Raw genomic sequence first — 57671 nt, 5'->3', positions numbered from 1 at the left:
GATCGCCTGACTGTAAGGTCCAACGGCTGCAGGAGCCTTGTCTGTGTGTAATGCGTGCATGTCTTTAAGATTTAAAAAGGAGTTAGAGACGTTAAAGAAGTCATCAGGAGCAACGCTAACATCCCCATTCCTTACCTGTTAATACTGTTATTTACGGCTGTAAAATTACTATTTTTCTATAAAAGGAACAAAGCATAGCAGTGATTTTTATCGAATAACAACGAAGGAGAAAGGGCTTTTCAATTATTTTTCGCTACCTTTGTAGCACCAATCACATATACCACATAAGTTATATGAAAGAATTAGCTCTTAAGTACGGATGCAATCCGAACCAAACGCCTTCACGTATTTATATGGAGGAAGGCGAACTCCCTATCACTGTTCTTAGTGGGCGTCCAGGATACATAAACTTCCTCGATGCGCTTAATAGTTGGCAACTCGTTAAGGAATTAAAGGCTGCTACTGGACTGCCCGCAGCAGCTTCGTTCAAACATGTTAGCCCTGCTGGTGCTGCCGTAGGACTGCCTCTTAGTGACACACTAAAGAAGATTTACTTCGTTGATGACGTCGACTTCGAGTTGACACCATTGGCTAGTGCATACGCAAGAGCACGTGGCGCCGACCGTATGTGTTCGTATGGCGACTTCTGTGCACTTAGTGATACTTGTGACAAGGAAACGGCTTTGCTCATCAAACGTGAGGTCAGTGATGGTGTGATTGCACCTGACTTTACACCTGAAGCACTAGACATTCTCAAGGCGAAACGCAAGGGTGGTTACAACGTTATAAAGATTGATCCGAATTACACTCCAGCCCCTATCGAGCACAAGCAAGTGTTTGGCATTACCTTTGAACAGGGCAGAAACGAGGTGAAACTAGATGATCCTGCGCTCTTCGAGAATATCCCTACAAAGAATAAAACGTTCACCGAAGAGGCAAAACGCGACCTTATTATCTCGCTCATCACACTGAAGTACACACAAAGTAACTCTGTTTGCTATGTGAAGGATGGGCAGGCTATCGGTATCGGAGCCGGTCAGCAGAGTCGTATTCACTGCACTCGTTTGGCTGGTAATAAGGCTGATGAGTGGTGGTTGCGTCAATGTCCAAAGGTGATGAACCTACCTTTCAAGGAGGGTATTCGTCGTGCCGATCGTGATAACACCATCAATGTTTACATCTCAGATGAGTATGAGGACGTATTGCAAGAAGGGGTTTGGCAACAGTTCTTTACCACTCGTCCAGAGCCTCTCACACGTGAGGAACGCAAGGAATGGATTGCTAAGAACACAGGAGTAGCACTCGGTTCGGATGCCTTCTTCCCCTTCGGTGACAACATCGAACGTGCCCACAAGAGTGGAGTGGAGTATATTGCGCAGGCTGGTGGCAGCATTCGTGACGACCATGTCATCGATACTTGCGATAAATATGGTATCGCAATGGCATTCACAGGAGTACGTTTATTCCATCATTAAACCGATTTTGTATGAGCGAGATAGATGATATTATAGAAGGAGGAATGGTCTTTCGAGGTGCATCAAAGCCCAAGAATGATGATGGGAAAGTAAAGACTAAAGCCAAGAAGAAGAAGTATATTACTGGTGCGCACGGCTCTGGCAGTGCTAAGCAAAAGGCTAAGTACCGCCAGCAAAGAGCCAATCGCCACAAGTAATAGGCTTTTCTCTGCGACTTAGGTAAGTCCTTTTAGCATTATAAAAAGAGTAAGGAGGCAGAAGATGAAGTACCCGATTGGATTACAGAGTTTCGAAGACATAAGGAAAAGTAAGTTCTTGTATGTAGACAAGACTGACATGATTTACAACTTAACAAGGGATGGGAAATACTACTTCCTAAGCCGTCCGCGCCGCTTTGGTAAGAGTCTTCTCGTATCAACCTTAGAGGCTTACTTCTCTGGAAAGAAGGAACTCTTTGCAGGCTTAGCCATTGACTCTTTGGAGAAGGAATGGGCTAGTTATCCTGTTCTACACCTCGACTTGAATAGTCAGAAGTATGATGATACCCAGAAACTTGAGGCTATTCTTGATTGGAACATATCGAGGTGGGAGGAGCTATATGGCAGTTACGAACAAGAGACAACACTCTCATTACGCTTCTCTGGAGTGATAGAACGAGCCTATAAGAAGACTGGTAAGCAGGTAGTTATCCTAGTGGATGAGTATGACAAACCGCTCTTGCAAGCCATAGGGAACAATGAGTTGCAGGCTGACTATCGTGGTTTATTGAAGTCGGTCTATGGTGCTTTGAAGTCACAAGACCGCTACATCCGCTTCGCCTTACTCACTGGTGTAACGAAGTTCGGCAAGGTTAGCGTCTTTAGCGACCTCAACAACCTGCAAGATCTATCAATGGATGAGGAGTACCAAGCACTTTGTGGCGTTACGCAAGATGAGTTAGAAACCATCTTCGCAGAGCCTATCAAGCAACTTGCCACTAAGTATAAACTATCCGTGGAAGAGGCACTTTGCCGATTAAAAGAACGATATGATGGCTATCACTTCGTGGAGAATGGCATTGGAATCTATAATCCTTTTAGCTTGCTAAACACCTTCAAACGACTGCAATTCGGTAGTTATTGGTTTGAAACGGGTACACCCACTTACCTCGTGGAGTTGCTGAAACAGGACAATTACAGGCTGCCCAACTTGACGAAAGAGGTATCAACTGCGGATGTTCTCAACTGTATTGATACGGCATCAAACAACCCTATTCCTGTCCTTTACCAGAGTGGTTACCTCACCATTAAAAGCTTTGATGAGGAGTTCGGGGAGTATCGCTTGGGCTTTCCTAATAAGGAAGTTGAGGAGGGATTCACACGTTTCTTGCTGCCTTATTACACTGGTTTGCGCAATCCAGAGACGCCTTTTTCAATGGGCGAGTTCGTGCGTGACCTTCGTTCGGGACGTCCAGAAGACTTCATGCAACGCATGGCAACACTCTTTGCAGATACCGACTATAAGATTGTGGGGAACTCGGAACTATACTTCCAAAACGCTTTCTATCTTATAGCAAAGATGATGGGATTCTATACAAAGGTGGAACGCACGACCAGTAATGGGCGTATGGACTTGACGATTGAGACGAATGATTACGTCTATATTGTCGAGTTTAAACTTGATGGTTCGGCTGATGTTGCACTGCAGCAAATCGATGAGAAAGGTTATGCTCAACCCTTTGCAATGGACAAGCGACAGCTCTTCAAGATTGGTGTTAACTTCTCGCTTGAGAAGAGATGTATAGACAAATGGCTGATAGCATAAGTCGGCTTAGCGCATAACAAACCTTACTTTCAACAGGATTAAAGGGATGTGTCGAGGTGTAAACCACCCTCCGCACATCCCTTTAAGTATCTCCCGTCGCCTCTCATAAGTATCTCTTGCACCCTTCAGAGCGTTACTCTATTAGATTATACAGGCGTGTAGAAGGAGTTATACAAGTGTGTATAATCAATTATACAGACGTGTATAACGAGTTCTACAAACGTGTATAACCCACGACCCAGCGGTTCTAATGGGACGTACTGATGCTATGAAGAGTGAGACGGACATACTTAGTCTTAACTTGCAAGGCTATCTATCAGTTACATCCAACATACTTAAATGCGATAAAGAGAAGTAAGGTTATATTGATGTGACCATAAGTGACACTTCAAGGGAGGCTCTCTTGCAATGCAAGAAGGCGTTTCTTTGATGTAAAGGGAGGCTCTCTTTGATGTGAAGAAAGCCTCTCTTCATTTGCAAGCCACTATCTTCACTCCCCTCTCCATTCGGTGAGAAGTTGGAAAGTGAGGCTCTTCCTTTCCCCTTTGGGGTAGATCAGATGGAGTTATCTCATCCGTATGTTCCGTGATTAGAGTATGTCAGCAATACGGATGTTAGGCGTTATTTCAAATGGGAAGAATGTAGTTGTTTGATATAACGGAACGTTGCTAACATGGGTTGGGATAGTGCTAATGAATCGTTATACAGCGAGTCGCGCAGCGTAATTACACCTTTCTTACGACTTTGCTGCACGTGTCGGAGGGCTATACTCCCTACTGCCTCCTCCCAGAAATAATCGTCTCCACCAACACTAATCATGCTTGTGTCATTGTAAGTTTGCAATAAAACCTGCTCCACATGAGGGCTCTTTCGTCTTATCAAAGCGTCCAATGCGGAGAGACGAACAACGGGTGAATAACGATGATGGGTATAAGTTAGGAGTTGAGAATTGGTGCAAAGGCTGTCTAACAAGTCTTGAACACGCGGATAAGCAACTGCCTTTCTACGCTTCATAAAGGCTGTGTCGACCTTAGCCAACAGGCTATCATAATTGTAAGAGCACCTTGCTGTCTTCGTTAGTGTATAGTCATCGAAGCCACCCGACCAATTCAATAGGAATAAGACCTTGCTTAATTGCCCTTGACGGCTATCTGTACAGGACAATAGCAAGGCACTGATTACGAAGATAAAGACTATTTTTCTCATTCCTGTTAAGTATTTAGAAGTGAAGAAACTAACGCAGAGCAATACCCGTATAAATGGTTCCGAAACCCTCTTTGAGGATTCGTGCCGAGAAGAAGTCATCGGCATTATCGTAGGTACAAATAGCTGATTGAAGGATGTTCGAGGCGGGAACTCCCATCTCTTCAAGCTGTAGTTGGTTGCAAAGAGGGAGGTCTATATGCCACTTCTCGTGCCTCTTTGCAATACGATCCATAGGGAAGTTCGCTGTGGCGAAGGCGTCATATACCTCCTGCCCTACCTCAAAGTTCTTTTCAGATATGCAGGGTCCAATAACGACTTTAAGCTCTGCTGGCTTCGTATCATATTGCTCCATCATGTGCTTCAAGGTGTGTTGTGCGATACGCTGCACCGTCCCCCTCCACCCTGCATGGGCTGCTCCTATGGCGTGATGAGTGGGGTCGTAGAAGAGAACAGGTACGCAATCAGCAGTGTGCACACCAATGCAAACATTACAACAATCGGTAATGACGGCATCTTTCCCCTCTTCCTTTTCTGCTTGTTGAGCCTTTGATAATTGGAAGAAATCGCTTGTTACGATCAGACAATGGGTTTCGTGTATCTGATGAAGGCGCACAAATCTATCCGCCTCAACCCCTATCTCGGTTGCTACAGCTTGTAAGTTTGTGGCAACAGCAGTAGGCTCATCCCCACGATGAGGGTTGATGTTCAGCGTGGCAAGCTGTCCCTTGCTGACACCACCATGCCGAGTTGTGCTGAAAGCAACAACCCCTTTGGCAATGTCATAATAGTGTAATACGGGCTTAATCATTGGTATATTCAAAGTCATCAAGGTCTTCCACCTCATCCAATTCATCGATACCAACCTCCTCAACATCGTCTATGTCGGCATCTTCTGCAGCCAATTCCGCAGCGAAACGACTCATATCTTTATCGCGATGAACGAGTGTGTCCTCTGAAGTTATGTCTTGCAACTTATTGCTTTCAGCGTTTAGTTCCTTCCAAAGAACGTCCTTTAAATCATCAATCCCTTGACCAGTTACAGCCGAAATGAATACTACAGGGAGGTCATCGGGTAATGTTTCTTTGAGCATTTCGATGAGTTCCTCGTCCAGTAAGTCGCACTTCGTAACCGCCAAGACACGATGTTTATCGAGCATCTCAGGGTTGAATTGCCTTAGTTCATTGAGTAGAATCTCATATTCCTTCTTGATATCATCCGTATCACCAGGCACCATAAAGAGCAAGAGAGAGTTGCGCTCAATATGACGAAGGAAGCGCAAACCGAGTCCCTTTCCTTCGCTAGCTCCCTCGATAATACCCGGTATGTCAGCCATCACGAAACTCTGATTATCACGATAGCTAACAATGCCCAACGATGGTTCCATTGTAGTGAAAGGGTAATTGGCAATCTTTGGTTTCGCACTTGAAAGCGATGATAACAAGGTCGACTTACCGGCATTGGGGAATCCAACAAGTCCCACATCGGCTAAGAGTTTAAGCTCAAGTATGACCGTCATCTCCTGCATTGGCTCACCCGGTTGGGCGTAACGTGGAGCCTGGTTTGTCGATGTTCTGAATTGGAAATTGCCCAATCCTCCTCGTCCACCTTTCAACAACATCACCGTCTGCCCATCGTGCATAACATCGCAGACATACTTTCCTGTCTCGGCATCATATACCACCGTACCACATGGGACATCAATATAAACATCCTTACCATCCGTTCCGTGGCACTTATCACGGCCTCCATTGCCTCCATGTTCGGCGTAGACATGACGCTGATACTTCAAGTGAAGCAATGTCCAATAGTTATGGTTACCACGCAGATAAACGCTTCCGCCTTTACCTCCATCACCACCATCAGGACCGCCATTAGGGTTGTACTTCACATGACGAAGGTGCATAGAGCCTCTTCCACCCTTACCTGATCGACAGTAAATCTTTACATAGTCTACGAAGTTACTATCCATTATATATATTTAAAGAGAAGCCTCCCCAAGCCCCTCCAAAGGAGGGGATGTTTAAGTTACCACTTGAGGTAATCAGACATCCCCTCCTTTGGAGGGGCTTGGGGAGGCCTTTGTTATTATAGTTGTTCTATAACCTCTGCAATTCTATTGAATATCTCATCAACAGAACCTAAGCCTTCTACATGATGGTGAATACCCTCACCCTCATACCATTCAATCAATGGTGAAGTCTGTGTGTGGTAAACATTAAGACGCTTCTTGATTGTCTCCTCGTTGTCATCAGAACGACCACTTTGCTGTCCACGGAGTACCAAACGCTGCATTAACTCGTCCTCTGGTACGAACAACTCAATCATTGCAGCAACATTATGACCACGCTCTGCTAACATCTTCTTCAGTGCTTCCGCTTGTGGTATTGTACGTGGGAAACCATCAAAGATAACACCCTTGTGATCCTTTCCAAAACTATCATAAACACTTGCAAGGATGTCTACCATCAATTCATCTGGTATAAGCTGACCATTGTCAATGTAGCCCTTTGCAGTCTTACCTAACTCTGTTCCGTTCTTGATTTCATTACGAAGTACATCCCCAGTAGAGATGTGTTCAAAACCATACTTCTCAATCATCTTGTCGCTCTGAGTACCCTTTCCAGCACCAGGCGCACCAAAAATAACAATATTCTTCATTATTCTTTAATCTTTTACAAGCGTATAAATATCTCTTAAATTACGACCCTCTTGGTCATAGTCGAGCCCATAACCTACAATAAAATCATTAGGTATCTCAAACGCTGCATACTCTATATTCAATGGGACTGTGAGCTTACCTGGCTTCAACAATAAGGTGCAGATGTGAAGACCAGCAGGCTTGTGGGCTCTCAATGTATCTAACATTCGTTCCATAGTAGCACCTGTATCGACAATATCTTCTACTATGATAACCTCACGACCACTAATATCATTGTTCAGACCTATCACCTCTTTAATGGCTCCAGTAGAGCTTGTTCCTTGATAAGATGCCAACTTCACGAAGGATATCTCACATGGAATTGTGATGTTCTTCATTAAGTCTGATGCATACATGAAGGAGCCGTTCAATACCGCAAGAAAGAGCGGAGTCTTTCCCTCAAAATCCTTATTAATACGATTAGCTACCTGCTTTACTCTCTCTAGAATCTCTCTTTCAGGAAGGGATGTCTCGAACGTTTTATCCTTAATAGTTACACGACTCATGATGATATAAATCTTTATTTTCCGCAAAATTACGAAATTTATAGCAAACAGACATATCCGATTAGCATTAATTTTGTAATTTTGCCATCAGTATGAAGATATTTACAAGCGCCCAGATACACGAACTGGACAGATATACAATAGAGCATGAACCCATTAAGTCGATTGACTTAATGGAGCGAGCAGCCAAAGCCATCACTCATGCAATCACTGAGGAATGGACCACTCACACGCCTGTTGTGGTCTTTGCTGGTCCTGGCAACAATGGTGGAGACGCCCTTGCTGTGGCTAGATTGCTGATAAATGAGGGGTATAAAGTTAAGACTTATCTCTTCAATATCACGAATCATCTCTCTGATGATTGTGTACTGAATCGACAGCGTTTGCTTGATGGTAAGCATGCAAAAGACCTCATTGAAGTAACTGCCAAGTTTGATCCTCCAGAACTTACAGCCGATATGCTTGTTGTTGATGGACTCTTCGGTTCAGGATTAAACAAGCCTTTAGCTGGTGGATTTGCATCTTTGGTGAAGTACATCAATCAAAGTCCTGCAAAGGTCGTAAGTATTGATGTGCCATCTGGACTGATGTCTGAGGACAATACTTATAACGTACGTGCGAATATCATCCATGCGTATCTTACACTTACACTACACGAGCGGAAGTTGTCTTTCCTATTTGGAGATGCACAGCAGTTTATCGGTAAACTAAAAGTTCTCGATATACGACTTAGTCCCGAATACATCCAAAAGACGGAAGCACAATACTATGTTCTCGAAGAGAATGACATCCGTTCTCGCCTCCTTCATCGCGAAGACTTCGCTCACAAAGGCAACATGGGTAATGCTCTTATCGTTGCTGGAAGCTATGGAATGGCAGGTGCGGCAGTCCTTGCCACACGTGCTTGCTTGCGTAGTGGAGTTGGTAAGGTAACTGCCATCACACCGAAGAAGAACTATGATATCATGCAGATAGCTGTCCCAGAGGCAGTACTTCAGATGGATCATGAAGAGACCGCTTTCACAGAAGCAGTAGACACTGATGGCTTCGACGCATTAGGTATCGGACCAGGTTTGGGACGCCAGGAAACGACCGCAATAGCGATGATTGCACAGATTCGACGTGCACAATGTCCTATCGTAGCGGACGCTGATGCCTTGAATATCCTTGCTAGTCATCGTGCATGGATGCAGCAGTTACCAAAGGGAATCATCATGACTCCACATCCAAAAGAGCTTGATCGTCTAACGGGATCACCCGCTAATGCCGACTATGAACGTCTACATCGAACCTGCGAACTCGCTAAGTCTTTGCAGGCTTATATCATATTAAAAGGTCACAATAGTGCACTTTGCTTACCCAACGGAAACGTAATCTTCAATCCAACGGGTAACAGCGGAATGGCAACAGCAGGTAGTGGTGATGTGCTCACAGGTATTATTACCGCCCTTCTTGCACGTGGTTATCATCAGCAGAATGCCTGTATGGTTGGTATGTATTTGCATGGTCTTGCAGGCGACCTTGCCGCTAAAGAACTTGGCAAAGAGAGCCTTGTTGCAAGTGATATCATCAATTATCTCCCCAAAGCATTCCAACATTTAGACGATTAAAAGTTACTATATAATAAGGTGAAAAGTCATCCCCATTTGGCAAGTCCAAGTGGGGATGAATGTTTTAAAGGGCTTTATAACCATCCCAAAGAGGATGAACAAACATATAAAAGAATAGCGGTAGCACCCAACAAAGGGAACTACCGCTATCTTTTATGTGATCTCGTATAGATCGATAACTAATGATTAATCGCAGTTAACGAGCTTGTTATCAGAACCGAGAACATCTGTGATCTTATGCTTGTAAAGGTCTTCCATGTACTCACGAGCCTTTCCGCAGTACTGACGTGGGTCGAAGTACTCTGGGTGCTCATCGAATGTCTGACGTACACCTGCAGTAAATGCAAGACGTGAGTCAGAGTCGATGTTGATCTTACATACAGCACTCTTAGCTGCCTGACGGAGCTGATCTTCAGGAATACCAACAGCGTTTGGCAACTTACCACCATGCTCGTTGATGATGTCAACATACTCCTGTGGAACAGAAGAAGAGCCGTGAAGAACGATTGGGAAGCCTGGGAGCTGCTTCTCGATGGCTGCGAGAACGTCGAAAGCCAATGGAGGAGGAATCAAACGACCAGTCTTCGGGTCACGTGTACACTGCTCTGGAGTGAACTTGTAAGCACCATGAGAAGTACCAATAGAGATAGCCAATGAGTCACAACCAGTGCGAGTAGCGAAGTCAACAACCTCTTCTGGCTTTGTATAGTGTGATACCTCAGCTACAACATCATCCTCAACACCAGCGAGAACACCAAGTTCTGCCTCTACAGTTACGTCGAACTGATGTGCATACTCTACTACCTTCTTTGTCAAAGCGATATTCTCCTCGTATGGAAGAGCAGAACCATCAATCATTACAGAAGAGAATCCGAAGTCTACACAAGACTTACATGTCTCGAAGCTATCACCATGGTCTAGGTGAAGAACAATCTCTGGATGATGGCAACCCAACTCCTTTGCGTACTCTACTGCACCCTCTGCAAGGTAACGAAGTAAAGTCTGGTTAGCATACTTGCGGGCACCCTTAGATACCTGAAGGATAACTGGTGACTTTAGTTCTGATGATGCCTTGATGATTGCCTGAAGCTGCTCAAGGTTATTGAAGTTGAATGCTGGGATTGCATAACCGCCTTTGATTGCTCTCTTGAACATCTCACGTGTGTTCACGAGACCTAATTTCTTGTAATCTACTACTGCCATAATTAATTATGTTTTAATAATGAAATAAGTCAATACCTATTGTTACTTGCAAAAGTACGACATTATTTTCTGATAGCCAAGATATGATAGCTATTAAATGAAGTGCAAGTGTTAAATTGCGTAATTAACTATTACCTGGACTCGACTTATATGTATCTTTGCATACAAATGACTAATGATTAAGTGTAAAGGATATATGAAGTATAAGATGATTGTGCTCGATCTCGATGGCACACTGACGAATAATAAGAAGGAGATAACGCCTAAAACGAAGGAAGCTCTTATGCAAGCGCAGGCAAAGGGCGTGCATATTGTATTGGCATCGGGGCGTCCCACTTACGGAATCATTCCTCTTGCTGAGGAGTTGGAACTAAAGACTCATGGCGGATTCATCCTCGCTTACAACGGAGGAAAGATTATTGACTGCACGAACAATCGTGTTTTATTTGAACAGAAGTTAGATGAGAAGCTCGTTCCCATGCTCTATGAAGGGGCGAAAAAGGCTGGTTTACAGATTCTAACTTACCAAGGTGAGGGGATTGCAGCCACTCAAAAGGATGATAAATATGTACAGATTGAGGCGCACATCAATAAGATGCCCGTCGTTCAATACGATGACTTCCTCCGCCAACTGGTCTATCCTATTAATAAATGTCTGATTGTTGGCGAGCCAACTAAGCTCCATCAACTAGAGTTAAGTCTACTTGCTCAACTGAAAGGACAGATGGAACTCTATCGTTCAGCCGATTACTTCTTAGAGTGTGTACCCTTAGGTATCGACAAAGCACAGTCGCTCAACCGCTTAATCACTATACTCGGTATCACCAAAGAGGAGGTTATCGCCTGTGGTGATGGTTATAACGACCTGAGTATGATACGCTTTGCAGGACTCGGGGTAGCTATGGCGAACGCTGCAAAAGACATTCAATCCGAAGCCGATTACGTAACATTATCGAACGAAGAAGATGGTGTTGCACATGTTGTTGAGCAATTTATCTAATTCAAAATGCAATGTTCACTATTCTAGGTTGTGGTTAATTAGACAGAAGGACATGTTTTTTTAGACAAAATGACATAAAGACATATTGGTTTAAGGACATATTATTAAGACAGAAGGACATGGTTTTTTAGACAAAATGACATAAGGACATATTGGTTGAAGGACTTATTATTAAGACAGAAGGACATGGTTTTTTAGACAAAATGACATAAAAACATATTGGTTGAAGGACATACTTTAAAGACATAGTAACATAGGAACACGAATCCTAATAACGAAAGGACAAAAACAAGGAAAGGCTCTTCTCCATTTGAGAAGAAGCCTCACCCCCAACCCCTCTCCGAATGGAGAGGGGAGTGAAAACCATTATTTGCAGATAAAGAGGGCGTTTCGTCACATTGAAGAAAGGCTCTTTTGGATAGGAAGAAAGGCTCTTCTCCATTTGAGAAGAGCCTTTCCTTATTTGCTATCTTATACTCGTACACCTCGTAACCCTATATTACTCAGCCTAAGAAACACGTCATTAAAACAATATGTCCTTATGTCATTTTGTCTAAAAAAACATGTCCTTCTGTCTTAAACCTCTGTTACTAAGCACATTGTTACTATATTATTATGTCTTTAAAATATGTCATTAAAACAATATGTCCTTATGTCATTTTGTCTAAAAAAACTATATCCTTATGTCTTAGAAACTATGTTACTCTGTCTAAGCACTCATAGCTTTGGATTACAAAGCGAGCCTTTCTGCCATACTAGCTGCGGCTCTTCTACCATCGCCCATAGCGAGGATAACAGTCGCACCACCACGTACAATGTCACCACCAGCATATATCTCTGGACGCGAACTCTGCATCTGGTCGCTGACAACTATCGTGTTCTTACGACCTAACTCAAGCCCTTCAATAGACTTCGGAACCAACGGGTTCGGTGAAACTCCTACTGCCACAATCACTTGATCGCACTCCACTGTCACCGTCTCGCCCGTTACCTCTGGACGTCGACGCCCACTAGCATCAGGCTCACCAAGCCTCATCACATCCAATACCGCAGCACAGACGCGACCCTTCTCATCGGCTTTGTACGATTGAGGATTATGTAACGTGAGGAAATGAACACCCTCTTCTTTGGCGTGTTTCACCTCCTCCAGTCGTGCAGGCATCTCTGCTTCTGAACGTCTGTATACCAATGTCACATCTGCCCCAAGACGCTTAGCTGTACGGCAGGAGTCCATCGCTGTGTTGCCTCCTCCTATAACTAGAACCCTCTTACCTATTATGAGTGGCGTGTCCGTTTCGGGGTTAGCTGCATCCATGAGGTTTACTCTCGTGAGGTATTCGTTACTAGAGAGTATGTTGATAGAGTTCTCTCCTTCAATGCCCATAAAGTTCGGTAAGCCAGCTCCGGAACCTACAAATATGCCTTTAAAACCCATCTCCTTCAATTCGTCAATACTGATAGTCTTACCCACAATCGTGTCTGTTTGGAAGTGGACACCCATACGTCGGAGGTTCTCAATCTCTACATCTACTATCCTGTTAGGGAGGCGGAATTCGGGGATACCATACTTGAGTACGCCACCGATCTCATGCAATGCTTCGAACACATAAACCTCATATCCACGCTTTACCATATCGCCTGCAAAGCTCAAACCAGATGGTCCTGAACCCACAACAGCTACCTTAATACCCGTCGAGGGGGCTATTTTTGGTAAGGTCATCTGCCCACTCTCACGCTCATAGTCGGCTGCGAAACGCTCGAGATAACCAATGGCTACAGCGGGAGAGTTCATCTTTAGATGGATACAACGGCTCTCGCACTGCTTTTCCTGTGGGCATACACGACCGCAAACAGCGGGCAATGCCGATGTTTCCTTTAGTATGCTAGCTGCTTGAAGGAAGTCTCCATGCTCTATATGTTTGATGAAGTCGGGGATATGAATGCCCACTGGGCACCCTTCCACACACGTTGGTTTCGGGCAATCGAGGCATCGCTTCGCCTCTTGCATAGCCATTTCGGGGGTCAAACCGATGTTTACTTCCTCCAAACGGGTCGTTGCACGATAGGCAGGATCAAGTTCCGGCATCTGCACACGAGGGATGGCTGTACGCTCCTTAGGCTTCAACTCTTTGCGAAGAGCTTTGCGCCAAACCTCTTCGGGTTCGTTTGCTTCATCGGTAGAAACGCTGTTTTTGTCGATAGAAGATGATTTCTCACTATCCGCAGAAGCCTCATCTCCCACATTATTAATAGACGAGCTAGAATGGTCGGAACCCTTCTTATCAGCAGGATTAGGCACAGCCATGTCCTTAGCCTCAATCTCCTTGAAGGTGCCCATACGCTTAAACATCTCGTCCCAATCGACTAAGTCGCCGTCAAACTCTGGTCCGTCAATGCAGACAAACTTGGTCTTTCCACCAATAGTCAATCGACAAGCACCACACATACCAGTGCCATCCACCATGATAGTATTCAGTGACACATCGTTCGGAATGCCGTATTTTTTTGCCAAGAGTGAGGTGAATTTCATCATAATAGGAGGTCCAATCGCCAACACCTTATCGACATGCTCACGTTGAATCACCTTCTCAACTCCCACCGTGACAACGCCCTTCTCACCATAAGAACCATCATCCGTCATGATGATCACCTCGTCTGAGTACTGTCGAACATCGTCCACCATGATAACAAGTTCCTTGCTTCTTCCAGCCAAAACAGATATTACCTTGTTGCCAGCTTGCTTAAGAGCTGTGAGGATAGGGAGTATTGCTGCAATACCAATACCACCTCCCGCACATACGACTGTACCATATTTCTCAATGCGAGAAGGGGTGCCCAAAGGACCGACAATATCGACTATCTCATCTCCAACCTCTAGTTGGCAAAGCTTCGTCGAAGAGCGTCCCACCTCTTGAATAACCATTGTCAACGTACCCTTCTGGGCGTCAGCTTTGGCAATGGTGTATGGTACTCTCTCACTGTGATGATCAACACGTACGATGATAAAGTTGCCTGGTCGACAACTACGAGCTATGAGTGGTGCCTCTACTTCAATACAAAACACCTTCTCAGAAAACTGCTTCTTGCTTATAATCTTGTTCATAGTCTAAAGGGCTCATCCACGTCCCCTCTCCGCTTGGAGAGGGGGGATTAGGATCCACGAGGGATGAGTTTTGTTAAAAGGTTGATTGTTAGGTTATGTCTTGTTCGTTGTTCCGTATTAGTGGGCTAAGGCTTAGTCCATCTTATCGTCGAGCATTTCAAAGCCGCAATAAGGTACGAGCACCTTCGGAACACGTATACCCTCTGGGGTTTGATTGTTCTCTATGATTGCCGCAACAATGCGTGGTAAGGCAAGTGCCGAACCATTCAGTGTGTGGCACAACTCTATCTTCTTATCCTCTGCATGACGGTAACGACAATGCAAACGATTCGCTTGGTAACTCTCGAAGTTAGATACACTTGACACCTCCAACCAGCGTTCTTGGGCTGCACTCCATACCTCGAAATCATAGCAGATAGCCGATGTGAAGCTCATGTCACCACCGCAGAGACGAAGGATGTGATAGGGTAATTCGAGCTTTTTCAATAGACCTTCTACATGGTTCAACATCTCATCCAATGACTCATAAGAGTGTTCTGGCTTATCAATGCGCACGATCTCCACCTTATCAAACTGGTGTAGACGATTCAGTCCACGCACGTCTTTTCCATAGCTACCAGCCTCTCGACGGAAGCAAGCAGAGTAAGCACAACGCTTAATCGGAAGCTCTTTCTCGTCAAGAATCTCATCACGGAATATATTGGTAACAGGCACCTCTGCCGTTGGAATCAAGTATAGATCATCGAGGTTAGCATGGTACATCTGACCCTCTTTATCAGGCAACTGACCAGTGCCAAGACCGGAGTCTTGATTAACAACCAATGGTGGTTGCACCTCAAGATAGCCGCTCTTTCGTGCCTCATCAAGGAAGAATGCCTCTAGAGCACGTTGGAATCTTGCCATCTTACCGATGTACAATGGGAAGCCAGCACCCGTTATCTTCACACCTAAGTCGAAGTCAACTAAGTTGAACTTCTTCAATAGATCCCAGTGGCATTGGGCGTCAGCTGGGAGGTTAGGCTTCGTTCCGCCCTCCTTAACAACAACGTTGTCGTTAGCGTCCTTGCCCTCTGGAACATCGTCGTTAGGGATGTTTGGAATGGTTAAAAGCACCTCGGTCATCTCCTTCTGGGCATTCTCCATGATCTCCTGGAGTGCTTTGTCGGCCGATTTAAGCTCTGCCACCTCTTCTTTTATATTGTTAGCTTCATCCTTCTTACCGTCCTTCATCAGTTGACCAATCTGCTTTGATAGTTGGTTCTGATGCTGTTTATTGGTGTCAAGTTTCTGCTGAGTCTCACGACGCAAGCGGTCATATTCCAATACTTTCTCTACTGCTTCACGTGCACCAGAGAAGTGTTTCTTCTCCAATCCTTTGATGACACGCTCTGTCTCTTCGCTTATAAGCTTTAATGTAAGCATATATCTATATCCTTTTTGATTGTTATTTATCTGAGAGCAAAGTTACAAAAATCTTCTAGAAGTCAATCATGTTTACTGCACTTATTTGCTGTTTAAGGGAGAGAAGCAGCCTATCTCCCGTCCATCTACAGCCTCTCCCCCAACCCACCTACAGCCTCTCCCCCAGCCCCTCTCCGAATGGAGAGGGGAGTGAATACTATTGTTTGCAGATAAGGAAGAGCCTCTCCCCCAACCCCTCTCCGAATGGAGAGGGGAGTGAATACTATTGTTTGCAGATAAAGGGGGCGTTTCTTTGATGCAAGGAAAGGCTCTCTTCATAACGAAGAAACGCCCTTCTCCAATCGAGAAGGGCGTTTTCTTTAATTCTAGAATATGATTACCTCTATTCCCGTTAACCATCCTCTCTCATCCTACTAGCAGTATTCACGCCCCTCTCCATTCGGAGAGGGGACGGGGGAGAGGCTGTAGATAGGCTGGTGGTAAGCCTGTTATTGTCGGGGGTGAGGCTGTAGATAGGTTGTGAGTGAGGCTCTCCTTCTATACGATTTATTCGTTCATGTAGCGTTGAACACGCGCATACATCAATTCGTATTGCGACTTGAGTGTACTGTTACTCGTGGTCTTGATACGCTCAGCAAGGAGTGTTTTCAACTTCTGCGCATAGTGGAACACATACTCAGCAGTGCGGTCGATGGTCTCTGTCCACATCGTTTCTGGATCGCCATAACCCGTTCCGAAACCGAGGAAGGATACGTCTTCTTTGTCGTTGCGAAGGCTGCGTACCCTACCCATCTGCTTCACTTCCATAACGTTCGACCTGAGTCGTTCCACGTATAAACGCTCCATGGCAATATCGTCATCATCGAGTGACTCTTCACCTGCAATCGTCTTTCTCCATACGTTGTTATAGACATCCTCGTTATATTCCAAGGGCGAATAGGATGTGGAATCGGCATAGTAACTGAGTGCCAAACGTGCTGTTGCAGACATAGCCATCTCTTGTATGCCACTTGCCAACATCTTATAAGGATGCGAATTAACCTGTGGCAATCTATCTTCAAGACTTGTTATCCCTCGTTTACCGAACTTTCGAGCCTCCTCCAAGAGCCACATTGCAGCTGCACGTTGGCGTTCCTTTGATACGACTTCATAGCGTGGAAGCCCTGAAGACTCGGTCGTTTGATAGAGTTTGATACCGCCTATCAAGGCATAAACATTGCGTGAGTAACCATAAGCCTGGGACACTATTTGACGATAGAGTTTCGCCTTTCTAGCCCCGTCCTCACCATCTGGTATCCACTCATCAAAGTGCTGGAGGATGTATTCAAGGTTCTTCAAACCATAGGTACTCGACTTGATTGCATCGCTACCAAGGTCCTCCTCAATCGCAGTAGGGTCATAACGATAACGCGACTGTTGCAATCCATAACGGTACATAGGGTCGGTTTCGTGTCGAGCCACAAGTTCCTGCAAAGGCTTAATATCGTCGCGAAAGCCTTTAGAGTTAGGGAATACACGATAACCCCACTCTATGGCATACTTGTCATAGACGCCGAGAATAGGTGGCGTAAGCGATACGCCCTTATCAGAAGGCTGTGCAACGTAATTGAAACGGGCATAGTCCATGATAGAGGCTGTGGTGCCGTACTTATGAGTGAAGTCCACCGAGCGTAACGAGTCAGTAGGTATAGCGGCTGAAGCAGCCATATTGTGCATTAATCCGAGTGTATGACCAACCTCGTGACCAACGATATATTCGAGCGAAGCCTCTAGTATGCTATCAGGCATATTGAGCGTTCGAGCAGCGGGATCGAGCTGTGCTGTCTGGATAAAACGCCAACTATTAATGACGTTGACCACGTCGTTATAAACCAAGACAGTGGCTGTGATGATTTCACCCGTGCGTGGATCAATCCATGACGGACCCATTGCATTCTCTGTGGCAGTAGGCAAGTAACGTATGCAAGAGTACTTGAAATTATCTGGATCAAAGCTCGGGTCATCCGTTGGGAAGTCCCTTACCTGCATGACATTCTTAAATCCTATGCGTTCAAAAGCAGCGTTCCAACGCAGAACGGAGTTCCTAATTGCCTTCTTCCAAAGCGGTGGGAAGTTGTTGTCGATATAGTAAACAATCGGCTTCTTAGGCTCTGAGAGCTTCCCTGCAAAGTATGCGGCAGGGTCCTTCGGCTCTACTCGCCACCTATTAATAAAGCTCGCATGCTCAATGAGTCCATCGTTAACTATTGCCTTAGGAGTTAAGAAGTAACCTAGTCGGACATCGCTAAGTCGAGGCGTCATCTTATCCTCTGGCAATAGAGCTAATGTAAATTCAACACCGATGGATACCGGTTGATTGCTGATTGCCACACTACCACTATTGCCCGTCATGTTGGCTACGTAGTTACGTTCCATCTTAATACATGCGTTGGACTCAAAGGACTTTAACGCAGTAACCTTTATCCATTCGGGTTTCAATTCGGCATCCACTCTGTAAGGACCGGCTATCTTGGCGATAACGGGGAAATACTTACTTTCACGCAAGAAGAACGATGAGGCATCGAAGACGATACCACCTGTTTTCTTGTTACGAGCCTTGATTGGGAAGGAATAGAGGTCGAGGTTACGATAGTTAGTAGCCTCAGCTTCCTTTGCCATTGGCGTTGGTAAGGCATCAAGCAACTCTGAATTGACAGCCTGCATGACGATAGAACTATCCTTCTGAACGAATCGGATATGAGAAACAGAGCCTGCTCGTGTACCTAATTCGGCATATTGCGGACTAGATACTGACGAGATGGTTGCCCCTAGCAACATATCACGATTGAGGGAAGAAGGGGGGAGTTCGACGTAAAGTTTCTCTTCCGTTCGATAGAGAGAGACGAAAGGACCTCGGGCAGAGTCGGTCTTCTGTTCTGTAAGGAGTCGCTCGTAAGCATCTTTCTTCACCACAGTTGTGGTTGTCTTCGTATCTTTCTTCTTCTTTTTAAAGAGTGGGAAAGCCTGCGCCGAGAGTGAGATACTTAGCAAGCCAACCGCTAGTAAGCTGATGGCAGCCGTTCTCTTAGATGGAATGAATAGTTTTCTCATTTCTTAACCTCCATTGTCTTGTTCACTTTGAAGAGCAACATCTCATAGTGGGTGCGTGCTTCTAAGGGCAAGTTAGCCTTTAGGCACTTCTCCAAAGCTGGTTTTAACTTAGCCAGACAATTATAGAAATAAAGCTCAGAGTTGTCTGCTACAGTGATATCCACTGTTGGGGCGAGATTCTGTGAAGGGTCTCCAAAACCTGGTGTAGCGCCCATGTCGTCATCTTTCAACGCCGAACGACTGCCTGAGCCACCCTCAGAACCACCATTACCAGTGGCTTTTGAGACTACATTCTGCGCATAATTCATGAATGTGCGTTGCAGAACTCGCTCGCTCTGAGAGGGTGTGCGCATTTGAGCAACGCTCTTGAAGATACCATCATAGAGGTCATCAAAGTACTCCTTCTGCGTATAGCTGTTTGGATTCAAGTAAGAGGTAACAGCCACACGAAGCCGAGCTGCAAGCAAATCATAGCCTAGGAACTCCAAAGACTGGTCATAGTAGCTAACAGATAAGAACCCTTTGCGCTCGTAGTTGCGGTTAGCATACTTGGTGAAGTTGGTTGCCTGTTGTAGACACCACAGCATGGAGCGACGCTGAAGATCCTTAGGTACGACCTGATATTGCGCTATTCCACTTGAAACCTTCATGTTGTTAAGGTACATACCACCCACGTTACTAAGCACATGTTTGAATACTTCGTATCGATTCTGTGATATCTGGAGATAGAGCTGATCCTTGATTCGCGTGTCCTCATCGTTCTTTATCCACTTAGAGAGGTTCGATTCAACAATAGAGTAGTTCTTGTTGGCAAGGTTGGCAGTCTCAATCATGTCATTGCCGAGCGCACCTTGCTGCACACGTGGGTCCCACTTGCCATTGCGTTCAGCGTAGAAACGATAGCGAGGGTTCTGTATCTTCTTATCGACGAAAGCCTCGAGTGTCTTTGTCTCATCGTTGATAGAGACAGTAGAAGGGTCGAAGTAACGATAGTTCCAATCAATGGTGAAATAGTCATACATGCCTAAATCGGTTTGAGTAAGGCGTACACCATGGTCTGTGGGTTGTGCCACATAATTATAATCGACGTCATCCATAACCGATGGCGTTAGTCCCATGGTTGTGGTGAAACGTGCATTACGCAAAGAATCAGTAGGGTAAGTAGATGACGCACCAGGGTTAGCTTGCAATCCCAACATACTTCCCATCTCTCTCATCACAAGTAGCTTCAACCCTTCAGCAAACTGAGCTGCATTCAAGCGGTTGCCTCTCACAGATGGATCAACGGCTCCTGTCTCAACCAAACGACGCTTATGCAGAGAGCGTTCAACGTCAGAATAGATAAACATTGACGCACTCATGATCTCTCCAGTATTAGGGTTTACATACTTGTCACTCGATGGTTCGGATGAAGAACCACTAGGGATATACCTAATACAAGAGTACTGCACGTTGTCTGGGTCGAAGTCTTCTTGATCCTTAGGGAAGTCTACCACCTCTATTGCATTTCGATATCCAATCTTCTCAAAAGCCTTGTTCCACGCAAGAACACCCTCTCTGATAGGTTTCTTCCAAGCCTCTGGAAAGGTGTTATCAAGATAGAAGCGGATAGGCTGAACAGGCTCACTTAGTTTGCCTTTAGCGTATGCTTTCTTATCACGTGGCACAAGATTCCAACGGTGAGAATAGTAGATTTTCTTAGTTCCAGCCCCTTCCACGGGTATTCCTAATCGAGCAGAATAATCAACGCCAATGCGTGAATCCATAATACGAGGACGCATAGCTGACTCGGGAACAAGGGCTAGGCTATAACTTACACCTACTGTTGTTGGACGCTCACCACCTACCGGCATAGACATTAAAGAGGTGGAAACGCCATAGGAGAAGTCGTTATTAATGGACAAGTTAGTATCAAAGCTCTTTATACCTCTTATAAAAGAAAGCTCTGACTTAGGCGTTGCCTTGATAGAATACTTACCATTACGTGTTGGCATAACAGGCAGTAGGTTGGTTGGTTTCCCTAGTAAGGAGGTAACGTCGAAGACTACTGCTGTACTGTCATTGTTATATGCCATGATGTTAAAACCCTGCCAGATACCATCGCGATAGTTGAGTGCTAGGGCGCTAGAAAGCTCTGGTGAGGAGGCATTCGACTGAAAGAGAACATTGTTCGGGGTCTTCATTACCACCGAGCTATCCTGTATGTCGAAATAAAAGAGTACTGGGTTAGCACTCGTCGAACCGACTGTCACCGTTGTAGGGTCGGTCGTTGACGTGATCGTGCCACCTAATATCATCTGCTTCTTAAGCAGTGTTCGCGGTAATTCAAAGTAGATTTTGTTGTCTTGCTTGTAGACAGTGATGAACTTACTACGCGCTGTCTCGGTCTTCTTGTCCTTAAAGAGTCGATCGTACTTCGTCTCCTTCTTGGCTTTAGAAGAGTCCTTCGACTTATTGTCATCAGCCTTAACTACAGTACCATGCAATACTAGGAGGAACGCAAAAGTCCCTCCCAGTAATGGTTTCCAATGTGAGATATTCATTATCATTAATGTTTATTTGTTTCTGTATAGTGCCTTCACAATCCTCTTAGTGATATGCTGTTTCGACCAACGTAGACTATTAGTCTGGGCGTCATAACAGTAAAGACTGCCCTGCATAGTGCTTGATGGGTCGTTAGTTGCTATATATATAAGGTTGTCATCATCGGAGAATACCATGTCAACTATCGTCTCCGTGCTATTGCCAACACTAATGAGTGGAGCCGTAGGGAAGGTTCCGTTTGCTAGGACGTTATGTGCATATACAGCGTTACCCTTCGTGTAGTAAACGATGTTCTTACTACGTGCTGAACGCACAACAGAGCCATTTTCAATTCCAGTTGACGCTGGCATAGCTATACGATATAGTACATTTGCAGCAATGCGCTTGGTTGCGTCAGACGAATAATAGCCTGGGTTGATATAGTTGAAATAGAATGTTCCCGTGCTCTTCTGGCATGTGATGAGGGCGAGATGGCGCTGCCTATTAATGCTAGCCATACCTACCAAGGTGTCACCAGAGAATGTTCCTTTAAGGATCTCGGCTGGTATTGAGGTGTTCTCAATCGCCATTGTGAGAAGAGCACCATGTGAATTGTCGAAGTAAGCATCGCCATGTGCATAGAACAAGTCCTCTCTCCACCATGGAGTCATGTAATTGGCAAGTGTGACGTTACCACTGACAGCACCATTGAAACGTGATGTCTGTGTTCGAAGATTGGTTGAATTCACATCAAGAGAATAGAGGTTATGATCAGTAATAGCCATCACCTTGGGTCGACTATCATCCGAACTTGCCACTAACTGATTGACCTTCTCACCAACAGAAGTATTGAAGATCGATACCATCTCATAGCCATCTAGCTGATAAATCTTCGATGGGTTGCCTGCAGCAAGGAACAGGATGTTTGCCTTCTGACTATCGAATGTCCTACTGAAAGCCATTGAGCGTGGCGCACCAAAGCTGACATTAGGGTTGTTATCAGCCAATACATCCAACTTGAAGGACTTCTTTACATCCTCAGTTGGGACGTATGACAAGATGGTTTGATTGTTGTTATCAGCCAAGAGATAGATTCCCTTGGTGTAAGCATACTCTACATTGACATTGAACTCATAGATTTGAATGTTCTGACCATTGCTTACACGCAAGCGAGCTTTGTACTCTCCCGACTTGTTACAAGGGTAGACTAGCTTCGAATCGTTCGATACTAGCTTATGATTAACCTCCCATTCGTAAGTAAGAGGTTTGTCTCCATTGGTCTGCAAGACGGTTGGATTGATCTTAAGAGTATCGTTCTGATCCAATGTGTAAGTACTTTCAAGAGGATTCTGAAGACTTATCACTGATACAGAGTCGCCCCCCGCAGTAGAGTCATCCTTAATACATGAGGTGAAGGTAAGGGCAGATAGTGCCAATACATATAAATATTTCTTTATCATACTTGTAGCTTTCTTATTCCATGAAGGGACCATGTCCCGTATCTGTTATCTATTAGTTGTATTGTTACTCAGGGTTTGCTAGGAAATAAGCCTTAACCTTCTGAATGTTTCTATACAGCTGCGTCTGTTGACGAGGATTGCGAATTGCATTCACAATCAGGCTTGGGTCGGAGTCATAATACGACAACAACATACGATACTTAGCTGGAGTATAGTCTGGAAGACCCATTGCCTTCATTATTGGATAGTCCCACCAATAAGGCTTCTCGAGTACATTATCGAAGGTGATAATGCGCTTGGTCATATTCGGGAAACGAACTCCTAAATCGTTGGTAGCCTCTAAACGCAATACAATTCGTATGTTATCATTCTGCGTACTACTCAAGTTTTGACGCAACAACACCACTGGGAACGTTGCAGAAAGACTATCGGCAGGAATAATCTGATCGCTATTCAAGGCCTCATAGTGTACACCTGCTTGAGCCGAACTACTAGGGTCAACGACTACCTTAAAGTGCTGAGCAGTGGACTTTTTAACGCCTGCGAGCTTTACAGTAACAGCCACCGTATCACGTGTTACACTAGTTGGCGCGGTTCCAAAAGAGTAATTATATAAGGTATCAGAAGTATTCTTCAAAGCAAAATACACCTGATTATTGCCTTCAAAATCACCTTCTTTAGAATATTCCCCATCGTAATCTATACCAGAGCATGCCTGCCATGACAAGGCAATAACACCAATGGCAAAGAAGTTTATGATTGACTTATACATAATCTATTAAATTCTAGTTGATTGTATCAATATACTTTGTATGAGGGCAGGTCAGTGTGGTTAGCGAAAGAGTCTTCGCTCCACAAAGACCTTATCAGCCCTTATTTTTTATAATTTGTGTACTTCCTTATTGCCGTACTCATTCTCCACATCAGGCCAAGGGAGGTTGAAGATGGCATCAGAAGGTTGATAGGTATCAACGTTGCGGAAGTCTGTAAAGCTGCGATTATAGTGCTTTAACGCATAGAAGGACTGTCCCATACCAGGGAACTCACGCATACGTTCACGCATCATCTCCTGTTCGAAGAGGTCACGTGTGCTCACTTTCGATGCATCAACATCGCCAAGTCCCCTACTCTTCCTCACTGCGTTAAGCAGAGAAATAGCCTCTGTCTTGTCCGTGTCATACACACTTTCACTCAAGATATAGTACATCTCTGGCAGACTAATCAGTACAAAGCCCTTGAGGGTATTGTTGTTTGCCTCTGCATCGTTCTGTATGAAGCGTATAAAAGAGAATGTTGATGCACCCGAAGAGGTGTTTTCTCTGAAGAACGAGCTGTATCTTGCATCGGAGCTAGTGGCTGTGAAGTGGTCTGTCTCATAGAGACTTCGTGCATCACGACGCCCTTCAGTAAACGTACCAGCACCTGTTGCACGCAGAAAAGCAGAACGAATAGCACCTGAACGATCGGCTGCATAAACGCCAAATATCATCTCTTTATTAGCTGGGAAACGCATAATTGAATCGATAGAAGTCGTTGTATTCAGCTTAAAGTTCTGTGTTGCATTGATGACTTCACGTGCATACTTGGCTGCTTCTGACTTATTGCCCATAGCATAGTAAACGCGTGCTTTCGTTGCTTTCACCGCATATTTGTTGAAGAAGATGACGCGGTCTTGATGATAATCACGCTGTAAAACGTTATTGTAAGTGACGTTATTATCATCTGACAATAGCGAGTCGGCAGCATTCAAATCACCCATGATTAACTTGAAAGTATCATGCAAACTATAACGCGAGCGGTTCTTTAGATTGAACTCAGTTGCATATGGTAAACCTAACGTATTGGCGTCACTTCGAGTATAGTCAGTACAATATAAGCGAGCCAAATCGAAGTGCATAAAGGCACGCAAACCCAATGCTTCACCATGTATAAGGCGTCTCTCTTGAGGCGCACTACTAATATCGTTCATGTGTCGCAACACGTTGTTGACATTTGCGATATTGCTATACATGTTCTTCCAGATGGCATCTGTCTGCAAACGAGCTTGTTGGTTGGTATATTGGTAACGGTTCAGATAATAGCTCACATCCTGCGAGTTATCATAACCAAACTCTTGTCCGAGCTTGTCAACAAGCCCCCATGAGAGGCTCTCACCATACAGGTTGGAGGAAGCTAACTTGCCATAAACACCAAACATAGCATCTTCATAACCCGTGATAGTCGTAAACATCTGGTCTTCGGTGTTCTGTCCTTTGGGCTGAACATCCAAGAAGTCATTGCAAGAGGTCAGTAGTGCAAGTACCACCGAAGCCCCTATATATTTTGTCAACATATTCATTTCTTGTCTAATCGTATTAAAGTGAGAATCTTAAAGAGAACTCGAAACTTCTATCGTAAGGGTAGTTTAGACCGCGCTCACGCTTTGCCGTGGATAGATAGAAGAGGTCATTGGTGAGGAACTCGAGGTACATACGTCTCAAGCCGTACTTCTGTATCCATGTTGTTGGAACCTCGTAAGACAATGCCAAACTGCTCATTCGCAGGTAATTGTTCATCTGTACGAAGCGAGATGTTTGATAAGGTGTTGCCGTATCATCAATTCGCTTGTACTTAGCAATCGTTCCTGGCGTCTTCCATCTGTCCTGAAGTACACGCTCATCGGCGTTATACTTAGGGTTAGCACCCTCTACCTTTGTAGCGAGAGTCTCGTTATACAAGGCTCCACCAAATGAGTATTGAAAGGTGCAACTAAGGGCAAATCGTTTATAAGTAAGGTAGGAGTTGATGGATCCGATACCGATTGGGTTCGTATCACCAAAGATGACTTTGTCATTCGGATCATAGGTAAATGTGTAGTTACCATCACGCTTGATGAAGATTTCCTGACCTGTTACTGGGTCGATACCAGCGGATGGAACAACCTTCAAAGCAGACAATGACTGACCTTCCTCATATACTGGGAGTGGTGCAACACCACCCTTTGCGAGGTTCTGCTCATTGAGTGCACGGAGCGCATTACTTATCTTCTTAATCTTATTCTTATTATATGCATAGGTGAAACCAAGCGACCATTGCCAGTCCTTTGTCTGTATTGGGAAGGTGCGAACACGAAGCTCGAAACCAGTGTTCTGAACCTCTCCAATATTCTCACGAGAGGTGGATACACCTACTGATGGTGCCTTGGTTATATCCAAAAGCAGGTTATCTGTATTCTTGATATAGTAGTCGGCAGAGAGGTCGATACGCCCATGGAAAGCGGTGAAGTCGACACCGATATTCGTACTCAACGTGCGTTCCCACTTCAAGTCGGGGTTACCTATAGTAATAGGTGTGGCACCTGTACCCTTACCATAGAAGTAAGAGCTGTTGTAACTATACGTTGTTAATGACTGATAAGGGTTGAAGTTGATGTTACCAAGGTATCCTATGCTAGCACGCAACTTGAGTAATTGAATGGGAGTACCCTTCATGAACTTCTCATTATGGATGTTCCAACCACCTCCAACACTCCAGAATGGAGCAAAGCGTTGGTTCTTTCCGAATCGAGATGAGCCTTCATAACGATAGATGAGATCGAGGAAGTACTTGTTATCCCATATAGTGTTTGCATTCACAAAGAAGCCTACTCCCCTTGTTTCTGTATCTGAACCACTAGGGTGACTATTGGTATCATAAGAGGTAGCAAAGGCTGGATGACCCAACTGGTCAGAGTAGAATCCAACGGAGCGATAGCCTGCTGCGTCTGTAGAAGTCGACTCCATACTACTACCACCCATAGCTGTTAAGAACAACTTCTTAAAGAAGTAGTTGTTATAAGACAGCATTACCTTACCTTGGAAGGTGGTTGTATTGGTCCAGTTATCCGACAAGGAGCCTCGCTGATTGACTGCTTTTGAGATCTTCTCATTGTATGAGAAAGGTGAAGTAAACACTCGTCTGTCTTGCTTACTGCGGTCGATTGTGAAGTCACCATCCAATCGCACCTTATCACCAAACCATAATTGGACACTCGTGGTATTGAGGAAGTCGAGGTTATTCGACTTGTTGTAACTACCTAACGAGGCGTCATATAATGGGTTGGCAAGGTCATGATAGAGCGAAGAACGCAACTGCCCGTCGGCATCATAAGGGTTTTCATAAGGGTTCATCTTTACCCAATCGGAGAAGTCACCATACGGTGATTCATGATTAGTAACCGATGTTAACGTTGAATTATTCGATATGAAGAACTTGCCCGAGACGTTATATGAGAGGCGGAAGTTGGTTGATAAGCGGGTACGATCAGACCCTTTCATCACTCCAGAGTCCTTTCCATAACGTACTCCAAGGTTATATTTGGCACGCTCATCACCACCATCTATACTCAAGCTATGCGATTGTGAGAAGGCATTACGCAATGGTTTCGATAGCCAATCGGTCTCTACTCCACGCTGAACATCGTTATAGATACGTGCATAGTCGCGGTCGTACTGGTACTGACGGGTTGGGTCTGTATCAGTGAATAAGCCTGCTAAACGCTCATACTCAAGTTTCTGACGAGCATTCAAGAGGTGATAATCATGCAAGTCTGGCGTTGACAAACGAACAGTTCCACTATAGTTCAACTTCAGTTTACCACCTTTCAAGGTCTTGGTAGTGATGACGATCACACCAGCTGACGCCTTCGCACCATAAAGGGCAGACGCTGAAGCATCCTTCAAGACGGTTACTGTCTCGATATCATTCATATCCATGTCGGCAACATACTCTGCTGTTACCTGTGCACCATCGACTACATAGACTGGAGTATTAGCCTGTCCCTCAAAGGTGGCACGCCCACGAATATTGATATCTGCCACCTTGTTAGGGTCAGAACCCTTGAGGTTATCATCAGCGATGACCATACCTGGAACGAAGGAAGATATACTTTGCAACACATTCTTCGTACCCACATTCATCAACTGATCGCGTGTCACGGCTACTTGAGAGCCCGTAAACGAGTTCTTGTTCTTAGTTTGATAACCCGTAACAACAACCTCCTGCATCTCTTTAGAGTCCTCTCTCAAGGTGAAGTTGGCTGCTGCTCCATTCTTAACAGTCCTTGTTACGGTCTTATAACCGATGTAGGACACCGTAAGGTGCGCCTCCTTCTGATCCGTTTGTATCTGGTATTCACCATTGATATCGGTTACGAAGCCTCCATTAACGCCTTCCATGCGGACTATGGCACCAATGATTGGCTCGCCATCGGCGTCAGTAACCTGACCTTTAATGGTTCCTTTGCGTTGAGCAACTACCTTCTTGGCAAAGGTGAGGGTGTTTCCTTCAACCGAATAAGTAAACGGCAGTTGATTGGAGAGGCTCACCAATAAACTTGTGACTGACTGGTCGCGAACGGAAAGGGTTACTCCTTTGAGCGACTTAACATCCTCGTCAGCAAATTTCACTACTAGACCCGTTTGCTTAGCAACCTCATTTGCAAAGGATTCTATTGTTGCATCCTGCAAAGAAAGCGTTACCTTAGCACCATCGAAGTCCTGTGCTGAAGCTGGAAGACATAATGGTCCAATGCATAAAAGGTTCAGAATAAGAACACAGGTAATACGTTGGAGAAAATTCATCTTGTGCATCTTTCTCTATAATTAATATTTACTTACTAATCAAAAAACAATCTTTTACTAATCGAAAAATAGCCTTCACTTAAACTGAATACCATCACTTGTTTCGCTCATAATGGTTAATTGTTTTCGCTCTAACTCTTATTACAATCTTAAAAAAACTCTTTCTTTGATATTACTCTTCTATCATTATCCGACTGCAAAAGTACGAAAAAAAAACGAATTTATAATCTTTTCATTATTAAAAAGACATATGTTTGCAAATAAAGAAGAGCCTCACCCCCAACCCCTCTCCGAATGGAGAGGGGAGTGAAAACTATTGTTTGCTGATAAAGAGGGCGTTTCTTTGATGCAAGGAGAGGCTCTTCTCGACATAAGGAAACGCCCTTCTCGTTTGGAGAAGGGCGTTTCCTTTAATTCTAGAATACAATTACCTCTATTCCCACTAACCATCCTCTCACATCCTACTAATAGTATTCACGCCCCTCTCCTTTCGGAGAGAGGACGGGGATGAGGCTTTCCTTCACCTGCTCCCGTTAGGCACTCCTCCCCTTGGGGGAGGCTGGGTGGGGTAACTTAAAACCTATTACACCTCTCGAAGAAACCAATCTCCTCGAGTTCTTTCTGCATACGTGCTTCCTCTTCATCGGTCATGTTTTGGAAGGGAACACGGTTCGGTCCGAGGTCGAAACCGAGCAGTTTCATAATGCGCTTACCGCCTACGATGTTACCACGGAAGTGACAGATAACATTGATCACTGCCTGTGAGAAGTTCTGTTTCTCACGTGCTGTCTCAATGTCGCCAGCGTTCCATGCCTCGATGATACCCGTCAGCTCGCGCCCGTTATAGTTCGTTGTACCACCAATGCCACCACGTGCTCCACCCTGAGCAAGGCTTGGGAGGATTGTTTCGTCTTGACCATGAAGCATGTCATACTTGCCTTCTTTATACAAACGACACTGATTGTACTCATAGAGACTCTCGAAGGTGTACTTGATTCCAGCAAAGTTTTCTATGCGCCCATCAACGGCTTTTAACAAGTCAAGCATAGGCAAGAAGGCTCCGTTGAAGGCTGGGATGTGATAATAATAGAACGGTAAGGAAGGGGCAGCCGAAGCGATGGTTTCGCAATACTTCACCAACTCCTCGATGCGTCCTATCTTAGGGAAAGGAGGTGCCATTGCGCCTATTCCCCATGCACCAATGCGCTCGGCATGCTTCGCCAGTTCGACACTCTCACGTAGACAACAGCTCCCCACGTGTACGATAACCTTAAACCCTTCGGGCGCAACCTGTACCCATCTCTCTGCCAGCTGCATACGTTCTTCGGTCGTAAGCATATATCCTTCGCCTGAAGAACCATTGATGAATACACCTTTCAAACCATTCTTCTGCAACATAGCTGCATACTTCTCGATAGGTTCGAGATTGACATCGCCATTCGCATGAAAGGGTGTGAATGGTGCGTCGATAAGTCCAATAATCTTTTCCATAACTATATTTTAATGTATTACTATTCCATATTGTCTGTCGTTGGTCGTAGGCAAGAAAGCTGCAAGATGAGGGCTAGCACCACCACAGCTCCTAATAGGGCAAAGCCCAAACCGAGGTTTCCTCCATCGGTCCACTTGCCTAACACTTGTGTAACAGCAGCCCCGGCAAAGACGCCCGTCATGTTCATTATACCATAGGCAGTGCTTCGGTACTTTGAAGAAATGAACTGGCAAAGGATCGGCATATTGTTCGCATCAAAGATACCATAGCCCACTCCGAAGCATAGTCCAGCCCCAACGACTGCGACGAGACTATGTCCAAAGCCCAAGAGTATCAATGCTGGGACGGTCAAACCAAGCCCAATAGCACTCGTATAAACTCTTCCGCGGATATTGCGCTGCACCCATCTGTCGGAGAGGATACCTCCAAGAATGACGCCAACAAAGGACGATACGGCAATAGTAATGGTCGATATAGGTCCCGCACTAGCCATTGGTATGTTCAAATTATCGGCGAAGAGCGTTGGTAACCAGTTCTTCGTTGCCCATCCGGGGAGGCTAGGTACAGCGAAATAGAACAATATTACCCAGAATGCCCACGTTGAGAAGACCACAGATAAGCCTCGGAACGGATTACGTGAGGGCTTTTCTCCATTTGCGGTGGGCGTTTTCTGCGCATGTTTAGGATTCTCTTTGAGTAAGAGGAGGAGTACGACTGAATAGATAACACCGATAACGCCGAACCAATGGAACGCCGCATTCCATGAGAGCATGGCTGCGAGTGTGGCTCCAAAGCCGCCTATCGCCTGTCCAACATAGAGTCCGGTCATGTGGATTCCGATAGCTAATGAGCGCGACTTACCCTCATGCCAGTCGGCAATTAACGACAGGGCGGAAGGGATATAGAGTGCTTCACTAATGCCCATAAAGGCTCTTAGCCAGTAAAGCTGCGTGAAGTTGTGGGCGTAACCCATAAGGAATGTGACCGCAGACCATACGAATATGCTACCCACAACGAGCCACTTACGGCTCATCCTGTCGGCTATAATACCTGCAAAGGGGCTTACAATGCCATAGATCCAAAGGAAGACTGCCATCAAAGCACCGAATGCTTCGGCTTGATTTAACTCACTAATATCTACTTTCATAGCCTCTTGCATGGTGGACAACATCTGTCGGTCCATGTAATTCAAGAGTGCTACGAACCATAAGAGGGCGACAAGCACCCAGGGATAATACTTCTTCATAGATAGGTTTTTACCGCTGTTTGTTATTTTATCTCACGTTTGTGAGGAGCTTGTTCGGGGTATTTTACAATCTGATTGCTCCTTACACGGGGTTTTAACTCACCTCCGATGACAAAGACACCATCATCGGTTTTGACCATAGCAGCACCCGCACGTGCTGTTTCCGTATGTTTCGACAATACTTGCCAACCACCCTCATTATATAATAAGGTGTAAGGGTTGAACTGATACCACGCTATCGGGTGAGAGAGATAGTCGGGTTGTGGATGATTGACAGCCGCTAGGAAGATGTCTTTGTTTACTCCGCCCGTGACCAGAAGATGGTCAGTTGCAATGTTGATAGCTGCTCCGCCACCCACAAAGAGGGCTTCGCCAGCCTCATCCTTAGGGCTATCAAGCTTTTTCCAAGTGGCAGTTTCTTCATCAAAGAGGTAGCCATCCATAGCCAACTGTGCGTCTTCACCCTTTGTTGCAGGGGCAAATCCACCGAAAAGACAGAGTTTTCTTTCGCCTAAAGAACCGGCTACCGGCTGTACACGAGGTAGCCCGGGGAAGGGTTGAATGTCCTTCCATCCATGGTTGAGATGGTCTAAGTCGAGGCATAACACACGATTGCTTGCCTTTCCATCTACCATTCCGCCAACGATATATAGGTGTCGACCGACGAGTGCACCAGCCATATTATCCACCTTGCAAGGCATAGAGGGGAGGGCTGTCACACGTGCTTGACCATCCTTAGCGAGCGTAATGCGATAGACACCATGCTTGCTTCCGCTCTCGTTCTGACCGCCTGCTATGATCATTCCGTCCGCACATGACACGGCAACACCATAAGCTATTGGCTCGGGCAGGGAGCCTATCTGAGTCCATGCCAGTTGGTCGCCAGTGGTGGAACATGCGCTGTATATACCTTTATAAAACTTCTTCTTACTGTCGGGAGCGAGCGTGTTAACAGGGAAATTGCAGCCTCCTGCCATCACAATATACGCTCCTATATGTCCTGCGAAACAGGCTGATACACCTTGTTCGATACCTGTTTCGGTCGTAGGAAATCCTTTCATCTGTGTCAAACTATCGGTTGTGAACGCATTTGCAGATAGTCCCGATAGTAACGATAAACTACTCATTATTAGGTTCTTAATACTCATTATTTAGGTTGAAGGGGTCATTTAGCAAAAAAGCCGTCGCCCCCTACGGAACGACGGCTTATATATCTAAGTGCAAGAAATGCGCTTACTTATTGATTGCAGCTACTCCTGGAAGCACCTTACCCTCGATTGCCTCGAGCATAGCACCACCACCTGTAGATACGTAAGAAACCTTATCTGCAAGTCCAAACTTATTGACTGCGGCTACAGAGTCACCACCACCAACGAGTGAGTAAGCACCGTTCTCTTGTGTTGCCTGTGCTACGGTCTTAGCGATCTCGCCTGTTCCTTTAGCAAAGTTCTCCAACTCGAACACACCTACAGGACCGTTCCAAAGGATGGTCTTAGAGCTTAGGATGATCTTCTTCCAAGCCTCAATGCTCTCTTCAGAAGCGTCCATTCCCTCCCACTCATCAGGTATCTGATCGATTGGGAACACCTTACGTTCAGTGTCATTAGAGAACTCTTTGCCACAAACAGTAGCCACTGACAATGAGAGGTTAACGCCCTTCTCCTTCGCAGCAGCTATCACATTCAATGCCTCTGGCATAAGGTCATCCTCGTGAAGAGACTTACCGATCTTACCGCCCTGAGCCTTGATAAAGGTGTAACCCATACCTCCGCCGATGATAAGATTGTCCACTTTGTCAAGGAGGTTCTTGATTACTCCGAGCTTAGAACTTACCTTTGAACCACCGATGATGGCTGTGAATGGGTGCTTAGCATTACGTAGGACGTTATCGATGGCAGTAACTTCCTTCTCCATAAGGAAGCCCAACATCTTATGGTCGGCATCGAAGTAATCAGCGATAACAGCCGTTGATGCGTGCTTGCGATGGGCTGTTCCAAAGGCGTCATTAACGTACACGTCAGCGTAAGAAGCAAGTTTCTTTGCAAAGTTCTGCTGGCGTTCTTTCATCTCAGCTTTGGCTGCGTCATACTCAGGAGTGCCCTTTTCAACACCTACTGGCTTACCTTCCTCTTCTGGATAGTAGCGTAGGTTCTCCAACAAGAGAGCCTCACCTGGCTTCAAGGCAGCTGCCTCTGCATCAGCATTACCAGCGTCCTTAGCGAACTTAACATCAACTCCTAAGGCATCGCTAACGTTCTTTACGATCTGACTCAATGATAGTTCAGGTTTAACCTTACCCTTTGGTTTACCCATGTGGCTCATCATGATGAGGGCACCACCATCCTCCAACACCTTCTTCAAGGTAGGAAGAGCACCACGGATACGTGTGTCGTCTGTTACATGACCATGCTCATCTAATGGCACATTGAAGTCTACGCGGACGATAGCCTTATGTCCGGCGAAGTTGAAATCATTAATTTTCATCTCTTATATAATACTTTTTAATGTGATTACTAACCTACCGCAAAAATACTACTTTTCGATGAATTAGGGAAGAGATTAGTATCTTTTTTGTAATTTTGCACGTATGGTTTACCCTTAATCGGGTATTTTGTAAAGCGCAGTTAGCACTGGGCTGTATTGTTATTGATTAATTCGTTGGATATGAAAGATTCTGTTATTATCGTCAGTGGAGGCCTTGATTCCATCACCTTATTATATGACAAGGCGGCGACAATAGCCTTAGCTATATCGTTTGATTACGGTCAGAACCATAGCAAGAAGGAGTTACCTTATGCTGAATACCACTGTCAGAAGCTGGGTATTCCACATATTACTATACCCCTTACCTTCATGCACCAATACTTCAAGAGTTCGCTACTTGAAGGTGCAGAAGCCATCCCCGAGGGGCATTATGAGGAGGAGAACATGAAGTCGACAGTGGTTCCTTTCCGCAACGGAATCATGTTGGCGATTGCTACGGGTATAGCGGAAAGCCACGAACTAAAGCGTGTTTATATTGCAAATCATGGTGGCGACCACACGATTTACCCTGATTGTCGACCCGAGTTCATCGATGCCATGGATAAGGCAACATCGGCTGGCACCTTCGTTGATGTGCGTGTCGAAGCTCCTTACACGAACATTTCTAAGGCTGACATCGTGCGCCGTGGCACTGCTCTAGGCATCGATTACGCCAAGACATGGAGCTGTTATAAGGGTTCAGAGATGCACTGCGGAAAGTGTGGAACATGTGTGGAACGCAAAGAGGCATTCGCTGATGCAGGGGTTAAAGACCCTACGGAATATGAGAACTAGAACTCTACTGTCACCCTACCATTAATCTGGCGACCCGTAAGAAAGTTCGGTACGGCATATTGCTGACCGGCTATGTCGGTCACCCAATAGTATGAGTTAACGTTGTTGATACCGAATAGGTTAAGGCAATCAAGCCCAATCCATACGTTCTTGAATATCGTGTTTCTACTACCATCATGATTGTCTAGTAGACGGTAACTCATACCTATATCCGCTCGCTTATAGGCTGGTGCTCGGAAGGAGTTGTTCTCTAGTTCCTGGTGAGGAGTTGCGAAGGGAAGCCCGTCAGCATAGGCTAACTTGAGTGACATTCGCCATCTCGTCGTACCAGGGAAATAGTCGGTGAAGTATAGATTCAGTGCATATCGTTGATCGGTCGGGAGCGGTATGCTCTTACCGTTCAGACGCATTCTTGTGTTCATAACACTTAGTGTCAACCATGAATCAGTACCAGGAACAAACTCGCCAAAGAGCTTTAGATCTAATCCTGTTGCATGTCCTGTGGCGTGCTGATCGCCGTAGTATGTGACCTTCACATTGTCTACTGAATAAGGTACGAGCTGTGACAAGGCTTTGTAATAGGCTTCGGCTGTGAACTTAAATGGTCTGCCCATCATCTCAAAACGATAGGACATGGACGCCAAAGCATGGATGGATCGTTGCGAACGGACACTTTGATTCAGAGTTGCATAGGTGATGCCATTCACCATGGAGGTATCTCGCAACTCTTTATAGAACGGTGCTTGATAATACAAACCACCTGCGATTCGGAAGCTAAGATTGCGATTCTTGCCAGGAGTAATGGTAAGGGAAGCACGTGGAGAGACGATGCTCTCGCCATTAAACGACCAATGGGCAAAACGCACACCATAGTTTAACGTGAAGAGCGTTGGCACTGAATCACGTGTTTGGAAGTTCCATGTGTCTTGCAGATAGGCTTCTGTTCGCTTAGCATTCAGCTCGTTCTTCGCACGAAGGGCATATATCATGCGAAGGTCCCGACCAGTATGTGGCACGTTATAACCAGCCGAATCACGATACTCATACTCGGTAGAGTTCTCTCGAACTTGCTCTATCTTGTAAGTCAGTCCACCGTCAATCTTGTGTTTACCCATTCGATGTTGTAGCATTAACTTGAGGCTCTTCACGTTCGCTTTCAGGTAATCGCGCGAGTGCTGCATATAGGTTCCCACACCCAGATTCTCCGATGTCTCGGTCTGCGTAAGCCAGTATTGTCCCTGTATATCATAGCGTTCCTGCTCCCTTGTTGAGAATGCCGACGCCAAGAGCGATACGTCAGTTCGAGGTGAGAGATGGCGTGTGATGGAGAGAGAACCAAAGTAAGTGCGGAAGAGATCCTTCTCTTGTCCATCGAAGTAAACACGGAACTTCTTCACATTCTGCAGTGTCCCGAAGTTCGTTTCACGGTCTTCTGGTTGGAAGTTATAGTGGTTGTCCGATATATTTCCTATAAAGTCTATCTGCCAGCGCTTGCTAGGCTGCCATGAAAGATAGGTTTGATAATCCAAGAACGAGGGCTTATATTCACCCTTAGTCTGCAACGATCCGAGTAGATAACGGTTCGTTTTATAACGCACACCATTAGTCCAAGTGAACTTCTTTGACGCTATTCCAAGGTACGCACTGGCTCCAAGTAAGGAGGCAGTGAGGCTCGCCTCAGTTCGTTTCGGACGCTTGTAAGTGATGTCAAGGGCTGAACTCATCTTGTCACCATACTTTGCTTCAAAGCCACCAGTTGAGAAGCCGACACTCTGAACCATGTCAGGATTTATGATAGACAAGCCTTCCTGCTGCCCACTACGTACCAGGAAGGGGCGATAGACCTCAATGTTATTGATATAAACAGAGTTCTCGTCGAACGTACCACCACGCACATTGTATTGCGAGGAGAGTTCGGAATGAGTGGAGACACCCGCTTGTGTCTGCACCATCTCTTCGACTGCATTACCCGAAGCAGAGGGTCCCTGCTTCACCTTATCGACGTCGAGTTCCTCGGTCGTACCGTGTTGCTTGGTCTTACCCTCTACTACCACCTCCTGCATCTCATTGTCATCAAGAAGCTGAACGAGCATGGTCTGCTTTCCTTGTGGGCGTCGGAGCACCCGCTCCTTGCTCTTATAACCAATCATCGAAAAGCGTACTTTGACCGAATCCGCACTGTGTAACTGAATATGAAATTCGCCTTTTAGGTTCGTCATAGCCAACTTTCCTTGCGAAACAACCATCACGGACGCTAATTCAATGGGGTTTCCATCTTTATCAGACACCTTCCCTTGCAGCGTAAAAGACTGACCAATAGCTACCTGCGTAACCATTAGGAAGAGCACAAATAATATACTTGTTTTCAGATACTTACCTATCATAACTATCAAATAACGCTCTCCCCTCCCCTTTTATTGTAATCAAGTGAGAATAAAAACAGGCGCAGTTCCAACCTATCTACAAGCCTCACCCCCGCCCCCTCTCCGAATGGAGAGGGGAGTGAAAACTGCTGTTTGCAGATGAAGGGGGCGTTTCATTGGTGTGAAGAAAGGCTCTCTTCATAACGAAGAAACGCCCTTCTCGATTGGAGAAGGGCGTTTCCTTAATTTCAAAATACAATTACCTCTATCCCCCCTTACCACCCTCTCCCATCCTACTAACAGTATTCACTCCCCTCTCCATTCGGAGAGGGGGCGGGGGAGAGGCTGTAGAGGGGACGGGGGAGAGGCTGCTTCCTTAATTTCAGGAGTGTGTTCCCTCTTGTTTAATCGTACTGTACAAAGGATCGAACCTTATATTTAAACCATGGATAATTCGTATAAGTTCCTACATATCCAGGTCTTGCTTCGAATCGACTACCACCATAATGTGAGGTGCTTGTCCAATAGAATCTATCTTCTGTAATACCAACGAAAGAAACGCCACCAACGGCAGTAAATGCTGATTCGAATAGATAACCATACCAATCATAGGCATAGCTTAATTGCCCTATATCACACACTCTATCAGCAAAACCCAGCAAATCATAAGCATGGAAATAGTCTCTTTGAGAGGGTAAGAACCACTTCTTTGTTGCTAAAGTACCCGTTAAGACGGCTGTAGGGTGGAATGTCGCAGCTGCTTTAAAGGCTGGGAAGTTATCACTCTCACCTCTTACTTTATCTGCAGGAAGCACGTCCGCTCCTGCATAAGAAGCATTCCATGTCTCGTCATAACCGCTGGTTGAGAACTCTCTATAGTACCTACTTGCAGTGCTAACACCAATCCCTCCATCATTACTAATATCATGACTGCTCAGAAGCTTATGGTCATATAATGTCTCAGCAAGCTTATACTTCGTTCCGTTTCCGACCTCTTCTATAGCTGCAGCGAGATGGTTTACGGGGTCAACAACGACTCCGACAGGTGTCTTTCCAGGGTTCTTATGTAGCAAGCCTGTTGTTCCGTCGCTGAAAAGATAGGTGAAATAAGGCTTGATCTTGACGGCTATAGTATAGGTTCCATTGGCTTCTAAGACCTTACCAGCACTCACAAGGCTATTGATAGAACCCTCCATATTCTTCCAAAAGATTTGTCCTTCGCTGATATCCATCTTCAAGTTCTTTGCGTCAGTACCTGGTAGAAGATAATGGAAAGGGGCTGTTGAGGTGTAAGAAAAGTTCTTTCCATACCCTGATGCAGTATATCTTGCCTCTGTACTATTCGGAGAATTATTCTCAGATGCAGCCAATGCAGCTGTAGAGAGGGTTGTGTAAACACCCGTAACAGGATTGTATGACACCTTATTAGGTATGTTTGTCGAGTTTGAAAGGAACTTAGCTTTAAAGTCTTTTACCGTATGCTTCTGTGCTTGAATCTGTGTTCTGACACGCACACCAGCATGTTTAGAGATAATCTTTACTGTTTCTTGCGCCCAAGTAGTACCTGTTGTGACTGTTTGTCGTCCAATGCGTGCAGTCGCAGCTTTATCCAAACTCACCTCAAGAGACTCTCCATTTGCAACGACATCATCGTTGAAACAAACAAAAGTGTAAGTCTTTCCACGCATTAAAAACAACTGGTTAGACGTGCCCGCATCAGGAGTAAAGGTTGAACCATTCATTCTTCCCTTTAGTTCTCCTACTCTCGTCGACCCTTCATAGAATCGAATTGTATAGTGCGTATTGCCTGTTATGGCACGTGTTGCAGGTTCTTTACTTGATTGATCAGGGACAAGTTCGGTAGAAGCACCGCAGTCGTTGAAATCAACTACAGACTTTTGATTATCGCTATTACTACTTACAGCACGTGAAGCAGGTGCCAAATTATCATAGCCTGACTCGATAATCTCAATTCCAACTTTTGCTTTTTGATTACTCGCAGCATCATTTTCTACATTGTTATTACAGCCTACTAACAAGGCTATCACTGCACCAAAACCAATCTTTGTAATTGTACTCTTTAAATTGTATAACATCTTTTTAAGTCTTATCAATGGTTTATTCAAATCCGTGTTCATCGTCTCCTCCGATGTTTTCATTCGGATTCCAATCTTCTTCACTAGAGTTATTTGCATCAGGAGTTATTGGCTTACTATGACATATCATGCCCTCATACTCACAATTAATCTGCACCACTCTCGGTGGAATATAGGTTCTCTTCTTTCTCATAAATGGTTTAATTGTATTTGTTAAATAGTTTTGTTCTAATATAGAAAACGGCGTATTAATTGGCTGCAAAGGTATTAATTAATCTTTATTTACCCCCCCATTTTTGTTAAATAAGCATAAACTATATATAAAACAGTTGCGTTTGCAAATAAAGGAAAGCCTCTCCCCCAACCCAACTACAGCCTCTCCCCCAACCCCTCTCCGAATGGAGAGGGGAGTGAAAACCATTGTTTGTAGATAAAGGAAAGCCTCTCCCCCTCTCCGAACCAGCGGTCACTGACCGAAGGGAAGTAATGGAGAGGGGAGTGAAAACCATTGTTTGCAAATAAAGGGGGCGTTTCGTTGGTGTGAAGAAAGGCTCTCTTCATAACGAAGAAACGCCCTTTTCACATGAAAGAGAGGCTCTTTTAGATAGAAAGAAGTACTTTGGGGGAACACATCCCCTCCTTCGGAGGGGCTTGGGGAGGCTTTCCTTCACTTGCAAACAGCAGTATTCACTCCCCTCTCCATTCGGAGAGGGGACGGGGGTGAGGCTGTAGTTGGACGGAGGTTCGGCTTCTCCTCCCCATCAAGCAACCCATCAAAAGAAGAACCCCGAGAGCTCTCTTTTATAGAACTCTCGGGGTTGCAACATTACTAAAGTATTCGTTTAATAATAAAAACTACTATTATCTTACGCTAATTGTACCATATCTCACCACCGAGTAAATGCTTTGCACTGGCGGTCTCCTGATTATTCTGATTCTCGAAGTCATAGTCATCGAAGAAATCCAAGGTCTTAGTTTCTTTCATTTTAATTACCTCCGTTAATTAGATTAATTAGTAAATTCAATGTTCACACATCGTTAAATGACATGGACAAAGATAGGTAAAATAATTGTAAAAAGCAAGTGATAACATCTTAAAAGGCTATTTTTTAAACATTTTTTACCTGCTCCTCACTTTCACCTAACCCTCCCCTCGTAATCTCACTGATAGTCAGTAGTTTGCAAAGACAGCCCTTCCTTGTGAGAAGGACACAATCCGCTTGTTTATTAAATGACAGATATTAGGGACGAAAGAACATTTTTTTTAAGACAAAAGAACATAAGAACAAAAGTATTGTTAACGCTGAAGAAGATAGGATAAGTTTCATATCATCACCTTCTCAACATCCCCTTTCACAATGCAAACAAGGATAAGCAAACCTACTTCACGTATCTAACATAATATAAGAGCCTTGCTAACATCACTGTCCGCAAGGCTCACTAAAGTCATTTAAAAGACTTTCTTTTAACTATGAAAATTCTATATGAAGATACTACTTCAGCATTGATAAGAGTCGAGATACATCTCTATTCCTCTCTTATCAACCACCTTTTTGTACCTAACTATTACTCAACAACATTGATAGCCTTTGACCCAACAAGTTGCTTCACGGCTGTTGCTTCACTCCCCGCATCCACATATATCGTCTTTAAAGACTTGTTTCCATCTATAATAAGATACTCGTAATCTTCGTCAAAGTCGCCATTGTTCTTTAGATTTAGCTCTGTCATCGCAGACATATTCTCGGCTTCTATGTTGCGAACAATAGGATTAGAAGATAAGTCAAGTTTCTTAATTGGATTGTTAGATACGCTTATCTGGAAGAGCATTGGCAAGTGCGATGTATCAAGCTGCTTAAGTTGATTGTCATAAACAAATAGGAACATCAACTTAGGAAGGTCCAGTGTAAGCGACTCAAGAGCATTATCATAAAGGTTAAGACGCTGTAACACTGGTAGATTCTCAAGTGTTATCTCCTTCAAAACATTGCTATTAGCATGCAACTGTTGTAGTGCTGGAAGATTACGAATGGTCATCTTCCTGATGTTATTCTTAGTGACTTGAATCTGCTCAAGGGCTGGTAAATCTACAGCAGTAAGTTCCGTAAGGGCTGCACCATTAGCCATAAGAAGCTGTAACTTCTTTAGTTGGCTAATATCAAGGCTACTTATATTGGTTCGCTGGATGTAGAGTTGTTCCAAGTTAATATTCTTAGAGAGGTCAAGGGCAGTGAGTTCTGTATCATAAAGACGCAAGTCTTTAAGATTAGTCATCAATGATACATCTAGCTTTGTGATGTTATTACCACATAAGTTGAGCGTCTCCAAACTGGCTAACTTCTCAATAGAAGCAGCGTTGGTAATATCTTGATTCTTCAAATTCAGTGCTCTTAAATTCGTGAATTGCTCCAATCCTACAACGCTCTTGATAACCTTATCGGGGAGAGCATCACCCTTACTATCGAAATGGAAATCAATATCTGTAACCGCTTTTGCCTCTTCTGGGGTTATTTCTCCATCATTATCTTTATCAATAGAAGGCTGCATTGCAAGGAGTTGACGCTTCAAGTTAGCATCCTCAAAGGCAATGGGTTGCTTGTTAGGGTTTTGATTTACGGTAACAGGACACTTCAGTTCGAGGCGCTCTCCCTTACTTTTAACAACTGCAATAATATTCGTCTTGCCAACACCTACAGCCTGGACATCTGTCTTATCATGCGTACGATTGACGGGAGAAGCTATATTATCGGCACCAGTTATCCAAAAGACTTCCACGTCTTGAGGTACACCTGTAAGTGTCACTGTCGCTTTATCCCCTACAGTAAGCGTAAGTTCACTTGGATTCAATTGAGGTTTCAACGTCAAAATAACATCTTCTTTATCACGACAAGCTGTGAGTAAGAAAATAAACAATGTAGCAAATGCTGCATATAATAATCTCTTCTTCATAATAAGTTGGTGTATTTTGTTAATAATGTAAGCGCAAACATAAGGTTTTAAAACCTCGTTTTTGCCCTCGTAGCGGCTGTCACTACCTCACGTAAGAAGGGTTCGTCCATCGAAAGAAGCGACCCTACAAAAGTCTCTGTACTAAAGGTTGCACCCGTAGCTGCCGCAAAGATTAGGGAATTAAGGCGGTTACCATTCACGACATTACCATCAAGATTGCAATTCATCTCACCTGTCTTTGTCGTAAAGAAGCTACCCGAGAAGACTCCACTATCATTACTTACAATAGATTTACCGCCTACCTTTGTACTATACATCAATAGGAAGACATTCGCCGTCATACTTGTTCCATCTCCTTTAATATCACCTGTAAAAGTTCCCACATTATCAATAGACTTTAAAGAGAGCTTTAGGTTTGCCTCATCAAAGGTCACTGGAATCTTCCAATCGAAGCCTGCACTAGTACTGCTAATATGCAGGAATAGCTTACCAGACTCTTGCACAAAGTTTGCAGGGAACTCTATACCACGTTGCTGACCATTAGCATTGTAAGTTCCAACCAATAAGTAAGACTTATCAATGATATCTGCTAAAGCGCCTTGGGTCACTACGATGGAATTACTAACATTCCCACTGCTGTAATTAATCTTAGCTGTTCGAACACGCCCAGTGGTATTTTGTGTATATTTCACTATGAATTTATCATCATCATAACTTGCTGTAAGCCATTCAGCAGTCGTAGTTATGTTTATATCATTGGTGTGTTCTAGGGCAAATTGCTTCTCTCCTGCTTGGTCATTAACAATATAAGAAGGCTCAGCCTGCAATGAAAAGACTAGCCCAGTCTGCTGAACTGTAAGCTGTGTAGAGTCTTTTCCACTCTTAATAGTAAGTTTCGCAGAACGCCCATTGCCACTCTCATTAGGCTGTGCAACGACCTTTACGGTCTTTCCTTCAACCGTTGCAACCGCCCAGGAACTATTCAGAGTAGCAGAGATAACACCTGGTGCCGTCACTTCTACACTCCCTTCGCCACCTTTAGCACCGAAGAGAACATTTGCTTTCACTACTTGTACTTGAGATTCCATCACGTAAGGATTCTCTGTATCATCGCTACATGCAACCACAACAAATAGGGTGGTTAGCAGCATAAACATCGAATATAACTTCTTCATCACATATATCTTATTAAAAAATCGGTGTATCCTAACTGCTAAGAGCATTCTTCCGTTCCAACAGCAAGGCTACACCGAGAATATTAAATGTGAACTTTTATCTAGTTCTTAACTATCTTCAACTTCTTAAACGACTCGTAGCTGCCGAGGTAATTACCTGCATCTGTACCCTCACCTTTGAATGCGCTCATCCAAAGAGCTTCTACGGCACCACCTAAAGAAGACTTTCCTGTGAGAGCGCCAGAGGTTTCGTAGGTGCCTGCAGCATTCTTGGTATAACTCAATGGGAAGCTACAAGTGAATTTACCATTGTACCCTGACCATTGATTGCCCTCATAGAAGAAGATGTTGTAGAAGTACCATGTATCGCCACTAGACATCAATGACTTTCCCATTAGCTGTCTACTTTCCATGTCCAGAGCAAGTTTCTCGGAATTCCAAGTCAACTCTATGGTAACAGGAACGTTGCTGGTCGTCCACTTCATGAGTATCTTTCCATCTGTCTCACGGCTTATTGTAGCTGGAGTAGTTTGTGCGGCATCATAGTAATCATTGAAGTATAAGGTGTAATTACCCGCTACATCCTTATCAAAGTCAGCTTGTGTGACAGTGATAGTAGACTCTCCATCAGCTGTCTTCACCTTGATAACTGCCTTGTTGATATGCCCAGATGTATTGGCAGGAGCCGATACCTTAACACCATTAGACGTCTTTGTAACTGTCAGCCATTCAGAGCCTTCAGAGGTAGTAACCGACTGAATGTCCTCGCCAACATAGAGTTCTCTCTCGAAAGCATCGTCGTTCTTGGATAGTTGAGGGGTGAAGCCATATAGCACGATATTGGCGTCTTCCTTTGCAGTGAGCTTGTTTCCCTCTGCATCAAAGGTCATTTCGCTAACCTTCACACCATTGAAATCCAATGGACTATAGAACCGGATGCCCTTATCAGTAAGTGTGTAAGCAACCTTGCTAGCCACTTCTTTATCGCCAACTGACAAGTTTAACCTGTGATTAGAGAACTTCATCACAACCTTCTTGTCCCCAACTCTACCCTTGCCTTCGGACATCTTGAAGGTAGACTTCATCTTTTTAACAGCTGTGAGATACTCCGTCATGGTCTGATCTGTCAACTTACGGAAGTACATCACATTCTGATTGCGCTTTCCGTGTACCACGATTAAATCACTACCAATGCTATCGATGACAAATTCGAAGTCTCCACCAAGTGCCGTAGTCTGCTCAGAACTAGGTGTAGCAAGCTTGTGCATCCATGCATTATACGTATCGAACGTCAGCACAGGACCATCATCAGCGGTGGTCTTATATAGAGATGTGATTAGATTGGAGGGGTTGGGAGATAATTCACTACCAACGGTTGCCTTATCCGCATCAAACTTCAATACAAAAGCAAAGCCTCCGTACTTCCTTGTCTTATCGGGGTACATATCGAGAACCCATCCCTTCTCTGAACTTGCTAACACATCCTTTGTCTTGTCGAGATAGTCCTTCATCTGTGCAGCAGACGACTCAGGAAACACATCCTCTTGATTCTTCAAACATGACTGAAGCGTCAATGCGGGAAGAAGGAGGAATAAATATGCTAATAACTTATTCATCTTCATAATCTTCAATACTTATTAATTATTGACGGTAAGGTCGGTCAGATTAACTCTGCCAGCCACAATATCATCCTCACGTTGGAGCACTGTCTCACGCAACTTATCAAGATCTATCTTCCATTGTGTCTTCATGTAAGAGCGAACAATGTCCAGTTTCTGTTGGATGAGCTTAGCTCCGTCGGTTCCAGCCTCCGTCATCCACGCATCCCATTGGGACTTTGGATTAGTGATATAGATAGATAACATCTCTGCGAAGTCCTCCACATGTGAATGCTGCGCATAGGCTGAGATGAAGCCATGCTTTAGGTAATAAGGCCTTCCTCCATACGGAGCTTGACTCCAAGCATCGGACACGTACCCATCACCCGTGATGAGTTTGAAGTTTGCAGGATAGTCCTTTGTCTGATTCATGATGTGTGTGAACTCATGATGAATCGTCTTCAAATAATAGGTGTTGAGCTCTTCTCTACTCGTCAAGAACTTATCTAGATGATTAGTACCAGCCAGAAAGATTTTCTTTCCACCCTCGGCAGTACCCAAGATCATCGTTCCATTGTTCTTAAACTCGAAGTCACCAACAGCATAGAACATCTTTGGGAAGTAAGCACGAGTGAAGTTCACGCCTGCCACTTGATCGTAAGCCTCCAAGCAAGAATACTTCACGATGTGTGCCAATTTGACTGCATCTTCCACCTTTGCAGGTATGTTGAAATAGTTCATATCTGTCTCGTTATCCTTGTAACGATAGAGGAACTCAATATTATAAGGTGCTACGAAATTGGCATCCAACCACTTGTCAAACTCGCTGTTGCCGGTTTCATCAGGCTGAATAACACTGGTGCTGTCCAGTTTATCCTCACTACAAGCAGTGAAGGTCATACCTGCCATCGCCAGCAATAAGCTATATATAAAGTATTTGTTCATAACTTATGTCTTATTTAAATAACCAACATTATCAATTCTTCGGAGCCCTTATGAGCTTGTTAGAGAAGTCCACATCCGAGGTAACATTATTGAGGAATTTGTCCAAAGGACCAGCTGGTGCCACCACTGTTGAGCTCTCCCCATTACGTGGGTTAGGCTGTACTCCGGCGTTACGCTGCGGTAGAGGAATCTGAACGGCACGACGTGGATCGTCTTTCTTCAGCACATCCAGGACCTTACTTGGCTGACCGCTGGCATCCATTTCACGGCGTGGAATCTCAATACCATAGCGTTTGATGTCCCACCAACGCTTACCTTCTTGTACAGTCTCAATGCGTCGGAAGCCCAATACACATTGTAACATCGTTTCCTGTACAGAGCCTTCTGCGTCGATATCAAAGGCTGGGTGGAGGTGTTTCTTTACTGTTGACTGCAAGTGATCAACGTCATCATAACAGTAATTCACGCTGTTATAGAAGTTTTGAATCAGTGTTGGAGTCAACGTAACAGTGGTTTTTACGATGTTGTGCATCCATGCGTTGAGATCTTCGCAAGCCTTGTCATACTGTTTCTTCATTATGAGTGCCTCTGCTCTACTAAGCAAGACTTCATCCGTAGTAAACAATGGCAAGGTCAGACGACGGAATCCCGTCTGTGCCACAGGGTCGGTATATTGGAACTTATAAGCCATCTTGTTAAAGAGACAAATATCGAAGTTCGCACCCGCCATATTAAGTGGTCGCTTGTAATAACCGCCTGATCCCCATACATTGTTAGCCAAGATGTCCTCGTTGGCACCAAGGTATCGACCATGAGAATAGCGCTTGTAAACAACGTATGCGCCGAGGTAGATACCTGAAGAAGAGTAGAAGTCGGAGAACATAAGGTTACATCCTAGGTCCGCACTGATATAATGATTGATCAATGCATCATTATCATCTGCCATACTTCCAAGTACTGACCAGTCACGCAGCGGACCACGCTGACCACCCAAACAGAGGTCGGCATACTTGATAGCCTCATCCCATTTCTCATAGAAGAGATAGAATCGAGTGGCAAAAGCATAGGCTGCTTTCACGTTAAAGTGATACTTAGGCACCTTATAGTTATCGCCTACCAATGGTAGAGCCTCCTGTAAGTCCTTATCAATCTGTTCGTAGACTGCAGCTACAGAAGCACGTTCGTGCTTAGCAGTAATCTTCTCCACTTTCGTTGACAAAGGCACTCCTAAATCTTTTGTACTCGTCTTTGTATTGTAAGCAAGACCAAATTCATTGACCAAGATAAAGTGTGCATAAGCCCTACAGAGCAATGCTTCCGCCTTCAGCTGTTGTGCCTTTTCATCCGAGAACTTATACTCTTTGAGTGATTCGAGCACCTGATTCGCATTGGCGATACAATTATAACATGACGACCAAAGGCGTGAAGGCGCCTCATTCGAAGACTCGGTAACATCCTTCCAGAAGTATATCTGGTCACCCAAACGACCTCCATTAGGATTCTCTGCACCATAGTAATCGGCATTATCCGACATCAGTTCGTTCACAAGAGCATATTCGTTAGAAGGATAGGAACTTGTCAGAAGATCTGACATCTTATCCTCCGTGTCAAGAACAGTACGATTATCTGGCATTGTATCAAGGTAGTCATCGCAAGAAGAAAGCGTAGTTACAGATACAGCTGTAGCCAGAACCGATAGGAAAATATATTTCTTTTTCATATTGTAAATATCTAACTATTATGAGAATACAGTTTCTTATTGTCTCTCTTAAAGTCCTAATCTCAGCGTCAAAGTAAACTGCTTTGGTGTAGGAACAGCCACACCACCAGTATTGAAGAACTCCGGATCCTGTCCGTTGAGCTTCTTATCAGCATAAATCAAGAAGAGATTGGTTGCCTGAAGTTTCATTGCTAGTGTGTTAACACCCAATATCTTCACGATAGACTTAGGGAAGTCGTAACCCAAAGAGATCTCTTTCATACGAATGAAGTCGCCCTTTGCCACACGAACATCCGAATAGTTATATGCGCTGTAAGCATACTTTAGATTAGAATCATTGAAGTTCTGACGGCGAGAAGCTATAACAGGAACATTCGTAACCTTCTCATTTCCGGGTACAACCCATCGGTTGCGGAACTCCTTAGTCATGGATGTTAGGTCGTCATACTCATTGCTGAAGACATCATCCAAACGAATTACATTACCGAAGGAATAAGTAACGAACACATTTAAAGAGAAGTTCTTGTAACGGAAGGAGTTACCCAAAGAACCCGTAAATGTAGGATCGATAGGTCCTTCATACTTGAGGAACTTAGTCTTCTCTTTGTCGCGTTCCTGGAAGTAGATGCCTGTTGTGGTAATATTACCATTCTGATCGAGGAACGTTGGGAGTCCTTCTTTATTCAAACCACGGAACGGAATAGAGAACATTGAGCGTACTGGATAACCCACGAGTGGGAAACCTGTACCCTGCACAAGGTCTAAGATACGTGCTGGAGAGTAAAGGTCAGTAATCTTATTCTTGGTATGTGAGAAGATAAAGTCACTGTTCCAAGAGAAGTTCTTATGCTTAATATTCTGTGTAGAAAGTGTGAACTCCAAACCATGTGAACGCATAGAAGCAACGTTCGCACGCAAGAACTCACCATATAACTGGCTATTGAAGTAACCGATGAGGTCATAGTTATTACGCCAGTAAGCATCTATACTGAAGTTAATGCGATTGCTCAAGAAACCTAAGTCAGCACCGATGTTGAACTCATGCTTCTTCTCGTAAGTAAGATCAGAGTTACCCATTGTCATGCTCATACCCGTTTCTGACAAGCTAGCAAATGGACGCCAAGGGGTTGAACTACGATAGATTGGCAACGCATTGGTTACATTTGGACGGTCACCCGTTAGTGAGTAACTCAAGCGCAAAGTGGCATGTGTGAGTGCATCCTTAAATGTATTGGCAAACCAACTCTCCTCATGTGCATTCCAAGCGGTTGATATGTTCCATGTAGGAAGCCAACGGGCAGAACGCGCCTTACCTAAGTAGTTGGTTCCTTCATAGCGTACCGTACCAGTTACCTGATAGCGATGTGCAAAAGAGTAAGTGGCAGTTCCGAAGAAAGCAGCACTACGATAATGGGTGTTAGTCATCCAGAAGTAATCCGACTTCTCCTCCTGTCCTTTCTTGAAGACTTGGTATGCGTAGAGAGGAATCTCGCCTTTTGAATACTGCATACCCCAGCCACGGAACCATATTGAATGGCGGTTTGTATAGTTTGTTTCCATACCACCATAAACGTTAACGATGTGCTTCTCTGCAAATACATCATTATAAGAGAAGGAGAGACGGGTGTCCCAACCGAACGAGCTATTATCTGTTCTCTCATAGATACCACCATAAGGAAGAACCGTGATAGGCAAGTCGTAGATATGATCAGGGTCTTTGTACAAGAATGGGTTCGCCTTGCGAATAGTTGATGTACCCATCTCACGATAAGCAAGAGCTTGATTTGAATTATCAAGGATATTATGCTCCTGCGATGTAGCAGCCGACTTTACAGCAGCCAAGAAAGTAAACTTCAACTTAGAAGTAGGCTTATAATCAATGCTTCCCGATATACGGAAATCGTGCACAGCAAGGTCGATATAGTTATTATTCAACTCACTGAAGATATTGAAAGGAGCATAACTACGTGTGTAGAAGGTATGTGCATCCAATGCACGAGATGTATTCAGCGCATAAGAATAAGGGTTGATATCGAAGTCACGCTTTACTGTTCCTGTCACAGGATCAGTATCTGAACTCAATGTTCCTGGTGCTTTTTGCTTACGATAAGAGGCGTTGCCAATGAGATTGACAGAGAGCTTCTTACTTATATTATGCGTGAAATTGAGGTTTGCGGTATAGCGTTGAACCTTGCTATCGAGCGTCCATCCTGGGTCAAACATAGCTGATAAAGAACCATAGTATTGGCTCTTATCCGTACCACCAGACACACTTACAGAGTGATTGTGCATGATGGCATTAGAGAAGAGTTCGTCAAACCAGTTCGTATTGCGGTACTCTGCATCACGAAGATACGCCAGTTTAGCTTCTGGGGTATTAGGAAGTCCGAACTGCCCCTTATCTGGGTCGTATTGAGTTATCAGTTGATACATCTTTCCGTAGATACCGCTATTGGCTGCATTAGCCGTCTCTGCATAGTTAAGATAGCCCTTTTGCTGCAATTCCTGATAGATCGCCATCTGGTCCTGAGAGTTCATTATGTTGAAATTGCGGTAACTTGGCTTCAGTCGCAAGGTGTATTCTCCAGTGTAATTGATGTGTGCTTGACCTGCACGACCCTTCTTTGTCGTTACAACAATCACACCCGCCATCGCGCGCGCACCATATATAGAGGTGGCAGAACCGTCCTTCAGGATCTGAAAACTCTCTATATCGTCAGAGTTCAAACCTGCAATAGCAGAAGAGATAAGGGTGTTAGCATCACCTGAAGAGAGTTGGTCAGCTGATACATCGACCACATCTTCCATGATGACACCATCTACCACCCATAGAGGCTTTGATGATCCGAAGATAGAAGTAGCACCACGCACACGAATCTTAGGTGCTGTACCAAAGGTTCCTGATACGTTCTGAACACTCACACCAGCGGCTTTACCTTCCAAAGAACGGCTCACATCCGCCATACCATCAATCTTCGTTTTAGAGGCATCAAGCTTTGTTGCCGCACCAGAGAACAATCTCTTGTCCTGTTGGGTCATACCAGTTACGACCACTTCATTTAGTGTGTGATTGTCATTAGTAAGCGTTACCACCATTCCAGCCTTAGGACTTAAGGTTTGGGTTGCCATACCAATGTAACTCACGACAAGCTTCTTTCCTGCAGGAACATCAAGTGAGAACTTACCATCAATGTCGGTAACTGTACCCATCGTCGTGCCTTGTATCATAACAGAAGCACCTATGATGGGATCACCATCGTCCTGAGAAATAACAGTACCAGTAATCTTTGTTTGGCCGAAAGCTGTACCAATTGACAGCAAGAGAGCAAACAAGAATAGTGCTAATCTTTTCTCCATAGATCTCGTTTTTGATTTAACTGAATTGAAAATAGTGATATTATACTATTAAAAACGTCGCTCAGCAGTAACGCTTCGCATAGTTATTTTAAGTATAGAATTAAGTCTCTTCGTTTATGGCTTTCGCCTTCTTCAAATGTTATTAGTTGATAATTATTATAGTTTAGAACCTTACGTGCATTGCAAGTAGGCTCGATGACAAATTTAGAGAATAAATAGAAAAAAAGCAAGTAATTGATATAAAAAATTACAATTCAGCCTTTATTTTGTTGTAAGTATCATTATTTATAATCTAAAAATACATATTTTATACAGCGAAAAAGGTGCTTACAATATAAAAAATGTAAATAAAACACGCATTAATTAACACTTTGTTATTATCAAAGAGGGACTGCACTACGAACTAACTAAAGCCTATCCACAGCCTATCTACAGCCTCACCCCCGTCCCCTCTCCGAATGGAGAGGGGCGTGAAAACCATTGTTTGCAGATGAAGGAAAGCCTCTCCCCCATCCCCTCTCCGAATGGAGAGGGGAGTGAAAACTATTGTTTGCAAATAAAGGGGGCGTCTTGTCAAATTGAAGAAAGGCTCTTTTCATAACGAAGAAACGCCCTTCTGCAATCTAGAAGGGCGTTCCTTTAATTTTAGAATATGATTACCTCTATTCCCACTAATCATCCTCTCCCATCCTACTAGCAGTCTTCACTCCCCTCTCCATTCGGAGAGGGGACGGGGGTGAGGCTGTAGTTGGGTTGGGGGTGAGGCTTCCCCTTACTATCAGAACACATCTTTCTCACCTTTTCTTATAACCTTTAATAATAAGAATAGATAATATTACGCTTTATAATTGATATACATCAAGAAACATCACAGTCGATGAAAAATAACCCTCGAAACGTTTGTCACTTCAAAAAAAGGGTGTACCTTTGCATCGTAATCAAGATACAATACGTATCTAATTACCAATGAGGTCTTAGTATCTTTGTAGGTACATAAGATTGCTCAGGATTACAATTTGAATAAGAAGATTTGTTTAGGTTAGTAATAGATTTAGGTTTTTAGTTATATTTTAGGTAAAGATTGTAGAAACATCAACGTCGTGAGACGATGGTTATTCGGAGGTAACGGAAGAGCGGAAGCTCTGCCGTTTTCTTTTTTTTATAGGGCTTATGAAGAACGTTGAAGTGCAATTTGATTTATATTATTAGGTGTATTCTCAAAAACAGAAGGATGATTACCTCTGGTGCTACCAGGGTTTCAAAGGAATTCGGGAAAGCTGGTTGTCAAAAGGAATTGGGGCGATATTGTGAGGTTAGTAACACTCGAGAAAAGAGAAAAGCTAGTTGCCTTAAGATTCCTAAGACAACTAGCTTTTTTATTTCTAAGAGCTTGCAAGGTTCTTTTCTATACCTTATCCTATAAATAAACAGCCTATTTGGAAGACCACCGCACTGACCACCCACGCCAGAGCTGTGGTGTAACTGGCTGCGAAAAGAGCCCATCCCCAACTGCCCGTCTCGCCTTTTATCGCTGCAATCGTGGCTATGCAAGGGAAATAAAGCAGCACAAAAAGGAGGAAGCAGAAGGCTGTCAGCGTTGCTATTGGCTGTGCTTTCTCATAAGAAATACCATGTAATTGCGCTACATCTTGCGTTATCAGTTCGTGTAACTTCACATACTTCCCTGATTCGGAACTGAAGTTACTATCGTCCTTAAAGCTATCGTCGTTAGAATAAAGCACTCCCATCGTGGAGGCAACAATCTCTTTTGCACCCACACCAGCCAACAGTCCGACATCTAACTTCCAGTTGAATCCCATCGGACGGAACACTGGTTCGACCGCACGACCTACTCTTCCGATGTAACTCTGCTCCTGTTGTTGCTGATTGGAAACGCTCGGATCATCCGTATGAGGGAAGTAACCGAGTGCCCAAACGATGATGGATGCGACCAAGATAATGCCTCCCATCTTCTTCAAATACTGCTTTCCCTTCTCCCAAGTATGCCTTCCAATCGCCTTCCAAGTAGGGAATCGATAAGGAGGAAGCTCCATCACGAAGGGCGTATCTTCGCCTTTTACAACGAAGGCAGAGAACAATCGACTCATTACAATAGCCATTAACACACCGATGACATAGAGTGACAGCATAGCTAATGACCGATATTTAAGGGCAAAGAACGAACCTGTTATCATAACATAAATAGGTAGTCTTGCCGAACAACTCATCAATGGAAGGATTAACATTGTTATGAGTCTACTGCGCTGACTCTCAATGGTTCGGGTAGACATCACCGCTGGTACGTTACAGCCAAAGCCCATAATCAATGGAATGAAGGACTTTCCATGCAGCCCCATCTTATGCATTAAGCGGTCCATAATGAATGCCGCGCGTGCCATGTAACCGCTATCTTCCATGTAAGAGATGAAGAAGTAGAGGATAAGAATCTGTGGTAAGAACACGATAACAGCCCCAACTCCACCGATAACTCCTTCTACTAACATCGCTTTAACAGGTCCGTCAGGCATATTCTGGCTGATGAAGTCGCCTAACCAGGCTACTCCTGCATCGATCCAGTCCATTGGGTACTGTCCAATAACGAATGTTGCGGTGAACATCAAGAGCAAGATTAAGAAGAAGATAGGGAACCCTAAGTACTTATTCGTTAGTATCTTGTCGATGAGATGGGTTGTGTGATAGGTGTCTTTCTTATCTCCTGTGGTATAACCCGACTCCTCCAAAGCTCCATGAATGAACCCGTATTTAGCGTCCATGATGGCTGTTTCGCAATCGTTGTGCGTTTCTTCGTTCACACGTTGCGCTGCTCTGTCACGGTGCTGGAATATTTCTAGGGAATCGCCAAGCGGTTGGATGAGTCGTTCCACATCCTTATCGCCTTCAAGGAGTTTGATAGCTAGATAGCGGGTAGAGTATTGCTGACGCAAATCAGGGTAGTTCTTCAAATGTTCCTGAATATCTCTTATACCCTGTTCTATCTCATGTCCGTGGTTAATATGGATGTGTCTGAACTGTAAACTCTCATCTTCTTTGCCCTCATAGACGGCTATCACCTGATGAAAAAGCTCTTTCACACCACGTCCAGAGGTAAAGACTGTGGGCACCATAGGCGTTCCGAAGAGTTCAGATAACTTCTCGTAATCAATATGGTCGCCCCTTTCTTCGGTCTCATCATACATATTTAAGGCGCAGACCATGCGCACGTGCATGTCAATGAGCTGTGTGGTGAGGTAAAGGTTACGCTCCAAATTGGACGCATCGATGACGTTGATGACGATATCGGGCGTCTCCTCGACCAACTGTTTACGCACATATAGCTCCTCAGGACTATATGCTGACAGGCTATAAGTGCCTGGTAAGTCGACAAGATGGAACTCATATCCTTCATACTCAGCACGTCCCACCTTCGCATCTACGGTCACTCCGGAGTAGTTACCCACCCTTTCATGCGCTCCAGAAGCGAAGTTGAACAAGGAAGTCTTCCCACAGTTAGGGTTGCCAACGAGTGCTACATTGATAGTCTTAGCGCGTCGTTTCGACTCTTCCGATGGTTCCGAAGGCATCAAGGCATGGTCTTCTTTATCATGCGGATCCGCCATTGTAGCCGTATTCAGGTTCTGTTTCTTGTCCTGGGAATCGCCTTTTTGCACCTCATCAAGGTGCACAACCTCTATTTGGTCAGCCTCGCTATGTCGCAAACTGACCTCATATCCCATAATCTTATACTTCACTGGGTCACGAAGTGGCGCATTCAAAAGCACCTCCACTTGCTTTCCTTCGATAAAGCCCATCTCTATTATGCGCTTACGGAAACCGCCATGTCCGGACACCTTAACGATGATTCCGACCTCACCCGTTTGTAATGATGATAGTTTCATATCTATTCCTTTATTTGCATTGTTCGATTAGGTGCATCAAAAGTAATACGTATTCGTTCTCCTTCTAACGCTCCTAACACAATATGCAAAGGTAGTGAAAAAAACTGATAAGACGCTGGTTATTGGCGCTTCTAAGTAGTAAATACCTACTAGTAGGTATCTATTCAGACGAAATAACACGATGTCATGGTATTTATTTGACAGATTCCTTTCATCCAAATCAGCCCTATCGTGAAGAACTGCCGATAGGCTCTCTTTCCTCCTCGAATAGGCAGGGAAGAAAGGAGGCGGTGCTGATGGCGTTAGAAAGAGACGCTTTCTTCCCCCCTAAAAGGGCGTTTCCTTCATGCCAAGAGAGGCTCTCTTTCAAGCAAGAAGGGCGTTTCCTTCAATCCACCTAACACCCTCCAATAACTCTACTAACATCCCTATGTAGCTCTTACTTGCTTTCCCTCGCTTTGAATTGTACCTTTGCAATGTGTTCAGAAAGTATCTGTTCACATAAACAAGTTATAATATAAATATATAAGTACATGAATGTAAAGAATCGAAATCCAACCCCCGTTGACCTCGAGCAACGCCTTTCTCCCCACTTCACACTCGGTGAGATGTTGCGATCGGGAACGGCTATTCAATTAAATATTGATAATATGCCGGGGAAGAATCCATCGCCTTTTGAACCTTCGTATGACGATGTCATAGAGAACTTAAAGGCATTGGCTGTGAATGTGTTAGAACCTCTCAGACAACAAGTAGGACGAGTGATTATCACGAGCGGATACCGCTGTCAACAACTCAACGCGGCTGTTGGAGGCGTAGCTAACTCACAACACCTGCGAGGGGAGGCTGCTGATATACATTTCACAACGCCCGAAATAAGGGATAAATATATCCGTGTGTTGCTCAAAACGAACTTTGATCAAATCATTCTGGAACCTGTCAACCAACCTGTAAAGCGTTGGATACACGTCAGTTACAAACGCTCTGGGGTGAATCGACACAAGTTTATCAATCACAGATAAGGCTTCGAATGAATCAAAAGTACGCTTTTATAGTATTATATCTTTATATATTTACATTTTCAATCATTTGTTATTTACATCATTAATTATTCACTTTTTAAATCATTAAAACTATGTCTATTAAGTATCGTTTGTATCAAGACAACCGCACAAACAGTAAGCACAAGGGTGCATGGTACGCCCGCGCCTTCTCTCCCGAACTAGTGGATATGAAGGAGTTAGCCAATCGCATCAACAATTCCTGTACGGTGACTCACTCGGATGTGATTGCTGTCATCACTGCACTAGTGGGCGAGATGAACTACGCACTGCGTGAGGGTAAGCGTGTGAAACTCGATAGTTTGGGTACGTTCCGAGTAGGAATTCACTCGCAAGGGGTGACGAATGTCAAGGATTTTAACGTCCAAAAGCACATCTCCCGACCTCATGTTATCTTCACACCAGCCGTTAGCGTTGGGGCAGACCGACGTCGCACACCTCTCTTATTGACGGGCTTAAAGGTGCAGGAATCGCTTATTTATAAGGGTTCCACTAAGAAGAAAGGGGGCAAGAAAGGCTCCGATCCCGCTTCATCTGAGGGCTCTGAGGAACATGGACCAATATCTGCTGGATAATAGAATGTCTATTGGCAAGAAGAGAGTTAAGTACTAATTTTTTCATTATTAAAGTCGTATAATCATGATCAAACCATCTACATGGAGAACAATTCTCCAACTAGCTGTGACCATCATCACCGCTATTGCCACCACTTTGGGTGTAACGTCTTGTAGGTAATTAGCCTACTTCTATAACGCAGCCTGCGGACAACCAGTACTCTGGTGTTCGCAGGCTGTATCGTTTCTAATACCTTGCTCCCCTACTCCAGTGAGTTGCATACGCACTAAAAAAACGTAAGCTATTTTGCAATAGATGGTCGATAGTAACACTAGAAAACGTAACCTAGCTTTGTATTGACAATCGATAATTACACAAGAAAAGGTAAACTGACTTTGTATTGACAATCAATAATAACACAAGAAAACGTAAATTGTCTTTGTATTGACAATCAATAATTACACAAGAAAACGTAAATTGTCTCGGGATAGATGGTCAATAGTAGTCTAATTAGTAGACTTTATTACGCCTATGTATCGTGTTGATTCTTAAAGCCTTACGCTGGTAATAGCCGACAAATACGTAAGTTTCGACCGACCAAAGGGGAACTTCCATGCGACAAATTGGTAGGCTCTTTGCGACAAAAGGGGAGGTTATTTTGAAAGAGGGCGACAGAAAGGGAGGAAGAGGGCGACAAATTAGTAGTTTGTAGTGCTTTTCTTTCCTTTTTGTTTACATTATCTCGATTATAGCGAACATTTATCTCTTTTCAAGCTCGGTTTCTTCTTTTATGAAATGGATTATCTTTAATAATCCAAACGTGCAACTCTCACGTTATCAGTGACATGTAGTTATGTGCGACAGATTAGTAAGTTGATACCCTAACAAGCATGAGTAAGAATGCGACAGATACGGAGTTTATTGAAAATAATTAAACTTTACACTTTTTTGTCGCCGTTTATATAAATATATAATAGAATGTTTATGTTTAAAGATAGCGCACAGCTGGAGCATTGAAAACGAATATCTAGGGCATTGAAAATCCGTTTTTATGACAGAAGAACAGGTTTTTTAGACAGAAGGACTCTAAGTTTGCAGCAAGAAACTTAAACAGGGTATAATCCCCTTTAGGAAGCAAGGTTGATTCATTACCTTTGTTGTCAAAAGGAAGAACCAGCCTACAGGATAGGGAAACTATAG

The 57671-nt window shown here is 44.3% G+C and carries 38 protein-coding genes (1 of these 38 running past the window's edge); 9 read left to right on the top strand and 29 right to left on the bottom strand.

From position 1 onward, the window contains the following. Window positions 1–60: the 5' portion of a RidA family protein gene (locus tag F0475_RS10305; RefSeq protein WP_024985778.1), read on the bottom strand. It extends 315 nt beyond the left edge of the window; only the first 60 of its 375 coding nucleotides appear in the window; it begins with the start codon at window positions 58–60; its stop codon lies off the left edge, out of view. A gap of 185 nt (window positions 61–245) precedes the next feature. Between F0475_RS10305 and F0475_RS10300 the strand changes: the two genes are divergently transcribed. From F0475_RS10300 to F0475_RS10290, 3 genes are all read left to right on the top strand, one after another. Then, window positions 246–1475, top strand: a complete 1230-nt coding sequence (locus F0475_RS10300) for a phosphoribosylaminoimidazolecarboxamide formyltransferase (RefSeq protein ID WP_083835320.1) — start codon at window positions 246–248, stop codon at window positions 1473–1475. Between the two features lie 11 nt (window positions 1476–1486). Next, the gene (locus F0475_RS10295; RefSeq protein ID WP_004383746.1) at window positions 1487–1672 is read left to right on the top strand and encodes a hypothetical protein; all 186 of its coding nucleotides are present in this window, start codon (window positions 1487–1489) and stop codon (window positions 1670–1672) included. Window positions 1673–1736: 64 nt separating this feature from the next. Next, window positions 1737–3278, top strand: a complete 1542-nt coding sequence (locus tag F0475_RS10290; RefSeq protein ID WP_155716566.1) for an ATP-binding protein — start codon at window positions 1737–1739, stop codon at window positions 3276–3278. Between the two features lie 621 nt (window positions 3279–3899). On the opposite strand, the gene F0475_RS10285 is transcribed toward F0475_RS10290, so the two are convergent. From F0475_RS10285 to hpt, 5 genes are all read right to left on the bottom strand, one after another. Continuing rightward, window positions 3900–4484, bottom strand: coding sequence for a hypothetical protein (locus F0475_RS10285; protein WP_155716565.1), 585 nt, complete (start codon window positions 4482–4484; stop codon window positions 3900–3902). A 28-nt stretch (window positions 4485–4512) separates the two neighbouring features. After that, window positions 4513–5292, bottom strand: a complete 780-nt coding sequence (gene pgeF, locus F0475_RS10280) for a peptidoglycan editing factor PgeF (protein ID WP_155716564.1) — start codon at window positions 5290–5292, stop codon at window positions 4513–4515. Continuing rightward, complete coding sequence (gene obgE, locus F0475_RS10275; RefSeq protein WP_009435576.1) at window positions 5285–6454, bottom strand: GTPase ObgE; 1170 nt, start codon at window positions 6452–6454, stop codon at window positions 5285–5287. The genes pgeF and obgE overlap by 8 nt, the downstream gene beginning before the upstream one ends. A 116-nt stretch (window positions 6455–6570) precedes the next feature. Beyond that, window positions 6571–7143 carry an adenylate kinase gene (locus tag F0475_RS10270; RefSeq protein ID WP_155716563.1) on the bottom strand — a complete coding sequence of 191 codons (573 nt, stop codon included), beginning with the start codon at window positions 7141–7143 and terminating at the stop codon, window positions 6571–6573. 6 nt (window positions 7144–7149) lie between these two features. After that, the gene (hpt, locus tag F0475_RS10265; RefSeq protein WP_155716562.1) at window positions 7150–7689 is read right to left on the bottom strand and encodes a hypoxanthine phosphoribosyltransferase; all 540 of its coding nucleotides are present in this window, start codon (window positions 7687–7689) and stop codon (window positions 7150–7152) included. A 92-nt stretch (window positions 7690–7781) separates the two neighbouring features. On the opposite strand from hpt, the gene F0475_RS10260 reads away from it, so the two are divergent. Continuing rightward, window positions 7782–9299 (top strand): NAD(P)H-hydrate dehydratase, encoded by a 1518-nt coding sequence (locus tag F0475_RS10260; RefSeq protein WP_155716561.1) that lies wholly within the window; start codon window positions 7782–7784, stop codon window positions 9297–9299. Between the two features lie 186 nt (window positions 9300–9485). Here the strand turns inward: F0475_RS10260 and F0475_RS10255 are convergent, their stop codons facing one another. Beyond that, window positions 9486–10502, bottom strand: coding sequence for a class II fructose-bisphosphate aldolase (locus F0475_RS10255; protein WP_155716560.1), 1017 nt, complete (start codon window positions 10500–10502; stop codon window positions 9486–9488). Between the two features lie 196 nt (window positions 10503–10698). On the opposite strand from F0475_RS10255, the gene F0475_RS10250 reads away from it, so the two are divergent. After that, window positions 10699–11502, top strand: coding sequence for a Cof-type HAD-IIB family hydrolase (locus F0475_RS10250; RefSeq protein ID WP_155716559.1), 804 nt, complete (start codon window positions 10699–10701; stop codon window positions 11500–11502). A gap of 730 nt (window positions 11503–12232) precedes the next feature. Here F0475_RS10250 and F0475_RS10245 read toward each other — a convergent pair. The 12 genes from F0475_RS10245 to F0475_RS10190 form a co-directional block, all read right to left on the bottom strand. Then, entirely contained in the window at window positions 12233–14605 is a 2373-nt protein-coding gene (locus tag F0475_RS10245) for a bifunctional dihydroorotate dehydrogenase B NAD binding subunit/NADPH-dependent glutamate synthase (protein WP_155716558.1), read from the bottom strand. Window positions 14606–14737: 132 nt separating this feature from the next. Continuing rightward, entirely contained in the window at window positions 14738–16027 is a 1290-nt protein-coding gene (gene serS, locus F0475_RS10240) for a serine--tRNA ligase (RefSeq protein ID WP_004384262.1), read from the bottom strand. A gap of 546 nt (window positions 16028–16573) precedes the next feature. After that, window positions 16574–19117 (bottom strand): zinc-dependent metalloprotease, encoded by a 2544-nt coding sequence (locus tag F0475_RS10235; RefSeq protein ID WP_155716557.1) that lies wholly within the window; start codon window positions 19115–19117, stop codon window positions 16574–16576. Further along, window positions 19114–21660 carry a zinc-dependent metalloprotease gene (locus F0475_RS10230; RefSeq protein ID WP_155716588.1) on the bottom strand — a complete coding sequence of 849 codons (2547 nt, stop codon included), beginning with the start codon at window positions 21658–21660 and terminating at the stop codon, window positions 19114–19116. Before F0475_RS10230 ends, F0475_RS10235 begins: the two co-directional genes overlap by 4 nt. Before the next feature lie 12 nt (window positions 21661–21672). After that, the gene (locus F0475_RS10225) at window positions 21673–23100 is read right to left on the bottom strand and encodes a PKD-like domain-containing protein (RefSeq protein ID WP_036894880.1); all 1428 of its coding nucleotides are present in this window, start codon (window positions 23098–23100) and stop codon (window positions 21673–21675) included. A gap of 64 nt (window positions 23101–23164) precedes the next feature. Next, the gene (locus F0475_RS10220) at window positions 23165–23872 is read right to left on the bottom strand and encodes a DUF4843 domain-containing protein (protein WP_155716556.1); all 708 of its coding nucleotides are present in this window, start codon (window positions 23870–23872) and stop codon (window positions 23165–23167) included. A 108-nt stretch (window positions 23873–23980) separates the two neighbouring features. Then, window positions 23981–25438, bottom strand: a complete 1458-nt coding sequence (locus tag F0475_RS10215) for a RagB/SusD family nutrient uptake outer membrane protein (RefSeq protein ID WP_155716555.1) — start codon at window positions 25436–25438, stop codon at window positions 23981–23983. Between the two features lie 16 nt (window positions 25439–25454). Then, a complete protein-coding gene (locus F0475_RS10210; RefSeq protein ID WP_155716554.1) occupies window positions 25455–28709 on the bottom strand; it encodes a SusC/RagA family TonB-linked outer membrane protein in 3255 nt (1084 codons plus the stop codon). Between the two features lie 564 nt (window positions 28710–29273). After that, the gene (locus tag F0475_RS10205) at window positions 29274–30191 is read right to left on the bottom strand and encodes a dihydrodipicolinate synthase family protein (RefSeq protein WP_155716553.1); all 918 of its coding nucleotides are present in this window, start codon (window positions 30189–30191) and stop codon (window positions 29274–29276) included. 20 nt (window positions 30192–30211) lie between these two features. Then, window positions 30212–31438 (bottom strand): MFS transporter, encoded by a 1227-nt coding sequence (locus F0475_RS10200; protein WP_155716552.1) that lies wholly within the window; start codon window positions 31436–31438, stop codon window positions 30212–30214. 23 nt (window positions 31439–31461) lie between these two features. Beyond that, window positions 31462–32586, bottom strand: coding sequence for a cyclically-permuted mutarotase family protein (locus F0475_RS10195; protein ID WP_449421267.1), 1125 nt, complete (start codon window positions 32584–32586; stop codon window positions 31462–31464). Window positions 32587–32671: 85 nt separating this feature from the next. Further along, window positions 32672–33922, bottom strand: a complete 1251-nt coding sequence (locus F0475_RS10190) for a phosphoglycerate kinase (protein ID WP_004384255.1) — start codon at window positions 33920–33922, stop codon at window positions 32672–32674. A 180-nt stretch (window positions 33923–34102) separates the two neighbouring features. On the opposite strand from F0475_RS10190, the gene queC reads away from it, so the two are divergent. Beyond that, on the top strand, window positions 34103–34756 hold the full coding sequence (queC, locus tag F0475_RS10185) for a 7-cyano-7-deazaguanine synthase QueC (RefSeq protein WP_155716550.1): 654 nt from the start codon (window positions 34103–34105) through the stop codon (window positions 34754–34756). On the opposite strand, the gene F0475_RS10180 is transcribed toward queC, so the two are convergent. From F0475_RS10180 to feoB, 10 genes are all read right to left on the bottom strand, one after another. Beyond that, a complete protein-coding gene (locus F0475_RS10180; protein WP_394350004.1) occupies window positions 34753–37092 on the bottom strand; it encodes a TonB-dependent receptor in 2340 nt (779 codons plus the stop codon). The two genes, queC and F0475_RS10180, sit on opposite strands and share 4 nt — an antisense overlap. A gap of 431 nt (window positions 37093–37523) precedes the next feature. Next, complete coding sequence (locus F0475_RS10175) at window positions 37524–39215, bottom strand: hypothetical protein (RefSeq protein WP_155716548.1); 1692 nt, start codon at window positions 39213–39215, stop codon at window positions 37524–37526. A gap of 22 nt (window positions 39216–39237) precedes the next feature. Then, window positions 39238–39408, bottom strand: a complete 171-nt coding sequence (locus tag F0475_RS10170; RefSeq protein WP_155716547.1) for a hypothetical protein — start codon at window positions 39406–39408, stop codon at window positions 39238–39240. A gap of 1373 nt (window positions 39409–40781) precedes the next feature. After that, window positions 40782–42164, bottom strand: coding sequence for an Ig-like domain-containing protein (locus tag F0475_RS10165; RefSeq protein WP_155716546.1), 1383 nt, complete (start codon window positions 42162–42164; stop codon window positions 40782–40784). A 47-nt stretch (window positions 42165–42211) separates the two neighbouring features. After that, the gene (locus tag F0475_RS10160) at window positions 42212–43339 is read right to left on the bottom strand and encodes a BACON domain-containing protein (RefSeq protein WP_155716545.1); all 1128 of its coding nucleotides are present in this window, start codon (window positions 43337–43339) and stop codon (window positions 42212–42214) included. 101 nt (window positions 43340–43440) lie between these two features. Further along, entirely contained in the window at window positions 43441–44955 is a 1515-nt protein-coding gene (locus F0475_RS10155; protein ID WP_234422998.1) for a DUF4302 domain-containing protein, read from the bottom strand. A gap of 21 nt (window positions 44956–44976) precedes the next feature. Then, complete coding sequence (locus tag F0475_RS10150) at window positions 44977–45882, bottom strand: zinc-binding metallopeptidase (RefSeq protein ID WP_155716543.1); 906 nt, start codon at window positions 45880–45882, stop codon at window positions 44977–44979. 31 nt (window positions 45883–45913) lie between these two features. Then, complete coding sequence (locus F0475_RS10145) at window positions 45914–47602, bottom strand: RagB/SusD family nutrient uptake outer membrane protein (protein WP_155716542.1); 1689 nt, start codon at window positions 47600–47602, stop codon at window positions 45914–45916. 48 nt (window positions 47603–47650) lie between these two features. Then, complete coding sequence (locus F0475_RS10140) at window positions 47651–50959, bottom strand: SusC/RagA family TonB-linked outer membrane protein (RefSeq protein ID WP_155716541.1); 3309 nt, start codon at window positions 50957–50959, stop codon at window positions 47651–47653. A gap of 1412 nt (window positions 50960–52371) precedes the next feature. Further along, window positions 52372–54855 (bottom strand): ferrous iron transport protein B, encoded by a 2484-nt coding sequence (gene feoB / locus F0475_RS10135; RefSeq protein WP_155716540.1) that lies wholly within the window; start codon window positions 54853–54855, stop codon window positions 52372–52374. 533 nt (window positions 54856–55388) lie between these two features. Here feoB and F0475_RS10130 point away from each other — a divergent pair. From F0475_RS10130 to F0475_RS10120, 3 genes are all read left to right on the top strand, one after another. Beyond that, window positions 55389–55877: a D-Ala-D-Ala carboxypeptidase family metallohydrolase gene (locus F0475_RS10130; protein WP_155716539.1), complete on the top strand. Its 489-nt coding sequence runs from the start codon at window positions 55389–55391 to the stop codon at window positions 55875–55877. 113 nt (window positions 55878–55990) lie between these two features. After that, window positions 55991–56491 (top strand): HU family DNA-binding protein, encoded by a 501-nt coding sequence (locus tag F0475_RS10125; protein ID WP_155716538.1) that lies wholly within the window; start codon window positions 55991–55993, stop codon window positions 56489–56491. 64 nt (window positions 56492–56555) lie between these two features. Next, entirely contained in the window at window positions 56556–56651 is a 96-nt protein-coding gene (locus tag F0475_RS10120) for a smalltalk protein (protein ID WP_155716537.1), read from the top strand. Window positions 56652–57671 lie beyond the last annotated feature (1020 nt).

The sequence above is a fragment of the Prevotella vespertina genome (genome assembly GCF_009728485.1).
Taxonomy (GTDB): Bacteria; Bacteroidota; Bacteroidia; order Bacteroidales; family Bacteroidaceae; genus Prevotella; species Prevotella vespertina.
Note: the sequence above shows the minus strand (reverse complement) of the source record. Positions and strands in the feature narration are given on the sequence as shown.

Bases quoted from the DNA above. Each gene is read 5' to 3' on its own strand.
- F0475_RS10295 (WP_004383746.1), top strand. From the start codon at position 1,487: ATGAGCGAGATAGATGATATTATAGAAGGAGGAATGGTCTTTCGAGGT.
- F0475_RS10290 (WP_155716566.1), top strand. From the start codon at position 1,737: ATGAAGTACCCGATTGGATTACAGAGTTTCGAAGACATAAGGAAAAGT.
- F0475_RS10285 (WP_155716565.1), bottom strand. From the start codon at position 4,484: ATGAGAAAAATAGTCTTTATCTTCGTAATCAGTGCCTTGCTATTGTCC.
- pgeF (WP_155716564.1), bottom strand. From the start codon at position 5,292: ATGATTAAGCCCGTATTACACTATTATGACATTGCCAAAGGGGTTGTT.
- obgE (WP_009435576.1), bottom strand. From the start codon at position 6,454: ATGGATAGTAACTTCGTAGACTATGTAAAGATTTACTGTCGATCAGGT.
- F0475_RS10270 (WP_155716563.1), bottom strand. From the start codon at position 7,143: ATGAAGAATATTGTTATTTTTGGTGCGCCTGGTGCTGGAAAGGGTACT.
- hpt (WP_155716562.1), bottom strand. From the start codon at position 7,689: ATGAGTCGTGTAACTATTAAGGATAAAACGTTCGAGACATCCCTTCCT.
- F0475_RS10260 (WP_155716561.1), top strand. From the start codon at position 7,782: ATGAAGATATTTACAAGCGCCCAGATACACGAACTGGACAGATATACA.
- F0475_RS10255 (WP_155716560.1), bottom strand. From the start codon at position 10,502: ATGGCAGTAGTAGATTACAAGAAATTAGGTCTCGTGAACACACGTGAG.
- F0475_RS10250 (WP_155716559.1), top strand. From the start codon at position 10,699: ATGAAGTATAAGATGATTGTGCTCGATCTCGATGGCACACTGACGAAT.
- F0475_RS10245 (WP_155716558.1), bottom strand. From the start codon at position 14,605: ATGAACAAGATTATAAGCAAGAAGCAGTTTTCTGAGAAGGTGTTTTGT.
- serS (WP_004384262.1), bottom strand. From the start codon at position 16,027: ATGCTTACATTAAAGCTTATAAGCGAAGAGACAGAGCGTGTCATCAAA.
- F0475_RS10235 (WP_155716557.1), bottom strand. From the start codon at position 19,117: ATGAGAAAACTATTCATTCCATCTAAGAGAACGGCTGCCATCAGCTTA.
- F0475_RS10230 (WP_155716588.1), bottom strand. From the start codon at position 21,660: ATGAATATCTCACATTGGAAACCATTACTGGGAGGGACTTTTGCGTTC.
- F0475_RS10225 (WP_036894880.1), bottom strand. From the start codon at position 23,100: ATGATAAAGAAATATTTATATGTATTGGCACTATCTGCCCTTACCTTC.
- F0475_RS10220 (WP_155716556.1), bottom strand. From the start codon at position 23,872: ATGTATAAGTCAATCATAAACTTCTTTGCCATTGGTGTTATTGCCTTG.
- F0475_RS10215 (WP_155716555.1), bottom strand. From the start codon at position 25,438: ATGAATATGTTGACAAAATATATAGGGGCTTCGGTGGTACTTGCACTA.
- F0475_RS10210 (WP_155716554.1), bottom strand. From the start codon at position 28,709: ATGCACAAGATGAATTTTCTCCAACGTATTACCTGTGTTCTTATTCTG.
- F0475_RS10205 (WP_155716553.1), bottom strand. From the start codon at position 30,191: ATGGAAAAGATTATTGGACTTATCGACGCACCATTCACACCCTTTCAT.
- F0475_RS10200 (WP_155716552.1), bottom strand. From the start codon at position 31,438: ATGAAGAAGTATTATCCCTGGGTGCTTGTCGCCCTCTTATGGTTCGTA.
- F0475_RS10195 (WP_449421267.1), bottom strand. From the start codon at position 32,586: ATGAGTATTAAGAACCTAATAATGAGTAGTTTATCGTTACTATCGGGA.
- F0475_RS10190 (WP_004384255.1), bottom strand. From the start codon at position 33,922: ATGAAAATTAATGATTTCAACTTCGCCGGACATAAGGCTATCGTCCGC.
- queC (WP_155716550.1), top strand. From the start codon at position 34,103: ATGAAAGATTCTGTTATTATCGTCAGTGGAGGCCTTGATTCCATCACC.
- F0475_RS10180 (WP_394350004.1), bottom strand. From the start codon at position 37,092: ATGGTTACGCAGGTAGCTATTGGTCAGTCTTTTACGCTGCAAGGGAAG.
- F0475_RS10175 (WP_155716548.1), bottom strand. From the start codon at position 39,215: ATGTTATACAATTTAAAGAGTACAATTACAAAGATTGGTTTTGGTGCA.
- F0475_RS10170 (WP_155716547.1), bottom strand. From the start codon at position 39,408: ATGAGAAAGAAGAGAACCTATATTCCACCGAGAGTGGTGCAGATTAAT.
- F0475_RS10165 (WP_155716546.1), bottom strand. From the start codon at position 42,164: ATGAAGAAGAGATTATTATATGCAGCATTTGCTACATTGTTTATTTTC.
- F0475_RS10160 (WP_155716545.1), bottom strand. From the start codon at position 43,339: ATGAAGAAGTTATATTCGATGTTTATGCTGCTAACCACCCTATTTGTT.
- F0475_RS10155 (WP_234422998.1), bottom strand. From the start codon at position 44,955: ATGAATAAGTTATTAGCATATTTATTCCTCCTTCTTCCCGCATTGACG.
- F0475_RS10150 (WP_155716543.1), bottom strand. From the start codon at position 45,882: ATGAACAAATACTTTATATATAGCTTATTGCTGGCGATGGCAGGTATG.
- F0475_RS10145 (WP_155716542.1), bottom strand. From the start codon at position 47,602: ATGAAAAAGAAATATATTTTCCTATCGGTTCTGGCTACAGCTGTATCT.
- F0475_RS10140 (WP_155716541.1), bottom strand. From the start codon at position 50,959: ATGGAGAAAAGATTAGCACTATTCTTGTTTGCTCTCTTGCTGTCAATT.
- feoB (WP_155716540.1), bottom strand. From the start codon at position 54,855: ATGAAACTATCATCATTACAAACGGGTGAGGTCGGAATCATCGTTAAG.
- F0475_RS10130 (WP_155716539.1), top strand. From the start codon at position 55,389: ATGAATGTAAAGAATCGAAATCCAACCCCCGTTGACCTCGAGCAACGC.
- F0475_RS10125 (WP_155716538.1), top strand. From the start codon at position 55,991: ATGTCTATTAAGTATCGTTTGTATCAAGACAACCGCACAAACAGTAAG.
- F0475_RS10120 (WP_155716537.1), top strand. From the start codon at position 56,556: ATGATCAAACCATCTACATGGAGAACAATTCTCCAACTAGCTGTGACC.